A 57671-nucleotide genomic window follows, 5' to 3' on the forward strand; every position below is an offset into this window, starting at 1 on the left:
TAAACCAGTTTTCCAGGTGCAGCGCGGTGCCTTCTTCCTGTGAGGAAAAAGACTGCGTGGCGATCAGGTTTTTTAAAAGTGCTAAAGCTTCGGTTTGTAAAGTAGTTATCTCGATCATAGGCTAAGGCTTGTAAATTCGGTTTCGTTGGGATTCAACATCGCGGGTTTCCCCAGTTGTACACGGTGAACCCCTCCCTCCAGGGCATAAAAACAATTCTGAAGTTTGGGCAACATGCCTTCGGAAACGGTTCCATTTTCAACTAATTTCCTATATTCTTCTAAATTAATTTCTTTAATTACTGAATTTTCATCGGAAACGTTTTTTAAAACACCCGCTTTTTCAAAGCAGTAAAACAGCGTCACTTCATGATTTTCGGTTAGGGAACGAGCAATTTCACATGCGATAGTATCAGCATTGGTATTGAGCAACTGTCCATTTTTATCATGGGTGATCGCGCAAAAAACAGGTGTCAATCCTGCAGAAAGCAAACTTGTTATTACTTCAGTATTTACCGCAACCACATCGCCCACAAAGCCAAAATCTACATCTTTTACTGGCCGTTTTACTGATAAAATAGTATTCCCATCAGCACCTGAAAGTCCGATAGCATTGCATTTTTTAGCCTGTAATTTAGCGACAATATTTTTATTTACTTTGCCGCCATAAACCATGGTGATCACATCTAAGGTCTCGACATCTGTAATACGTCTTCCCTGGGTCATTTTTATCGGAATATCAAGTTTTTTTGCCATTTCGCTGGCCAGTTTACCACCGCCATGCACCAATATTTTGGGCTCTGGAAGTTGGGCAAAAAGTGTAAGGAATGCATCGAGTTCTTGTTCATTTTCGATAACATTTCCGCCTATTTTGACGATATTGATCCCCCCGGCCCCCGAAGGGGGAGTTTTTATTCTTATGTCTTTATTTAAATTTTCTTCTTTCAAATTATCATTTTATTTACAATATAAAATTTCTGGAAGGTCGTATGCACAACCAGAAGTTGATTCCCCCTTTGGGGGTTAGGGGGATATAATCTGTTTCAAAACCACCTGCGCAGCAAAGGTCCTGTTATTTGCCTGTGGAATAACAAGGGATTGGTTCGAATCCAACACTGCGTCTTCCACAACTACATTTCTACGCACCGGAAGGCAATGCATAAATTTGGCAACGCCCAATTTCTCCTGGGTCATCGTCCAGTTTTTGTTTGTTTCAAAAGGATTCAGGATCTCACCATAATTTGTATAACTGCTCCAGTTTTTTACGTAAACAAAATCGGCATCCTGCAATGCTTCCTTCTGATTGCGTATAATTTTGGTGCCTTTAGTAAGTTCGGGATTTAGGTCATAACCTTCCGGATTTGTGATGCAAAAGTCCACATCGCACAACTGCATCATCGCTGCAAACGAATTGGGAACCGCCTGTGGGAGCGCCTTGGTATGGGGTGCCCAACTCAGGACAACTTTAGGCCGATCTTTGGTTTTGAATTCGCTAATGGTGATCGCGTCTGCAAGTGCCTGCAAAGGATGTGCCGTGGCACTTTCCATATTTAAAACCGGTATGGTGGCATATTTCACAAAATTATTGATCACGTACTCAGACTCGTCCTTTTTCTTATCGGTCAGCGTGGGGAACGCACGCACCGCGATCACATCTGCATATTGCGAGATCACCTGTGCGGCCTCTTTAATATGTTCTGAAGTATCACCGTTCATCACCGTACCATCCTCAAATTCCAGTTTCCAGGCGTCACTGTTAAAGTTCATCACCGTAACATCCATCCCCAGGTTTTGCGCCGCTTTTTCGGTGCTTAACCGCGTGCGCAGGCTGGAGTTAAAAAACAACATGACCAGTCTTTTACGCTTACCCAGGTTTTCAAAAGAAAATGGATCTTTTTTTAATGCTTTTGCTTCTTCAATTAGAGCTTCCAGATTAGAGATATCAGTAAGGTCTGTATATTTTTTCATGTTTGTTTTATTCTATTCTATTTTTTAAAACTCCTTCCCTTTTGACTTGCATCCGACGAGTGCAGCGAGAGGAATGCACTGGGGGCTACCGCCTTTTCGGCGGGAGACGGAGGGGTTTTACACGCAAATTCCATTTTCAATTCAAAATGCGTGTGAACCACCCCTCTTTCAGCGAAGCTGAAATTTTCCCCTCCTTGGAAAGGAGGGGAGCTCTTTTCTCTTTTCTCTTTACTCTTTACTCTTTACTCGAAAAATGCTATTTCTCTTTCAAAACCTGCTTCAAAGCATCAAAAAACGTATCAAAATGCTCTTTTTTTACCGTTAACGGAGGCAAAATACGGATCAGGTTTTTGTTACTGGCGCCACCGGTAAAAATCTGGTGCTTGTAGATCAGGTCTTTGCGCATCTGCCCTACTTCCTCATCAAACTCAATACCCAGCATGAGTCCGCGGCCTTTGACTTTTTTGATCTGCGGGATTTCTTTTGCTTTCGCGAAAAAGTATTTGGAAAGTTCTGCCGCGTTTTCCATCAGTTTTTCCTTTTTCAGCACGTCAAGCACGGTCAGCGTGGCAACGCAAGCCAGGTGATTCCCGCCAAAAGTGGTTCCAAGCATACCATATTGTGCCTTGATGGAAGGATGAATAAGAATCCCACCCACAGGAAAACCATTACCCATTCCCTTGGCTATAGAAATAATTTCCGGTTCTAAGTTATATTCCTGAAAGGCAAAAAACTTTCCGGTACGCCCAAAACCAGCCTGCACCTCATCGGCAATCAGACAGGTACCGTATTTTTTGCACAACGCATCCACCCCTTCGTAAAAATGGGCATCGCTCTCATCAAGTCCACCCACGCCCTGAATAAATTCAAGGATTACCGCGCACACATCTTCTTTTTTAAGATGATTCTCAAGCGCATCCAAATCCCCCAGCGGAAGAAAAGAGACTTCTTGTTGGGCATTTATGGGCGCTACGATCTTAGGGTTATCAGTCGCGGCAACCGCTGCCGAGGTTCTACCGTGAAAGCTATTGTTAAAGGCGATCACTTTTTTTCTGTTCGTATGAAAAGAGGCCAGTTTCAACGCGTTTTCATTGGCTTCCGCACCGCTATTGCATAAAAACAATTGATAATCAGGACAGTTGGATTCCGCCGGAAGGCGTTCGCCCAATTCGGTCTGTATGGGATTTTGCACCGCATTGCTATAAAATGCGATTTTAGACAATTGATCAGAAAGGTTTTTTACATATTCCGGGTGCGCATGTCCTATGGAAATTACCGCGTGGCCACCATATAAATCAAGGTATTTAGTTCCTTTTTCGTCATAAACGAACACATTTTCGGCTTTTACCGGGGCAACGTCATACAGTGGATACACATCAAATAGACTCATTATTGCTCTTTTTTAATCATGTTTATTTTATTGAAAGAAGCCACCATACCATGTATAAGCGACGAACTCAGGCCTTTATGCTCCATCTCGTTAAGCCCTTCAATCGTGCAACCGCGTGGTGTGGTCACCCGGTCGATCTCTTCTTCTGGGTGATTACCAGATTCAATCAACAACTTTGAAGCGCCGTTGCAGGTGTGCATCGTGAGTTGTTGCGCGTCATGACTGTCAAAACCAAGCTGCACGGCAGCCTGCGTAGATGCGCGTATGAGACGCATCCAGAAGGCTACGCCACTGGCGCAAACCACTGTGGCGGCCTGCATTTGCGTCTCTGGGATGATGAGGCTGCTTCCCAGGCGGTTGAAGATCGCTTCGGCCACTTTTATACGTTTCATACCTTTGGTGTTGCTCGCCAGGCAGGTCATGGAAGCTCCCACGGCAATGGCCGTATTCGGCATGGCGCGAATGATAAATTGCTCCTCCCCCACTATGGCTTCAATCTGGGAAATAGCAAAACCCGTAATAGTGGAAATCAGTACATGCTTATCAGTCAGTTCATCTTTAATATCATTTAAAATTGAGGACAACTGACTGGGTTGCACGGCAAAAATCAAAATATCAGATTTTTGAACGGCCAACACATTATCTGTGGTGGTGAATACATTTTTATATTCTCCCCAGTCTTCTATCCCGCTAATATCCCTTTTTGTAAGGTATAGCGTCGTAATGGCATTATTTGTCACCAGCCCCTTGGCGATGGAAAGTCCGAGATTACCCGTTCCTATTATTGCTATTTTCATAATATTAATATTTTCCTCCCCCAACCCCTCCCAAGGAGGGGAGTTTGTTACGTATATATTTACAAGAACGCTAACTCTGTAGAACTCATCTTGATATTTTTTTATTCCCCCTTCGGGGGTTAGGGGGATTTAAAAGAAATTTGCTTTTAAATTCAATCCTTCCGTTTGTGGAAGGCCGAAAATCAAATTCATGTTTTCCACGGCTTGCCCTGAAGCGCCTTTGGTCAGGTTATCAATGATGCTGGTGATCAGTAGCATTCCATCCTCTTTATGCACATGCAAAAAACATTTGTTTGTATTGACCACTTGTTTTAAATGCAGCTCCTTTTCTGAAACAAAAGTAAAGGGTGCATCCTTGTAAAAATCACTGTATAATGCTTTTGCATCTTCTAAACTGCCGTCATATTTTGTGTACGCGGTCACAAATATTCCCCTTGAAAAATTACCTCTATGAGGCAAAAAATGGACTTTTTGATCAAAATTTCGCTGTAAACTGCTCAAAGTCTGGTAAATCTCCCCTAAATGCTGGTGCGTAAAAGCCTTGTAATAGGAAAAATTATTATCGCGCCAGGTATAATGAGTAGTGTCAGAAAGTGAAGTCCCCGCTCCAGTGGCACCGGTCACACCGGTTATGTGGACAGCATCTGATATTAATTTGTTTTCGGCAAGTGGCAGTAGCGCCAACTGGATCGCGGTGGCAAAACAACCTGGATTCGCGATGGAGCACGCCTGCTTGATCTTGTCACGGTTCAATTCTGTGAGACCGTATATAAATTCCCGCCCCTGAAATTCCGTATCAGCTTTGAGTCGGAAATCGTTGCTTAAATCGATAATTACCGTTTTTTCCGTAAAGTGGTTTTCTTCGAGAAAGCGTTTTGAAGTTCCGTGGCCAAGACACAGAAACAGTACGTCAACTTCGGTATTAATAGTATCAGAAAACCGAATTTCAGTAGATCCCAGTAGATCCTGATGCACATCGCTGAGCAGATTTCCCGCATTGGACGTGCTGTACACAAAATTGAGCTCCACATGAGGATGGTTCACTAAAATGCGTATAAGTTCACCCGCCGTGTATCCCGCACCACCTGCAATCCCTGCCTGTATCATTGCTCGCCGTTTACGTGGTTATAGATTTTATTCTGATTGGCCAATAGTTTGATAAAACCTTTGGCGTCATCAGCCGTCCAGCCTTTGTTCATTTCGCCATAAGCGCCAAAGGATGCGTTCATAAGGTCATGCTCTGATTTTATTCCTTCCAGCGTAAAGCGATACGGATGCAGCGTCACATACACTTCACCAGAAACATTCGCCTGACTATCTTCAAGAAAAGCTTCCATATTGCGCATCACAGGATCAAGATATTGCCCCTCGTGCAGGTGCATGCCGTAAAAACCAGATAGGTATTCCTTGTGTTGCATCTGCCATTTCGTAAGCGTATGTTTTTCCAATAAATGGTGTGCTTTGATGATAATTAGCGGTGCAGCGGCCTCAAAACCCACGCGACCTTTGATGCCAATGATCGTGTCGCCTACATGAATGTCCCTGCCAATACCATAGGCGCTGGCGATCTTCTGAAGGGCCTCAATATTTTTTACTGCGGAATCTTTTTTGCCGTTCAGCCCAACCAATTCCCCTTTTTCAAACGTAAGGATTACTTGTTCACTTTCGGTTTTCTCGACTTGTGAAGGAAAAGCACTTTCCGGAAGGCCTTTATCTGAGGTTAGCGTTTCACTACCGCCCACGCTGGTTCCCCATAGTCCTTTATTTACCGAATATTTGGCCTTTTCCCAGGACATCTCGATACCATGGCTTTTCAGGTAATCGATCTCATCCTGACGGGCTAGTTTAAGATCCCGAATGGGGGTAATAATTTCAATTTCTGGCGCGAGAATCTGGAAGATCATATCAAAACGAACCTGGTCATTTCCCGCCCCGGTACTACCGTGCGCCACATAACCTGCACCTACCGATTTAGCGTAGTTAATGATCTCTACCGCCTGAATAATACGCTCTGCACTAACCGAAAGCGGATAGGTATTGTTTTTCAGCACATTGCCGTAGATCAAATATTTGACAACCTTGTTATAAAAAGTAGCAACCGCCTGAACGTTTTTATAGGTTTTCGCACCTATTTTAAGTGCTTTTTGCTCGATTTCGTCGATTTCCTCCTGGCTAAAACCACCCGTATTTATACTTACTGCATGTACTTCAAAACCCTTTTCTTCAGAAAGGTATTTTGCACAATAGGAAGTATCGAGACCGCCACTATAGGCAAGTACTAATTTTTTATTATTATTTGTATTGCTATTGTTATTATTCATGGTTGGTTGAATTTTACTTGTCATTTCCGCGAAGGCGGAAAACTATTCTATTCTATTCTATTCTATTTTTCTTTCTCCTTTTCGATTCCCCCTTTAGGGACCAGCGGAGCATCTTTCTTCAAAAACAAGCTCTGTTTGATGCTCTTTAACCTTGAAAACGCTTTGCTGTTCAGTGTCTTTTGAGGTTCTTCATTCTTTATATTTTTCTTTTTGGCCTCTTCGGCAACGGGATCGTAAAGCATACCGGTACACAGGCACATTTTCTGTTCTGTACGCTGTAAAATATCATAATTACGACAGGTCTGGCAGCCTTTCCAGAAAGTGGGATCGTCAGTAAGTTCAGAAAAGGTAACCGGGCGATAACCGAGATCGCTGTTGATTTTCATGACCGCAAGTCCCGTCGTGATCCCAAAAACCTTGGCATCAGGATATTTTTTCCGCGAATGCGCAAAAATGGCCTCTTTTATCTTTTTGGCCAGGCCCATATTCCTAAAATCAGGGTGAACGATCAGTCCTGAGTTGGCAACAAATTTGCCGTGGCCCCAGGCCTCGATATAACAAAAACCGGCGAAGGCATCACCATCTAAAGCGATGACCGAATTACCGTTTTCCATTTTAGTGATCACATACTCTGGGGTGCGCTTGGCGATACCAGTGCCGCGTACCTGTGCAGATTCTGCAATGGTGTCGCAAATGATTTGGGCGTAGCCCGCATGTGATTTGTTTGCTATGATAATTTCCATGGAAATGGAATGTATTTGAAGTTGAAAAATGCTTTTTTTAAATAGGTAGTATACTTGTACCTATCAGGATGTTGTAATCGTGGAACCGGACGCACCTAAATTCTAAGGCTCAACATACCTCAAGGGACGTGAAAATTGCCTGAAAACCTTAAATAAATGCATGCAAAATCTATTCCTAAGGGTATGAAAGGATGTTGAGGATGAAAAGAAAAAATTTAAAAAAGGGGAATTTCCGTGAAAACGGAAAATGGATAAAATCAACATAATGACAAATAATTAAGGTTTTCTTCGCTTGTTTTTAGAAACGCGCATTAGAACTGGGGCGCCTAATGCGCCTACCGGGAGAAATCCTTAGACTATTTAGTGTTGAAATCATATGACGAAAATAAAACAATTTTATGAAGCGCATATCAATAAGCTTCCAAAAATGAACTTTTCAGCAAAAAAAGTGGCTAAAACGTTATAAAAACGCTGCTATCACCGCCAATTCATTAAATAATTACTATTTAGAAACTCTTTGAATTGTTAAGAATATATTAAATTTTAGTACTATGTAACACAAAGTACCTTCTTTTAGATATATATTTGCATTAGCAATTAATGGTTTTTCTTCAAAAGTAAAACCCGTATTGTATTCATCACTTAAAATCACTAATCATGTCCTCATCAGTCACTTCCCATCACCGCAGCGTTGCCACTTTTATACATCTGGCCACTTTCACAAAATATTTGATTCCACTTGGTAATTTTATTTTTCCACTGCTGCTCTGGGTGACGCAGAAAAAAGAATCTGCCTTTGTAGATGACCATGGCCGCCGGGCGGTCAATTTTCAGATCAGTATGTTTATTTATAATATTTGTGCCGTCTTGATCGCACTGCCCTTTGTTGCCTGGCAAGTCATAGGCATTGTACAGGCAAACAATGGTTTTGACCTGGAGGGTGATTTTGACACCTTTTGGAATTTTTTCCACATTTCTGGATTGGTCATCACCGCAATTATATTGGGCACCGTTCTTACCGGTCTTTTCATTCTAGAATTGATCGCGGTAATCACTGCGTCCATACGTGCGAATTCTGGGGAGCTTTGCAACTACCCTCTCAGTATTTCTTTTATAAAAAGTACCCCTTTTATAGCGCATGCCAATCCCGCGGCCTCATCAACCGTAAATGAGCAGTAATCAAAAGGGTTCATTCATCATCAGAATAAACAGTCAACAACCGTTTAACAACATTAAATTATGAACATTGAAAACACTAAGGCGCAAATGCGCAAGGGCGTGCTGGAGTATTGCATTCTCTCTGTGTTGAAAGAAGAAGATGCCTACGTGGCAGAAATTCTTGATACCTTAAAAGAGGCGAAGCTGCTCGTAGTGGAAGGTACGATCTACCCACTGCTCACGCGGCTCAAAAATGCCGGACTCCTAAGCTATCGCTGGGAAGAATCCACAAGTGGGCCACCACGTAAATATTACGGACTCACAGAAACTGGAAAACTATTTTTAAACGAACTCACAGATACCTGGGACGACCTGCAACAAGCGGTGCGCAAAGTAACCTCAACCAAAAAAAGCAACAATGAATAAAACTATAAATATCAACCTAGCGGGGCTCTTTTTTCACATTGACGAGGATGCCTACGCAAAACTACAGCGCTACCTGGAGGCCATTAAACGCTCTTTTACAGATGCCGAAGGCCGAGAGGAAATTATTCAGGATATTGAAGCGCGCATTGCCGAACTTTTTACCGAACGCATCAAGAACGAGCGACAGGTAATAGGTAATCTTGAGGTAGACCAAGTGATCGAGATCATGGGTCAACCGGAAGATTACCGTATAGATGAAGATATTTTTGAAGATGAGCAGCCCAAAGCTGCCCCATACACCTCAACGCATACCAAGAAATTGTACCGCGATGTCGAGAATTCCTATCTGGGCGGTGTAGGTTCTGGATTGGGCCACTATCTTGGAGTCCCACCGGTTTGGATCAGGGTACTTCTGGTACTTCTTGCCTTTTTTACCAGTGGTGGTTTTGCGCTCTTATATATAGGGGCATGGATTTTTCTGCCTGCGGCGAAAACAACTGCCCAGAAACTGGAAATGCGTGGCGAACCGGTAAATATTGACAATATACAGCGCAAAGTAAAAGAGGGATTTGATACCGTGGCTGATTCTGTAAAGAATGCCGACTTTCAAAAATATGGCAACCAGGCCAAAAAATCTGCTGGAAACGCGGCCGATGGTATAAGTAAATTTGTTGTCGTCCTACTTACGGTACTGGCAAAAGTCATTGGCATTTTGCTCATTATTATAGGTGGCTCTACGATTGTAGGCCTGTTTATAGGGCTTTTTACCGCAGGGACCCTGGGCTTTATCAATGGCGGCATGTCTGAATATGTTGGGCTCTTCAATTCCAGCAGTATACCATTCTGGGTATTGTCATTACTGGCGTTTTTTGCGATGGCCATTCCATTTTTCGCCGTTTTTTACCTGGGCCTTAAAATCCTGGTGACCAACCTAAAGCGCATGTCGTGGGGCATGAAAATCACGCTTATCATCGTTTGGCTTGTTTCCGTGGTTATTCTTAGCGCCGTGGGCATCAAGCAGGCCATTGATTTTTCACAGCGCTCTTCAACCACGCAAACCGAATTGTTAGCGATCAATCCGGCAGATACGCTACGGGTACAGATGCAGGTCGCTGGCGATGCTGGATCAAATGGAAATGGCCTTTTTGTGGTTGTTGACAATGACGGCAAACCCTTTGCCTCTTTTGGCGATATTGATTTCAGTATTAAAAAAAGCGCAGACAGCAGCTACAGTCTGGAGCTGATTAAAAAAGCGCGAGGATACAGCAGTACGGCCGCCCGGGAACATGCGAACGAAATTATTTATCCTTTTGACCTGCAAAACAATGTGCTTACCCTGCCGCAAACCTTCCGTATTGCAGAAGGTGCAACGTTTAGGGCGCAAGAACTGGAGCTGGTGCTTTTTGTACCCGAAAACGGTAACGTATTCATAGACTCAAACAGTAAGGATTTTTTAAGCCAGCATACCGGTTTGATGAATCACAAACTGACCAATCGCTATCTAACGTTAAAAAGCGGAAAATTGATTTGCGCCGGCTGCGTAGAAGAATCAGCCACAAAGAACGAAAATGAATGGCAATATCGCGATGTACCTAGCAACAAGAAAACTACGGCAGCGCCCTACGAATACGACAAGGCACGCCAAAGTGAGAACAAACGCTTACGCGATACAGCAAAAATAAGGGTAGATAGTTCAAGAACGGTTTTAGATACTATCGCCAATTAATTGTACTTTAAGCCTGAAAATCAATCAAAATCAATCAAAAAATCCATTTATGACAACATTAATCAGAATTTTGGCAACAACACTTTTAGCGCTTTTGCTCTCTGCCTGCCACTTTGAATTTCATCAAGTGGACGGGAATGGCAATGTGGTGGAAAAAGAACTGGAAATAGACCAGGATTTTACAGAAATCGCTGTAAAAAACGGTTGGGAAGTTACCCTTAAAAAAGGAACGGAACCCCGTGCAAACGCTGCTATTGATGAGAATCTATACGAATACCTGGATATACATGTAGACGGCAAAACACTAGTTGTGGAAATGATAGACAACTACAATGTGGGAACCGCCACTTCCCAAAAAATCGAGGTAATCTATACGCAAAACCTGGAAAAACTAAAAGCGAGCAGCGCTGGTGAAATTACCACGGAAGACACGCTGATGGGTGAAGACATGCTGTTTGATGTCTCCAGCGCCGGAAGGATCTCCGCGAAAATTGAGGTCCGTAATGTAAGCCTTGATGCAAGTAGCGCCGGGAATATTGATCTGAGCGGCCTGGCACAGACTTTTGACGGAGAGGCCAGTTCTGCCGCAAATGTAGATGCACAGGATCTAAAGACCGAAACGGCCACTGCAGATGTTTCAAGTGCGGGAAGTATAAAAATATTTGCCTCTAAAAAAATTGAAGCAGAAGCTTCCAGCGGGGGTAGCGTTTCCTACTGGGGCAATCCCGCTGAAATACGCGATTCAGAAAGTAGTGGAGGTTCGGTCAACAAAAAATCGTAGATTTTTTAGGATCAAATTTGCAGCTTTTAAATTCAGGAGACAGCTTTTCAAAGATCTTAAACTTTGAAAAGCTGTTTTGCATAGTAAGAGCAATAAAATAGATAGTATTATATTTGACGCCTCACTTAAAGTTTTGACGCGTTGCACTTTCTCAATCTCATTCGGTATAAAAACCTGCTGCTTCTCCTACTTACCCAGGTGCTTGTTCATTTTGGGTTTTTAAAAGCACTTGATTTTCCGGTGGCGCTTTCTACCCTTGATTTTTTTATACTTGTCATGGCAACACTTTGTATTGCCGCGGCAGGTTACGTTATCAATGATATTGAAGACGTGGAAATTGACCGCATAAACCGACCAAAAAAACGCTTAATTCCCTTAAAAATCACCGAAAAACGGGCATTTAATTACTATTTAGCCCTAAATATTGCCGGTGTGGGCCTTGGCTATTACCTTTCAGTACAAAGTGGAAATAGTGCCTATGCGGCCTTTTTTGTCTTTATTTCGGCACTTTTATATAGTTACGCCACCTTTTTAAAACGGATATTGCTTGTGGGTAATATTCTGGTAAGTATTCTAGTTGCTTCGGCCATATTAATTGTGGTCATTTTTGACCTATCGGCTCTTGTATCCACTTACGGTCCGTCCCTCTCCAATCCCGTTTCCGTGCTGCGGGATTATGCGATCTTTGCATTCCTGCTGAATGTGCTGCGTGAAATCGTCAAGGATCTTGAAGATATGGACGGTGATCATGCCCATGGATTGAGCAGTTTGCCCATAGTCCTGGGACGCGTGCGCACGGCAAAAATCACCAGCGTTGTAGCACTGGGTTATATCGCCTTACTTGTGGTTTATATTTATTTTTACCTGTATACAAATGCCATTACCACGGCTTACCTGCTTTTTGTGGTAGGAGGATCGTTGCTGTTTTTTGCCATAAAAGCCTGGGCGGCGACCTCAAAAAAAGATTTTGCACGGCTATCGCTTTATTTAAAAATTAGTATGGTACTGGGGATCTTTTCCCTGGGCGTACTTTCCTTAAGTCTTTTATATGCTGCATTCTAAATTATCAGGAAAACAACTTGTTCTCGCTTCGCAATCACCACGCAGAAAGGAACTGCTCAAAGCTATGGACCTTGACTTTGAGGTGCTCGTCAGGCCGGTAGATGAAAGCTACCCCTCAGATTTGAGCCCTTCCGCAATAGCGGAACATATTGCGCTGGCAAAAGCGGAAGTCTTCAGAAAAGATCTAAAACCTGATCAAATAGTTATAACCGGCGACACCATCGTCGTCTTTGAGGAACAGATTCTTGGTAAACCCAAAACTACGGAAGAAGCACATACCATACTCACCAATTTAAGCGGAAAAAAACACCGTGTGATCTCCTCCCTTTGCCTGATGAACACCACAAAGATTCTAGTGGACCACGATACGGCTTTTGTACATTTTAAGGAATTTAGCCCGGAAGAAATTTCTTATTATATAGATAACTATTCTCCTATGGACAAGGCTGGCGCTTATGGAATTCAAGAATGGCTGGGCCACATAGGACTAGTAAAACTTGAAGGCTCGTACAATACGGTGATGGGATTGCCCACCCAACTCCTGTATCAAATGCTACAGGCATTTTAACTCAAGAAAATCTCCTTTTTAGCCTGAAAATCAGGTCAAAAACAGACTATTCTAAGGTATTTATAGGTTTATATTTCGAATAACGCTCATTACTACTAAAGCAAAAAAGCGTTTAAAATAAGTGTTATAAGTTCGGCATAACCAGGGCGCTTAAAATTTTCGATTCTATATCTGAAAAAGTAATACGTTCAGATATTCTTAAATACGATCACATTGGAGATTTACTCTTTTCCAAAGTTTAGCGTACAATGAATAAGTACACTCCGTTCGATTTAACCAAAAAATGAATGGAATAAAACGTTGCGCATTTCCTTTTAGCTATATTTGGGTCTTTATCAAAACACCTGCTCCTCCATGATATCTAAGCTGCGCGTCATTCTAATACTGGTATTATTCTCCTGCCTTGGGATGCAGGCACAACGGCCCCAAAAACCGGATGCGGTTCAGATATTTGAAAAAATACAGAAACTCAATTTTTTGGGCTCTGCGCTTTACGTTGCCGCCCATCCTGACGATGAGAATACGGCCATGATTTCCTATCTTTCCAATGAGGTTCATGCCAGGACGGGATATCTTTCCATGACGCGCGGTGACGGCGGTCAAAACCTGGTAGGGCCAGAACTTAGCGAACTTCTGGGCGCCATTAGGACACAGGAACTTCTAGCGGCGCGCAAAATTGATGGCGGGATACAGCGTTTTACGCGTGCCAATGATTTTGGTTATTCAAAAAACCCTGAAGAAACCTTAAATATATGGGATAAAGATAAAGTGCTCAGCGATGTGGTGTGGGCGATACGTAAATTTAAGCCAGATGTGATCATCAATCGTTTTGATCATAGATCACCGGGAACTACACATGGGCACCATACCTCGTCTGCCATGTTGAGCGTGGAAGCTTTTGATCTTGCAAACAATCCAAAAAAATTCCCGGAACAACTGGAATATACTTCCGTTTGGCAGCCTAAAAGGCAGTTTTTTAATACTTCCTGGTGGTTTTATGGCAGCAGGGAAAAGTTTGAAGAAGCAGATAAGGGCAATTTGGTTTCTGTGGATGTGGGCGTCTATTATACCGATCTGGGCTTGAGCAATACCGAAATATCTGCAATGAGCCGCAGTCAGCACCGTTCGCAAGGTTTTGGGAACACCGGCTCCCGCGGAAGCCAGGTGGAATACCTGGAGCTTCTCAAAGGCGATTATCCTGAAAATGGAAATATTTTTGAGGGCATAGATACTTCCTGGAACCGTCTGGAAAATGGCGCAGCACTGGGAATAATTCTTGATTCTTTACAGAGAAACTTTCAATTTGATGATCCCGCCGCAAGCCTGCCTGCGCTGCTAGAGGCCTACGGACTTCTAACCGCATTAAAAGAATCCCACTGGAAAACCATAAAGACCGAAGAACTTAAAGAAATCATTAAAGCCTGCGCCGGTTTGTACCTGGAGGCTGCAACAAGCCAACAAACTGCCACACCTTTTGAGGATATTGAAGTAACCCTTGAAGCTATAAACAGAAGCGATTTCCCCGTGCGCATGCTTGATGTAGTGCTACAACCCGTATCTAATCAAATTGCAATAAACGACACGCTGAAGAACAATATTGATTTTCAAAAAGCGGTAGTTATGAATACGGGAGAAGCCGCCTTTACTACTGCTTACTGGCTTGAAAACAAAGGTTCCCTTGGCATGTACAAAGTGGGCGATCAGGAACTCATTGGCCTTCCGGAAACACCACATGCTTTTCAGGCCGTTTTTACCATTTCATTGAATGGTACCGAAATTCCTTTCAGTACTCCACTGGTGTATAAATATACAGATCGTGTGAATGGTGAGGTTTATGAACCTTTTGAAATATTACCTGCTTTTGGCGCCCGCATACAGGAACCCGTTATAATCTTTGCAAATACAGAACCCAAGGAAATAACAGTACAGGTAACCGCTTACCGCGACAGCACCGAAGCCAGCGTAAGCCTGAGCCACCCTGATGGATGGCAAGTAGCACCAGCTGAGGCAACACTACAGTTTGAGAGTAAAGGGCAGACTAAAAACATTGTATTTAAGGTGACACCACCATCAGACGACAGTCAGGGCAATTTAAATCCCGTGATCAGCTGGAATGGTAAGCGTTACGAGAAAAAAATAGTGCAGTTGGATTATGATCATATCCCGTTGCAGACGCTTGCCTTACCTAATGAAACCCGCGTGGTACGCCTCAATATTGAAAAAAGAGGAGACAATGTAGGCTATATCAATGGTGCGGGAGATGCAATTCCTGAAAGCCTGCGCCAAATAGGATACCGCGTTACCCCGATAGATCCTTCTAAAATCAGTGTTTCCCTGTTGAATCAATTTGATGCAATTGTTATGGGGATCAGGGCGTATAATACGATTGATGTTTTGCGTTATAAACAAGCCGATCTGTTGAGCTATGTTGAAAATGGGGGTACGCTCCTCGTTCAGTACAATACGGCCAGGGGGTTTGAGTTTCCCAATATTGGTCCGTATCCATTGCAGCTTTCCAGCGACCGTGTAACTGATGAAAATGCACAGGTAACCCTTCTAAATAAAAAGGCAGAGGTTTTAAATAATCCCAATAAGATCAATGAAGAGGATTTTAAAGGCTGGGTACAGGAACGCGGACTTTATTTCCCTAACGAATGGGATGAAAAGTATGAACCCATTTTATCCATTCATGATAAAGATGAAGATCCCCTAGAGGGCAGTTTGCTGGTCGCTCCATACGGGAAAGGTCATTATATCTATACGGGACTTAGTTTCTTTAGGGAACTTCCCGCAGGAGTGCCTGGTGCCTATCGCCTTTTTGCCAATTTACTTTCCATAGGCAAACATGGCAAAAAAACTACAAATTAATATGGAACAAAAAAAAGAAAAATGGAGTAAAATCTATACGCTGGTCTTGGTAGCCAACCTGGTCTACATCGTTTTGTTTTATATAATCATGAACATTTTTTGCGAGTAATATGCAACAGATAGACTGGATCGTACTTATAGCCACCCTCGCATTTATCGTTTTTTATGGTATCTATAAAACGCAAGGGCGTAACAACGTAGAAGATTATATACGTGGTGGAAGCGAATCCAACTGGTGGACGGTAGGACTTTCGGTAATGGCGACGCAGGCCAGTGCCATTACTTTTTTATCTACCCCTGGGCAAGCTTTTCACAGTGGGATGGGATTTGTGCAACTTTACTTTGGGATTCCCATTGCGATGGTGATCATTTGCCTGTTTTTTATTCCTATTTATCACAAGCTGAAAGTATACACGGCATATGAATTTTTAGAAAGCCGTTTTGATCTAAAAACACGCTCCCTCGCTGCCGGACTCTTTTTACTACAACGTGGACTTTCTGCCGGGATTACAATTTTTGCCCCTTCTATCATCCTTTCCGCGGTGTTGGGCTGGGATTTAAACACACTTAATATTATCATAGGTGTGCTGGTGGTAATTTATACGATTTCTGGCGGAACAAAAGCAGTCACCGTAACCCAAAAACAGCAAATGGGAGTGATTTTTCTGGGTATGTTCGTCGCTTTTTTCCTGATCATCAGCTACCTGCCCGAAGACATAAGTTTTACAAACGCGCTGGAAATTGCCGGTGCCAGCGGAAAACTCAATATTCTTGACTTCTCGTTTAGCCTGGACGATCGCTATACCGTATGGACGGGTATCCTGGGAGGGACCTTTCTTATGCTTTCTTACTTCGGGACAGACCAGAGCCAGGTACAGCGCTACCTGTCTGGCCGCTCTATGCGGGAAATGCAACTGGGACTTATATTCAACGGACTTTTAAAAGTGCCCATGCAGTTCTTTATTTTGCTCGTGGGGGTGATGGTTTTTGTTTTTTATCAGTTCAACCCTACCCCACTCAATTTCAATCCTGCGGCAACAGAATCTGTGATAAACTCGCCCCTGCAAGAAGATTATGAGAGTTTACAGGGACAGCTTAACGAACTGCGGCTGGAAAAAGCTTCCTTGAGCAAAAACCTGATAACTGCGGAAAAAAATCAGGATTCAGATTTCAAACAGGAATATACCGTCATTCAAACCAAGCTCCAGGATGCCACAGCTCAGGAAGAAATGATACGCGAGGAAGCCAGGGATGTGATCTCTAGGGCAGATAAAAATGTAGAGACGAATGACAGGGATTATGTGTTTATTCATTTTATACTCAACAACCTTCCGCGTGGTCTTATAGGTTTGTTGCTTGCCGTAATCCTTTCTGCAGCGATGTCTTCTACCGCATCAGAACTTAATGCCCTTGCCACAACCACGACGATGGATCTTTACAGGCGCAACCTAAAAGAAGAACGGGACGATGATCACTTTGTGGGCGCCACAAAATGGTTTACCCTCAGTTGGGGGATACTCGCCATCCTCATCGCCTGCACGGCAAATCTGTTTGACAACCTTATCCAGCTGGTCAATATTATAGGTTCCATATTTTATGGGACAATTTTGGGTATATTTATAGTCGCATTTGCGATAAAAAGAATTGGTGGAAATGCCGTTTTTATAGGCGCCGTCATCACGCAGATGCTGGTAATCGCACTCTTCTGCCTGGATAAATATGAATACATAAACCTTCCTTATTTATTGCTTAATTTTATAGGATGCGCGCTCGTCATTTGTATTGCTTATATCATACAGTTAATAAAAAAAGATTAAGGGAAAAGCGCAAGATGCTTTGATCCAATACTAGCTTAAAAAAAATCCAAACATTAAACAACTATTATGAAAACCATAAAATGGGGTATCCTGGGACTGGGTAAAATCGCCCATAGTTTTGCTAAAGATTTATTGACCGTACCGGGAAATGAACTCACCGCCGTCGCCTCCAGGACCATTGAAAAAGCAGAAGATTTTAAAACGGAATATAAAGCAGCAAAAGCATATGGCTCTTATGAAGAACTTGCGGCAGATCCAGAAGTAGATGTGGTCTACATTGCCACCCCTCATGTACGTCATTGTGAGGACTCCATACTGTGCATGGAGAATGGAAAAGCAGTGCTCTGCGAAAAACCATTTGCCATGAATGCCGGTGAAGTGGAAAAGATGATCGCTTCCGCCAAGGAAAATAAGGTACTTCTTATGGAAGCTTTGTGGACGCGCATTATGCCACATTTCAACTTTGCACTGGAAGAAATAGCCTCTGGAAAATATGGGAAGATTGAAAAAATAACGTCCGACTTTTGTTTTGATGCACCTTTTGATCCAGAGGGAAGGCTTTGGGATAAGAAATTGGGCGGCGGCGCCCTGCTAGATGTGGGTATCTACCCAATATTTTGCGTGTTGGCCTTTCTGGGCAAGCCTGAAAAAATTTCGGCGAAAGCAAAAATGGGAAAAACTGAAGTTGATGTGGAAAACAGTGTAACGTTTACCTATAAAGATGGCGCGAAAGGATATATTAAATCAGCAATAAACACAAAAACCCCCACGACCACCACGATTATCTGTGAAAACGGACTCCTTTATATGCACCCGCGTTTTCATAATACAGATAAGGTCACCACCATTCTCGACGGAGTCAAAACGGAACACGATTTTGACTATTCTGCAAAAGGCTACAATTTTGAGATCATGCACATGGCAGCTATGTTGCGTGAAGGAGTAAAAGAAAGCGACATGATGACCTATGATTTTAGCAGATTGATTATAAACACGCTTGATACGATACGCGCTAAAATAGGATTGGAATATTAATGTAAACTCCTAATTTATGCTTTTAAATGACTCTTTTTAAGCAAAAAACCCCCGAAAATCTACTGATTTTTGGGGGTTTTTTAACTTTTTAAGTCTAACAGGTTACATTGCGCCCCATTCCTTAAGGGAATCTTTGTTCATTTTAATATAGTCCGCATTGCCCGCTTTTTCAGCATCTGCAAGGGAAGCTTTAGCTGCTTTGATCGCTTCTTTTTTATCGCCAGATTTGGCCAATATCAATGATTGTTGACGTAATTGCCAGAAACGTGGATTTTCGGTCATGGTCATTGCCTTTTCCATCCACATTTTGGATTTTTCGATATCTTTTCCTGCATTCAGATAGTAAACCGCAGCGTTGTAATAATCACCTGCTGAAGGTCCATTAAGCGCTGCATCTATACTTGCCATCACCTCCTGATCTGTATTCACTTTGAAGGGAATACCTACATACTCATTTGCCCATAAAAGTCCCAGTGTAGCCCCGTCTGATGTAACATCATCAACTGTAATCGTAAACGTTTCCACATTCATGGGCATATCCTGAGATTCAACGGTAGTACGGAGTACGATCTTACTGTTGTCAAATTCTGTTATTAGCGGGTTACTGTCATCAGTGTAAAAAACAACATCCCAGTCTGTCTCGCCAGGAACAGTATACAAACTGTAAGTACCTGCTTTAAGCGCTTTCCCATTGATCGTGATATCTTTATCGATCTTAAATTTTGTGGTGGCATTGGCACCGGTTCTCCAGATGGTGCCATAGGGCAGCATTTTACCGAAGACTTCACGACCCTTCATACTGGGTCTTGAATAATCTACAGACACATTTGTAAGTCCCACAACCTGCGTCAAGGTCGCTGCTGGGCTAGGTGCCGGTGTGTTGATCTGAGCAGTCATTTGAAAACTTGCTAAAATAGCTATGGTCAATAAAAAGATTTTTCTCATTTAAATAGTATATGGTTAGTTATGAGCACATTCCAAAAAAGTCGATCTGAGGAAGCTCACACTAAAATTAACACTATCAAAATTTAATTTTGTTAATGAAAACCTAAAGAAATTAATGTATTTTTTTATATTAGCTCTCCTAATCCTCGTAAAATGTTATTTTCATCTGATAGTTTAATAATTGATAGAATGAATGATAAACCAGAAGATAATGTTGTTGAGACAGACGCTTATCTCTTAAGATTAAGCTTCAATTATGCGCACTTAGTTTATCTTAGTAAGAGTTACCTAGATGTAGAGACACTTCAGGAAGTAAGGCTTCATTTAAAAAAGTATTACAAGGATCGTAATTTCGTTCTTATCAATGAGCGCATAAACGATATCGTTATAAATCCAAAATATCATCGGGATTCGTTGAAGAACATGATTGCTGTCGCCGTTGTTTCCACAAATGACAAATGGCGGGAACGGCTTCATGAGGAACAGAAAAACAGCTCACGATCGTTTGCTTTCTTCAAAAATTTGAAATGCGCTCAACTCTGGGCAGATCATTTTATGGAATACCAGTCTGCTAAAAATTAAGATAACTTAGAAGTATTAAAATATCTAGGCTTTTAATATTTAGACCTGGTAATATTCTACTACTTTCAATAGGCTGAACTTTCAAATTTTTCTACCCTAACTTTAAAATTTGTTTAACTTCTAAGACCTCTGTATAGGTCATAAGGCTGTTATCTTTACGGCTATACGCCTTTCCATGAAAATATATGAATTGCATACCAAACAAAAATTGCCCATTTCCCTTCAAAAAGCCTGGGATTTTTTGTCTGATCCAAAAAACCTGAAGCAAATCACACCAGATTATATGGGTTTCAATATTGTAAGCGGTGCAGATCGTCCCATGTTTGAAGGCCAGCTTATTCAGTATCTCGTTACTCCCCTGGCCGGTATCAAAACCAAATGGGTCACTGAGATTACGCATGTTCGCGACAAGGAATATTTTGTGGATGAACAGCGTTTTGGCCCTTATGCGCTATGGCACCACAAACATTTCATCAAGGAAATTCCAGGCGGTGTGGAAATGGAAGATCTCCTGCACTACAAACTTCCTCTGGGAATTTTAGGACAGCTTGGACATCCTATTTTGGTAAAGCCAAAACTTGATGAAATATTCAAATTCAGGGAACAAAAACTGATCGAACTTTTTGGAAAATATGAAAACAAAGAGCGAAAAAGTGAAGGCATTACGCGAAAAGACATTTTAAACTAAAAAGGTGATGAAAAAAAACATACTACTTATAGGGGGTTCTCATGGTATCGGTTTTGAACTGGTAAGCCAATTGCATAAAGACCATGAGGTTTTCGTCGCTTCGCGAACCGCAGACAAACTAAGCGATCTTGACGTTACCTATATACAATATGATGCTGAAACGGATGAGCTTCCTACTGATGAGTTGCCAGAAAAATTGGATGGCTTTGTTTATTGCCCGGGCAGTATCAATCTAAAGCCTTTTAAAATGTTGAGCGCGGAAGCGTTTGAAAAAGATATTCAGCTAAATTTTCTAAGCCTCGTGAAAAGCCTAAAAGCTGTTGAAGGACTTCTTAAAAAATCAGATCAGGCGAGTTTAATATTTTTCAGTACTGTGGCCGTGAAAACGGGAATGCCTTTTCACACGAGTGTTGCCGCAGCAAAAGGGGCTATAGAAGGATTTGCAAAAGCGCTTGCGGCAGAATATGCTCCATCTTTTCGCGTGAATGTAATCGCACCTTCCCTGACAGATACTCCCTTAGCCGAGAAATTGTTGGGCAACGACAAGAAAAAGGAAAAAATGAACGAACGTCACCCATTAAAACGGGTGGGCACGGCGACTGATATTGCCAATTGTGCGCGTTTTCTTTTAAGTGACGACAGTAGTTGGGTTACCGGACAGGTTTTTGGTATTGATGGCGGAATGTCAACACTGAATGTAGGCTAAAACAATACATCCCGCATACATTTTCGGGGGATAGAAATAAAGAAATAGAAAGTTGGAAAAATATATTCCGGCGAAAAACAGATTAAAATAAGCAGAATTGGATACGGTTAATATATTTTGGTTCAGAAGGGACTTACGACTTGATGATAACGTTGGATTTTTAGAAGCTTTAAAGAGTGATCATCCTGTAATGCCCATTTTTATTTTTGATTCCGAAATTCTTGATGAGCTACCAGAGGACGATGCGCGGGTATCTCACATTTTTGAAACCCTTCAGAAAATGCGCGATGAATTGCAAGATAAGCATGACAGTTCCATTGCTTTTTTCTACGGAAAACCTGAAGAAATCTGGCAAAACCTGGTCAAGGATTACGATATAAACACGGTTTTCACAAATCACGACTACGAACCTTACGCGAAGAAAAGGGATAAAGCTATAGGCGATTTACTCGAAAAAAAGGATATAGCTTTTAAAACCTACAAGGACCAGGTTGTTTTTGAACGGGACGAAGTTGTCAAGGGAGATGGCGATCCTTATGTCGTTTTCACGCCCTATATGAATACCTGGAAGGACAATTTTGATGAGGAAAGGGACTTGAAAATCCACTATACAAGTCAATATCTTGATAATCTATATAGGAATAGCCGCTTGCCCAACCTTTCCCTCGACGATATGGGCTTTACAAAATCTGACCTTAAATTTCCAGAATATGATGTAACTCCCACTACAATTGATAATTACGAGGACACGCGTAATTATCCTGCGTTAGATCATGGTACCTCAAGAGTAGGTGCGCATCTGCGCTTTGGCACGGTAAGCGTGCGTAAACTCATGAAAAAAGCAATTGCAGAAAAGAATAAAGTTTTCTGGAGCGAACTGATCTGGCGTGAGTTTTTTATGCAAATCCTTGATCACTTTCCGGAGACGGTTGATAATGCGTTCCGCAAGAAATATGACCGCGTGGAATATAGAAATAACGAGGAAGAATTTGAAAAGTGGAAAGCTGGGAAAACCGGTTTTGCGCTCGTGGATGCTGGTATGCGCCAACTCAACACTACGGGATATATGCACAACCGTGTGCGCATGCTTACTGCCGGATTCTTATGCAAACATTTGCTTATCGATTGGCGCTGGGGAGAAGCGTATTTTGCCGAAAAACTTCTTGATTATGAGCAATCCAGCAATGTAGGGAACTGGCAGTGGGCAGCAGGAAGTGGCGTAGATGCCGCGCCTTATTTTAGGATTTTCAACCCTATGACCCAGGTTGATAAGTTTGATAAAGACCATAAATATATCAAAGAATTTGTACCTGAATTTGGTACTGAGGAGTATCCCGAAAAAATGGTAGATCACAAAGAAGCGCGTGAACGCTGCTTAAAAGTGTATAAGGAAGCGATCAAATAGAAAGGACTTAAAATAACAAATCCTCTATCTTACTTTTTTAGCGTAGTGGTATTAGTTTTTATGCCCCACGCGCAAGAACAATGGAAATTCAAAAAGCCGTTTTTCCTGTTTGCCCCAGTGTGTTTTTACGTCGTTTTTGATCAAATCTAGCGGATTTTCACCTTTTTCTTTTTCATAATGTTTTACTGCTGACCAGGTATTCAAATAATTCAATAACTGCTCTTGAGTCCACCGTACGTCCATGGTGAACTGTGGAACTACTTCTTCCCTAAATGGAAACGGTATGGTGCGGTAATGATTATCAAGATATTCCCGTTCTGCATCCCAGTATTTCCCTATAATCTCTTCGTAAAAATGTTTAAGAAATTCGTTTAATTTGCCAGCGGTGGTAATAAGGGAATACCCAATTACGGCTAAAATACCATTGTCCTTTAAAGCAACGTTCACATTTGTATAAAACCGGTCAAAATCAAACCAATGTATCGCCTGCGCCACGGTAATAAGATCAAAGTGCTTTTTATAGGGAACGGTATCTTCTGCCGTATGGACCTCGTAAGTGATATGTTCCCGTTTTTCGGCTTCTTTTAATTGATTTTCGCTCAAATCCGTCGCCCAAACCTCATCAAAAACCTTTACAAGCTCCACTGCTACTTGTCCATTACCGGTGGCGCAGTCCCAGGCGTTTTTCTTTTCGTCAAGCAAAGAATAAAGATAGGCATACAGCTGCTCAGGATATGTGGGACGGTATTTGGCATAAGCGACCGCATGGCCAGAAAAATTATCTTTCATAAATTAGAGTTAAAACTATTTAGTAGAATTGCTACCTCTAAATTAGGTCATTCTATTGATCTTATATATCCCATTTCCCTTAAGTTTTCCTTAGTCTGAATATTGTTGAGCACACCTTCTTTTAGCAGTTTTTTACGATCACTAATTTCCCAGACGTTATGGTAATAATGATCTGTAAGAAGAATGCCCTTCGTTTCTTTTATCTGAAGCAAAAAGCGGTTGATATGTTCAATATACAAGGGTTCAACCATAGAAAAAGGCTCATCCAGCATTAAAAAAGGATGCGCAAGATTACCTACCAGTTGCAGCTCCAGATAACGGCGTTCCCCCTGTGAGAGTTGGCCAATTTTAGTCCCGCTGATACGTTCTACACCGGGATCGCGCATTACACGGTCCTGCAATTTGCCATCTTCAAAAAATTTAGGTACGACATCCCAAACCCGGTTTGCCGCCGGCAGAAAAGAAAATTGTGGTAGGTAACCAATTTTTTGATGCTTGATAATATCGCTTCCGCGGAATGTTTTACCGTCAATTTTTAGATCAAGGATGTCACTTTTTAGGGTTCCGAAAAGTATTTTGAGCAAAGTGCTCTTTCCACTGCCATTACTTCCGAAAAGGCCAAGAATCTCGCCCGTTTTTAGCTGAAAAGAAACTTTTTTCAGAATATGCTTTTTGCCGAAGGATTTACTGGCATTGCCCAGTTGTAAGTGTGCCATTAAAAAAGAATTCCCAGCAAACCGTCCATTCCCATTAGGGGAACGCTTAGTAACAAATTAAACAGCCAGGCGGTGGTTATCAATTTTCTCTTTGTGTAGCCCAGATTGTAATAGGTATAATATTCATTTTTATGAAACTGATTGTAACCTATCAAACCGATAAATGTCCCCAAAATACCGAAGAGCAAAGCGGCCATAAATGGAGAAACAATAATAAGGCTAACCACGTAAAAGGCAAGTGCAAATTTGGTCACGTCCAGATAAAATTGCCACATACGTTCTATTTCTAAGGTCAATTTACTAAAACTTTTCAAAATGCTCATCCCACCACTCCTTCTAAAAGAGATGAACACGTACTTAACTTTATTGAATGATCAATTTCCTGTTCATTTTTTTAGTGCCCATTTTCATAGTTAAATAATAAATTCCTGCTTTATGATCAAGATCTAACCGCTGACCGGACAAAACGGTTTTTTTCAATACCAGTTTGCCGGTTGTATCATATAATTTTATCCTCTTTTTGCCCGAAAAACCACTTAAAATCACCCATTTTTGAGCTGGATTGGGGTATATTTTGATCAAATCACCAGCAGTAGTTTGTATTGAAAGATCAGCATTCCATACTTCGCCCTGTTTATTTCCCCAGAGGTATTCCACAAGTTCTGGATAGTCGATAAAGGGATTGCGGTTGTACTGCCAGGTGTAAACGACATTGTTGCGGTGCATCTCAAAATCATCTGGAGGGTCGGCGCGGTGCCATTGCAACAACGTTTGCAGATCGCCCAGTTTCCCAAAACCGGCTTCCGGGAAACCGTTGACAATTTCCAGTCCCGTATAACGCAGGGCTATAAAAAACGCACTTCGCGCCACATCTCCATAAAAACTGCCCGCTGTACCTGAGGGACCTGTATATTCGCCATAATTCTGATTGTTTCGGCGGCTGTTTTCTCGGGAATCTACCGCGCGCAGCGCGTGGGCATCGGTATTGCCATGCCGAATGCTGTCTACATTTGTAGTCACGTAAATCTCCTTTCCATCAGCAACCTCATCTGCTTCTATATTATAAAAACCGCCACGGCTCCGCGGAAAAACATGCTCCCGGTTCCATTTTTCAAAACTGTCGCTGGTAAGCTGAAAATCCAATTTGGGTCGGCTTTTTTCGGTATAAAGTAGCCAGACTTCATTGTTGTTCAGTGGATTTTGATCTGCTTCTTTTACAATATCGATCACATCTGCATAAGTCTGGGCACGCACGATTTCGGGAGCTGCAATTAAAGCGGTAATCGCCTGTCTTAAATTATTTCCCGCTTTTCCATTCAGCGAAGCATAAAAGTTAACGGGCTGTGTAGATTCTACAACTTCATATGTGGGATTAAGCGGAGTTCCCCAGGGTGAAATCCCAAAGTCATCATCTACGACACGAATCAAAAGCCGGTCGCGCAGTGGGATAAACCCTTCCGGAAGGTTCTCAAAACGGATCACCATCTCTTCATCGCCCTCGTCCAGATCGTCATCTGTAAGCATTATTTGTGTCGCTACCGTACTTGATCCTGCCGGAATGGTGAGTTCCAGCTTTCCGGAAAAATCAGCCGAATCAAAGCCAAAATTGGTCAAATTGACACTAAAATCCAGCGTATTTTCAAGAATTTGATCTGCCGTGAACACAATCTCAAAGGTATCTCCTTCCGTAAATTCTTCCATTTTGAGTGAAAAATCAATACCTATTTGCCCTACTCCACTGCCATCATTAGAACGGCGTGGCGTAGGCGCCTTAACGGAATGCGTTCCATCCACATTCCGCTGAATCGATTCATTATCCTTATTGCCGTTTTCATTTTCATTGATCTGCTGCGCAATCCCAAGTAATTGAAGCAGGTCGTCATCATCTGCATCATTTGTGTCATAGGCAAGCGCATCAATTAGACCAACGGTATTCGCAGGTGTTTCCTCAGGGAAATTTTCCGGTTTTGCTTTATAAATAGCCACCGCATCAACACCGTTCTGGATAACATTGGCATCTATAAAATATTGTGGCGCGGGCGACACGGTGTTGCTACCTATGAGAAAAATACCGTTGATATCTGTCACAAAACCGGTCAAATCAATGGTAAAATAGCTTGAATCCATACCATTTTCAGAGCCATTAAAAAGTACAACGAGATAACCGTCTAGCGGAAAATAAGCATCTTCTGATCGCAATTCTATAAACTCGCGGTCATCATAACCGGGAGAATCGCAATCAAGCTCGTTGATTACGAGTTGGCCATAACTCAGCCCAATGGTAAAAAGAAAAATTAATAGGAAATAATGTTTCATACAGGCCTGATTTTAAGAACGAAAGCAAGAGTTCAACAATTTACTAAAAGATATTCTTTTCGGTTTGCAAAACCCCGAAATAGGGATAAAACCTATGCTTTTGCCGCCTAGAAGGCTTATATTTGGGTTCAAAACAAGAAACTATGCGAATATTTGTAGATATGGATGAAGTGCTGGCAGATACCTATGGCGCCCACATTGATCTGTATAACGAAAAATATAGAACCCAACTTACCAAAGAAGCTTGCAAGGGTGGTGACGTCTGGGAGTTTGTACCAAAAGAGCATCAGGATTACATTCATGAACAGAACCGCCAGCGTGGCTTTTTTTCCAATCTAAAAGTAATGGAAGACAGTCAGGATGTCCTGGAACAATTAAGTAAGGATCACGAAGTTTATATAGCATCCGCGGCCATGCAGTTCCCGCAATCCCTTGAAGAAAAATCAATCTGGTTAGATAACCACTTTCCTTTTATTACCTGGGAATATCGTATTCTCTGCGGTCATAAATTTGTACTGAAAGGCGATGTACTTATAGATGACCGGTCTTTCAATCTGGACACTTTTGAGGGCAGGGCCATACAATTTACCTCCCCGCACAACATCAATTCCCACGGTTATGAGCGTGTGGAAACCTGGAAAGAAATTGGGGAAAAATTGCTTTAGGAATCCGTTGAAAAACGGACTATTGATCTCTTTCCTGTAATTTTTGTACCTCTCTTTGAAGTGGTAAAAGATAATGCGACACTATTGCCCAGACGATAGAATCGTCAATACTGTCATACGAATGTATCAATCTGTTCCTTAAACTTATTATTTGAGCGGCATGTTCTAAGGTGTGGTCTTCTGAAATTTTCCGAAATTTATTAACGGCTTCCCCGATTATGGCGAGATGCCTTTCTACCGCACTTTTAGTCTTAAGGTCATTCTGATATGCAGTAAAAGATGGCGTGTCGCTAATGAACTCCTGTATCAGGTATATTGAGTTGGAAATATCATATAAAAATTTGCTCTCTTTTTCGGTCATAGATGAGCTTTTTGGTTCTATCGATATTTTCTTTTAAATAGGGATTTTTCAGGGAATCATCTGTTAGTAAATCTACTTTTCTATCAAAGAAAATCTCTAGCTTATCCCATAAGGTAATGAGCGCGATCCCTCTATCTTCTGGTTTCTCAATCGCTAATTGCACAAGCAGGTCTACATCACTAATTTCTTTATTGAAGCTGGAAGTTATGGATGAGCCAAAAATGTAAAGCTTGTCAACCTCATATCTTCTGCAAAGGGCATAAAAAATATCGTGCCTATCCTTTATATACGTCATAACATCCATATTCAAATATAACGAATTTTATATGGAAAATAATTCTATGGAATCAGAACGGAACTTAGATTATCGCAGTTCGATCAAAACCTATGCTATAAAAAATAAAATATAACCGTTATGAAGTTCGTACAATCTTTGCCCCAATAGCCCGCAGACGACCGTCTATATTCTCATAACCGCGATCTATTTGCTCAATATTATTAATGGTAGAAGTTCCTTTTGCGCTCAGTGCGGCAATCAATAAGGAAATACCGGCACGTATGTCTGGTGAGGTCATATTGGTCGCTTTTAGGCTCGATTTAAAGTCGTGCCCTATGACCGTAGCGCGGTGTGGATCGCAAAGAATGATCTTTGCCCCCATATCAATCAATTTATCAACAAAGAAAAGCCGGCTTTCAAACATCTTTTGATGAATAAGCACCTCCCCTTTGGCCTGGGTTGCGATGACCAGCACGATACTCAGTAAATCTGGAGTAAAACCGGGCCAGGGTGCATCACTAATGGTCATAAAAGAACCATCAATAAAGGTCTCGATCTGATAACCGTCTTTGTGTGCGGGAATATAAATATCATCCCCTTTCCGCTCTAAGGTAATCCCCAGTTTCCTGAAGGTCGTGGGAATGACACCCAGATCTTCCCAGCTCACATTCTTTATGGTAATTTCACTTTTGGTCATAGCGGCAAGTCCTATCCATGAACCTATTTCTATCATATCAGGAAGTACGGTATGCTCACAACCTGCCAGTTTTTCCACACCTTCAATATGAAGCATATTAGAACCTATCCCTGTGATATTGGCTCCCATGCGGTTGAGCATTTTGCACAATTGCTGAAGATAAGGTTCGCAGGCGGCGTTGTAGATCGTGGTCTTTCCTTCGGCAAGTACGGCGGCCATAACGATATTTGCGGTACCGGTCACCGAAGCTTCATCCAGCAACATAAAAGCCCCTTTGAGGCCTTCTGGTGCTTCCACCCCATAAAAACGCTCTTCTTTGTTGTAACGGAATTTTGCGCCCAGTTTGATCATACCCTCAAAATGGGTATCAAGACGTCTACGACCAATTTTATCACCCCCAGGACGTGGAATATAGCCTTTGCCAAAACGCGCCAAAAGTGGCCCCACGATCATAATAGATCCCCGTAGGCCGCTACCTTCCTGTTTAAATTGTTCGCTCTCCAGATAATCCAGATTGAGCGCATCGCTTTTAAAGGAATATTTCCCTTTGCCCAATTTCTGAATTTTAACGCCAAGATTGCCCAGTATCATGATGAGTTTATTGACATCAACAATATCTGGAATGTTGCTTATTTTTACCTCTTCTGGAGTAAGGAGGACGGCACAAAGAATTTGAAGTGCCTCGTTTTTTGCGCCCTGAGGCTGGATTTCACCTTTAAGTTGATGACCTCCTTCTATTTGAAATGATCCCATAAATAAATCCTACTTGGGGTTTAGTAGCGTTTTTTACCTCGGTTGCTTGATTTTTTTCTGTTGGAATTTGATTTTCCACTTTTTCTTGAACGTACCAGACGATTGGCATCTTTGAGATCTTCCTCTTTTTTTGCCATATTAATCTCACCGCCACTCAGTTCAAAAAGGTGCTTAAAGATCACGTCATCATCAACGGTATCTTTGTTCCAGTTGAGGAAACATTTTTTCATATGGTTGGCAATGGCAAATTCAAGCGCCTCGCGCTTGTCTCCCTTTTCCCATTGAACGGCCTGGTCAATCATCCTCTTGATATTGTTGCCGTAAAAGCGGTATTTAGGGTAATTTTGAGGATATTCTAAAGGCTCTGGGCGTTCTTCCAGCTTTTCTTTTGATGGGGTCTCGTAGGGTGAATCCACATCAAGGTCAAATTCTGCCGCGATAAACAGCTGATCCCATAATTTATGTTGAAAATCAGGAACGTCGCGCAAATGCGGCTGCAGGTTTCCCATGACCGCAATGATGGATTTTGCAACTTTGTTCTGCTCTTCGCGATCTTTGATCTCACGCAACTGGTTGACCATCTTTTGCAGGTGACGGCCATATTCGGGAACAATAAGTTTTTCCCGTTCTGTATTATATTCTAACTGATCTATCAATTGTAAAATTTTAATGTGAAGTACGTTCTACCCTGGCGAACGCTCGCAAAATAGTAAAAATCTGCCAAAAATCGGTAAATTTAAGTATATAATTGGCCTATTTTGACAGGTATTTGCAATGTTTTACAGGGAAACCACCCCTTCTACCACCGCTGCCTGTTTGTACTTCGCGATGACCGCGTCAGGATCTTTCATGAGCACGTTTATGGAAACGCTGGTGTAGGTTCCTTTTCTGGACTCCTTGGTTTTGATTACCGCCCCTGTATTGTCAAAAATATCTTCTATCGCCTTGATTTTTTCTTTGGCCGAAGGCACTATAAACTTAAAAAGGTATTCAGAAGGCCAGGAAGCCGTCTCTTCTAGGCGCCCCTTTAGCTTACCGTAAAATTCCTCTGGATTGTTCTCTGTATTCATATCAACTATATTTATATGCAAAGATAGGGTCTTCAAGCCATTTTATTATCCTTGCACAAATGAGTATTTTTGCATTCTAAAACCTAAGCCATAGAACGTATTGTACTTATAGGCGGCCCCAGCACCGGGAAAACCACGTTGATAAATGCCCTTGCCCAGAGCGGTTATAAAACCTTTGATGAAATTTCGCGTCAGGTGATCAAAGAGGCGCAGCAGGATGGGATTGAGCAGCTTTTTCTAACTGAGCCGCTGCTTTTCAGCCAGAAACTGTTGGAAGGACGTATCGCCCAATACAACGCTGCCGCGGAAATAAACGATGCTTTTGTAATCTATGACCGCGGTATTCCAGACATTCCCGCATATATGGACTATGCCGGCCAAAAATATACTTCGGTATTTACAGAAGCCTGCGAAAAATACGTTTATGACCGTGTATTTGCACTTTCTCCCTGGGAGGCCATTCATGAAGTAGATAATGAGCGTTACGAAGATTTTGAGACCGCTACCAGATTGCACGATTTTTTGATAAAAACCTACCATCAGTATGGTTATATGCCCATAGAAGTACCACAGTGCAGTATAGAAAAACGGGTTGATTTTATAGAAAAGTATCTAAAAAGATGAATTTAGATCCCCAGCAGGCACTGGTGAAATTTTGGGGCTATGAGTATTTTAGACCGCAGCAACAGGAAATTATCAGTGCGGTGCTGGCGGGCAAGGATGCGGTCGCGCTCCTTCCCACGGGCGGTGGCAAATCACTTTGTTATCAGATCCCGGCAGTCGTACGCGAAGGTATCGTATTAGTGGTTTCCCCGCTCCTTTCGCTCATGCGCGATCAGGTGATGCAACTGAGCAATAAAGGCATCAAGGCGATGTATATTCCCGGGGGAACACCCTACCAGGAACTTGACACCCTGTTGGATAATTGTATCTACGGAAACTACAAACTACTTTACCTCTCGCCAGAACGTTTGCAGCAGGAACTGGTGATAGAACGTATCAAACAGATGAACATATCCCTGCTCGCTATTGACGAGGCGCACTGCATCAGCCAGTGGGGACATGATTTTAGGCCGGCCTACCGCAATATCGCCACATTTAGACAGCTTATTCCAGAGGTGAACTGCCTCGCGGTCACCGCTACGGCTACCCCGCAGGTAACCGCAGACATGCTGGCGCAGCTGGAACTAAAAGAACCACAGGTATTTCAGACTTCTTTTCAGCGGAAAAACCTTGCTTATCTCGTATTGCGGGAAGAAGATAAATTGTATCGCTTAAAACGGATTTTCAGCAGTAAAAAAGGGTCGGGCATTGTTTATGTCCGCAGTCGGAAAACAGCACATAAATATGCCGCTTACCTCAACGCAAATGGTATCAAAGCCCATTTTTACCATGGCGGATTGGCGAACAAAGAGCGTGATACCCGCTTTACGGACTGGATGGAAAATACAGTGCAGGTCATGGTTGCCACCAGCGCCTTTGGGATGGGCATTGACAAGGCTGATGTACAAACGGTGGTTCATGTAGAATTGCCAGAAAGCCTTGAAAGTTATTTTCAGGAAGCTGGCAGGGCGGGCAGGAATGGAGATCGTGCCGGTAGTATTATTTTATATGGCCCGGGAGATACCCAGCGATTAAAAAACCAGTTTGTAAAAATATTACCAACTGTAGCTATGGTGCGCCTGGTGTATAAAAGGCTCAACAGTTATTTTCAGATATCCTACGGCGAAGGTACGCAAGAGAACTTTCGGTTTAATTTTATGAATTTCTGTATGACCTACGATCTCAACACCCTCACCACGTATAATGCGCTTCAGGTACTCGACCGTAATAGCGTACTACTGCTGGGTCAGGAATTTTTCAGGAAAGCGAGCTTACAAATCAAGGTCTCACCGGTAACATTGACCTATAATTTGATCAAAAATCCCGGTATTGACCTTATTATTAAAACAATTTTAAGAACCTACGGCGGCATCTTTGACCAGCCGTTGAATATAGATCATTCCGCAATCGCCAAAAAAACAAATGTAAGCGTGGCCGCGGTTCATGACGCGCTACTTCAGCTTGAAAAAGATGATCTGGTGATCTATGCGCATGAAAGTTTTGATACGGCAATTACCTTTTTAGTCCCCAGGGAAGACGATCATGTGATCAACACCATCGCCCGTAACGTAAAAGCACAAAACAAGCGGAAAATCGAACAGGTGGAAGCAATACTATATTATGTGGAAAATGACTCCATATGCCGTAGTGTACAATTGCTTTCCTATTTTGGCGAAAAAGGTTCAAAACCCTGCGGAAAATGTGATATTTGTGCCAAAAAATCACCCAAAACGACTAAAAATCCTTCCGCAATAGCGGAAAAAATAACCAGTATTTTAAGGGAACAAGCAATGAATTCACGTTCCCTTTGCATCAAATTACCCGATTTTACCGAAGCTGAAATCCTGCTTCAGCTAAAAAATTTACTTGAAGAAGGTCAGATTGAACTGACTCAACATAATACCTATATCCTAAAAAAATGACAGATTTACGAATCGTTTTTATGGGCACGCCAGACTTTGCCGTTGCCAGCCTCCGGGCCATTATTACCAGTGGCGCAAATGTAGTGGGCGTTATCACTGCGCCTGATCGCCCTGCGGGACGCGGACAGAAATTGAGCCAAAGCGCGGTAAAAGTGTACGCACAAAAGCAAAATCTGCCCATCTTGCAGCCTGTAAACCTAAAATCGCCCGATTTTCTAGATGCATTGAAGGACTTAAACGCAAATCTACAGGTGGTCGTGGCCTTTAGAATGTTACCAAAAGAAGTATGGCAAATGCCAGCGCTGGGAACCTTCAACCTACACGCATCGCTATTGCCCAATTATCGTGGGGCCGCCCCTATCAACTGGGCAATTATCAATGGGGAAAAGACCACGGGCGTCACTACTTTTTTTATTGACGAAAAAATAGATACCGGCGCGATTATCAAACAACAGGAAGTTAGCATAGGTAAAGGTGACAATGCCGGCGTTTTGCACGATCAATTGATGGAAGCAGGAAGTACCCTTATTCTTGAAACCCTGGAAGATATAAAGAACGGTACAGTAAAAACACAACCCCAGCCCCAAACGGAAAAACTGAATACCGCTTACAAGTTGGACCGGGAGAATACGCGCATTGACTGGAACAAACCCACCAGTGAAATTTACGACCACATTAGGGGACTCAGCCCCTATCCTGTGGCGTGGACGTCATTCACTAGTGATGGCAAAGAGCAACAGATGAAAATCTATGCAGCGCAAAGGAGCGAACCTGAGGAATCCATTGATCTTGATCGAAAACAACTCAAAGTCATTGATGGTTGTCTCTTTGTAGGCTGCTCAGACGGGATCTTGGAAATTACCCGATTACAACTTGCCGGGAAGCGAAAAATGAGCGCAAAGGATCTATTGAATGGATATTCTTTTGATAAAGATGCAAAAGTGCTGTGAAGGCCTATGGACGTTAGCACTGCTAAATATTTCCTTCAACTACCCGGTTTTATTAACAAAAAGTTAAAGTTGCCAGTCTATAAACGTATTTCCTGCGCTATTCCTTGTGCGGCCGGAATATCCGTCTAAATTTGTTAAACAGAAGTAAAAGTTTAAACGACAATTAATTTTTAAATTTACATTATGAACAAATCAGATTTAATTGATGCAATGGCAGAAGATGCTGGAATCACAAAAGCAGCGGCTAAAAAAGGACTTGAATCTTTTTTAGGCAATGTTGAAAAATCCCTTAAAAAAGGAGACCGTGTTTCTTTAGTAGGATTTGGCTCTTGGTCTGTATCTAAACGGGCAGCTCGTGAAGGAAGAAATCCTCAAACTGGCAAAACCATCCAAATCAAAGCGAAAAACGTAGTAAAGTTCAAAGCAGGATCTGAACTTGCGGATGCTGTAAATTAAGCAGTATACCTTTAACGTATTTAAAGTCCTCCTATGAGGACTTTTTTATTTATAACTAAAACCAATATGAGAATTTTGCTAGTCTGAAAAAATTGGCTTAGCTTAGAGGTATTCTTAGATATTTATGATAACAAAAAAGGCAACAAAAGGTAAATTGCTTGTGGCAGAACCTTCCATTTTAGGTGATGTCTCTTTCAATAGATCTGTTATTTTACTGGCAAACCATGATGAACAGGGGTCTGTGGGTTTTATATTGAACAAACCCTCATCCCACACCTTAGAAGATCTCGTACCGGAAGCGGCTTCTGCTATGACTGTTTATAATGGTGGCCCCGTAGAACAGGAATGCCTGTATTTTATTCATAAGGTACCAGACCTTATACCTAATAGTGTTGAAATAGCTTCTGGCATATACTGGGGCGGTGATTTTAATACAGTAGTGGAGCTTTTACGTTTTCACCTGATTACTGAAAATGATATTCGGTTTTTTCTGGGATATTCTGGATGGGACGGTATGCAGCTTGACGAAGAACTTGATTCCCGTTCCTGGATCGTTGTAGACAACATTCACAAAAAGGACATTATTACCAGAGCCCTACCTGATTTCTGGAGGGAAAATATGATAGAACTGGGCGGCGATTACTTATTATGGTCCAATGCTCCCGAAAATCCCGTTTACAATTAATTAGCCCAACCGCGCTTTAGCATTTAATTTTCCCAATAAATTTTTTGAAATTTTATTCCCGTACGTTTTCTTGCGGTATTTTGTTATGGGCCGTATTCCCATTAATGTATTGGTAATAAAAAGTTCATCTGCCTTTTGCAGTTCAAATGGGGAAATTGCTTCCTCTTTGATTTCTATACCCTCTACTTTCTCAATAATATCGATGACCTGCTTTCTTATGATTCCGCGAAGGCAGCCTTCTTCAAGTGGTGGGGTTTTAATATGATTGTCTTTTACAAGAAAAAGGTTTCCCTGCAATGCTTCTGCCACACTCTTTTTAGTATTGAGCAACAAACAATTGTCATAACCATTTTCTGAGGCAAAAATACTACCTGTCACGTGGATTAGCTTATTAGCGGTTTTAAGTGTGGAAAGCATATCCGCGTTGAGGTAATGATCTTTGTAGAGTTCCACTTCGTAAGGCTCCTCGTTTAAAAGGTAAAAAGGATCCTGGAGCTGCTGACCGAATATGTAAAAAGATACGGTATTTTTTTGCGGAAGGTACCTGCCTCCCTCATCCCTGAAAACGGTAAGCCGCACGCTCGCCGCTTCATTGCTCAAACCTTCAGCATCAAGGGTGTTTTTGATTTCGGTTTCAAGATTCTCCATGGTAAACTCCATGGGGATTTCCATCCTGAGGATACGCATGGAAGCCATGAGCCTAAAATAATGATCTTCCCAGAAAATAATTTTTCCGTTGAGGCAGCGTATGGTTTCAAAAACTGCGTCGCCATAGAGCAAAGCGCGGTTATATGGTGAAAAAACGGGGTTTTCGGTTAATTTTCCGTTCAAATTGATCATAAAAAAAGTCCCTTTTGTTGAAAGGGACAAATATACAATCGTGCATTTGATTCTAGGTAGAACCTATGACATGTTTCAATTCTGCTATCTGATTTTCCCAAAACATCTTCCCTTCATCAACTTCATCTTCTTCGGCAAAGTCTGTTACTATCAATGAAACGTCTTTAGTAATCTCATCAACCACAATACGCAATTCAAAATAGAAGAGATCATCGTTATCCACATCTTCCATCCAGCGGAATTTTATGCGCTCTCCACTTTTTTTACCTAACAGCTTGGCTTTTTCTTCACTTCCATTCCATATAAATGTATAATATTCCCCGCGTGAATTCACATTATCTGCAAACCACTCAGACATCCCAGAAGGACTTGACATATACTGATATAGCAGCGAAGGTGAAGCTTGAATAGGAAACTCAATTTCAAATTTTACTTTATCTTCCATAAACATTTTCTTTGTTGGCCGTCAATATAGGTTTTCTCGAGATACTAAAAAAGGAAGGAACGCCATTTTATTTTATATTTAAGGTTTGCCATCGTGATAAATGTTATTATATTTGCACACCCTAAGAAAAAATTCTTGGGCCTGAAATTATGGCGAGGTAGCTCAGCTGGTTAGAGCGTCGGATTCATAACCCGGAGGTCGGGGGATCGTGCCCCCCTCTCGCTACAAGTAACTAAAAGCCCCCACAGCAATGTGGGGGCTTTTTACATTTACAGTCAATCAAAGTTGTACATGAGCTTCAAATGAGCCCTTATTCATTATCATAATCTCTAATAAAAATGCTCACCTGCTGGCCATACCTTCAACCTTTTAGAGGCAGAGGCAAATCTGACCCGGGTCTAAGTGCTCTCAGCGTACAAACAGAACTATAATTTTAATCAAATAAAAGAATGGTCAAATTAACGTATTAGATCATTGAATTACTTTTAATGAAAACCGCCAGAACGCAATAAAATGGAATATAGAAAAGCGCAATTAAAGGACTTAGAACCAATTGCAAAATTATTCAATGATTATAGAGTCTTCTATGAACAACCTTCCGATTTAGAAGGTTCAATAAATTTTTTGAGAGAACGGTTGACAAATTCTGAGTCAGAAATCTTCGTTTGTCAAGATACTGATAAACAACTAGTGGGTTTTGTTCAATTATACCCAATATTTTCATCCACTAGAATGAAGAAACTTTGGCTACTGAATGATCTTTTCGTTGACCCAAGTCATCGGGGAAAGGGTATTTCTGTTGAACTTATAGAATGCGCCAAAGCACTTTCTAAAAAAACAAACGCCGCGGGTTTGATCCTAGAAACTTCAAAATCAAATAACATAGGAAATAAACTGTATCCACGAACTGGTTTTGTACTTGATAAAGAACATAATTATTACAGTTGGGAAGAATAATACGAAAGCACAACTATGACTGAAATCTAATGTTTCCTGATTATTTGATAAAGGCAGTTGCTTACCACAACCCGAAAATGAGAACTCAAATCAAGATCTAAACAAACGAATAAAATTAGGTGAATGGACAAAAATCTGCAGCAAATTAAAACGGAAATTTATGACAAATGCGCATTTGAGATTTCTGAGTTTAGAGTTGAGGTTGAAAGTAGAGCATATGGCGCTTGTAGATTTCAACTTAACGGACTGCATATTTTGAGTAGAAATGCAAAAACAACCCCGAAAAAAGTGGGGCAATTTGTTACGTTTTGGAAACGAAAGGAGAATGGCCCCATTGAACCTTTTTATGAAAAAGACCAGATTGATTTTTATGTGGTCAACGTACGAAAGGATAACCATTTTGGACAGTTCGTTTTCCCAAAATCTTTGCTAATGCGGAAAGGGATTATAACTACTCAACAAAAAGAAGGGAAACGTGCATTCAGGGTTTATCCCGATTGGGATACTGTAATAAGTAAACAAGCAGAGCGGACTCAAAAATGGGAACTGCCTTATTTTTATCAAATCAACCTTTTAACTGATTTACAAAAAGTGAATGAATTGTATAATGAAAAAATAAATCCCACATCAAATAAAATATAATCGCGATTAGGCAGTATTTGATCACAGGCGCAAATACTGGGACTTGCCAAAGTAAATGCTAAACCGAAATCTTAAGCGTAACAGTCCATAACTTTGATTATAAAAACCTTTGCAAAACACTTATGAACACTATGATAAAATCAATGCTTATACTCCTAAAGTGGATTGGTAAAACTTTAGCTGGACTTATAATTATAGTATTGATTTCAGGATTGTGTTTCCGGTTATTTGGTTCAAAACCGGCCACCCCTGGAAAGCTGGTTGATGTAAATGGAACTGAACTTCATATAACGGCAGAAGGCAAAAAAAATAATTTACCCACGCTTATTCTGGAAGCAGGTGCTGGCAGTAATACAGATATGTTACATTGGATCGCTCTAGGATTAAAGAAAAAAATGAGAGTTATTCGTTATGATAGAGAAAAATGACTTATTCACTAAAAGTCAAATAACCTTAGTAAAAGCGGTTGCCATAGTTGCAGATATGGGAATACTAGGAGCTTTTAATACGCTATTTAAATCAGAGCCTAAAAATGATGGTTTACCAAAAAATTGCCACACTCGTAAACATGATCTCACAGCCTATTCAGGGAAAGTATTTCGTAGATATATGAAAGAAAATGATATCAATGATATCATTCTTGAGAGGGCTGGTCAGGTTCAAAGTTTAGATTCTATTCCCATATTAGTATTTACTGCAACAGAACAGTATGAGGAAGTTCAAAAAGAAAAATATAGAAATGAAGGCATTGATCCTAACGAGCAAGTTAAAATATGGTTTAAAATGCAAAAAGAGTTGAAAGAGCTATCTACTAATGGAAAGCAATTTGTTATTGAAGCAAATCATGGTTCTATTATCACAAGAGAAGAAAACGCAGAAATAATTAATAAGGAAATATTAGCAATGGCCAAACTAATTCAGTGATAACGGTTCATAAAACATAAGAATTATATCTATATAGTTAATTAGTAGGACAAAATCACAATACAAATAAGCTATATTAATGCGATCCTGTATCGCGGCATTGCAAGCACACATTATTATCATGAATAGCATAGTAAAGAACATTTTAAGCCATTTAAACAACAATACTTTACATTTTTGATTTTTCTTTATTTTTAGGCTAAAATCGCTAATTTTCGACTGTTTTTTGGCGGTTTTGCTGCATTTTTGATTGGTTTTAAAGATAAAATAGCGGTTTAGGCAAGAGAAAATCTATTGCAACACACTTTAAATAAAAAGCCTTCATAGGGAAACATAAAAATATCATTGTTTTTTCTAAAGCCATTTTATTCTTGTGGCATTTTGGCCTAAATTCAGCGCTATTTGACGAGTTAATTTACTTGTGGGATTGAAAAGTGCCCGTTCGTTGTAGAAATAAAAAAATACCCAACTTTGTGGTATAAATCCTTTATACTGAAAAGTGAAAAATCCTGAATCCCTTATGTTTGATATTCTATTTAAACATCTTCAAAAGAAGGTCGAGTTGACAGCACGCGACCGGGAACATATTCCTGCATTTTTTGAGCCTAAAAAAATACGCAGAAGACAATTTTTACTCAATGAAGGTGACTATTGTAGAAAGTTGAATTTTGTTTCTAAAGGTATTATCAAATCTTATGCACTTGATGAGAAAGGACAGGAGCATATTAGTCTACTCGCGTGGGAAGGCTGGTGGGCATCAGACTTTAGCAGTTTTATTTGCGAAGAAAAAGCTAAACTTTCCATTGAGGCTATTGAGGATAGTGAACTACTATTGATTTCAAAAATCAACTATGAGAAGTTATTAATCGAAGTGCCCATCATGGAACGCTATTTTAGAATTTTATATCAGAATAGTTTGGTAACAAAAGATAGGAGGCTTCTAAGTTCAAACGCGTACAATGCAGAAGAAAAATATATAGAGTTTATTGAAATGTACCCCTCCATCGCGCAACGAGTGCCACAAACATTGATCGCATCCTATCTTGGCCTCACTCCGGAAACCATCAGCCGAATAAAGAAAAATATCAATAGAGAAGATTGATATAGATCAATTGTATTTCTTAATGTATATCAATGCATAGCTTGTAAACCTACGGTAGTTTTGTACTACTGATAAACATAAATACTATACAGGATGAATAAAATAGCATTGGTCGTAGGCGCAAGTGGAATATCTGGAAATAATCTAGCAAAGGAACTTCTTTCTGATGGCTGGACTACATACGGGCTGACTCGGAATTCTGATGTGCAACTAGAGGGCTTAAAGAATATCAAAGCTGATTTACTTGATAAAAAATCCCTGGAAGAAGCACTTAAAGAGGTTGATCCCACACATGTTTTCTTTACCGCCTGGATTCGGAAAGATACAGAAGCCGAAAATATTAAGGTAAACAGTGAAATTGTTAGAAATTTGTTACAAACCTTAGCGCCTAAAAAATCGATCCAACACGTGGGACTGGTAACGGGACTAAAACACTATTTAGGTCCCTTTGAGGCATATGCTCAGGATGGTTTCTCCCCAGAGACACCCGTTAGGACAGAGCATCCCAGACTAGCTATAGATAATTTTTACTATGCCCAGGAAGATGAAGTATTTGAAGCGGCGGCTCGAGACGGATTTACCTGGAGTATTCACCGTGCGCATACCATGATAGGCAAAGCTGTGGGAAATTTGATGAATATGGGAACCACACTTGCGGTTTATGCGACGATCTGTAAAGAAAAGGGAACCCCATTTGTCTGGCCAGGATCCAAAGCGCAATGGAATGGGATTTCCGATGTTACCGATGCCAGAATACTGGCAAAACAATTTGTATGGGCAGCAACCACCCCAGAAGCTCAAAATGAAGCCTTCAACATAGCCAATGGAGATATCTTTCGCTGGAGTTGGTTATGGAAACAGCTAGCCGAATATTTTGATATAGAATATAAAGGATTTGTGGAAAATAACAACAGTCTGGAAGAAATCATGAAAGGCGACGAAACTGTATGGCAAAAGATTGTCAGTAAGCACAATTTAACAGAATCTAATCTTGATAGACTGGCTTCTCCCTGGCACACAGACCTTGATTTAAGGCGACCTATCGAAGTAATGACCGATATGTCAAAAAGCCGCAAGTTAGGTTTTACAGCTTATCAGGATACAAGAGACTCTTTCTTCGATTTATTTGAAGATCTGAAAAAGGAAAATATTATTCCTTCTTAAAAGCAATTGTTTGATAACTTAAAAGTCCAGTAAGATAATCGTCTTGCTGGACCTTTTTTTTGATCAAAAATCATTTAAATACTGAAAATCACCCAACTTATGAAAAATTAGCCTCCGGATTTCTGAGGGATATGTTTAAATATATTTCTTCTCAAGAAGGAAAAAGAAAACCCTTATTTGGCAGAACAGAATAAGAGTCTGATTATAATTTTTATTCATCTAGCGTTTCTTTTATCCTGAAATAATCAAAATCAGCATAGCCTCCGGGATTTTTAGTGGCGTAATTAAAAAGTGCGTAACGGTAGCCCATAAACTGACCCAATGTATATTCCATCTTCAAAGGTTCTCCAATTTCCTGCCAGGTTTCGCCATTTTCAGAATAATAAAAACGCGCAATATCAGTCCTCTCTTTATAATCACAGGTTATTTTAAAGAAAATTTCCTTTCCATTAAAAGGTATTTCTTCCGTCACTTTTCCATCCCGATCTTTTACCATTTTGATCGTTTTTTTACCATTTTCCAGTTTTACAGCCACATAACCATAGGTATCCTGTAAAACTCCAAAACCAGCAATATCCCCGTCTTTCATTCCTTCCAGTTTCAGCAAGATTTCCCCGGTACTTTCAGGACCTATCGTACGCTGGGTTAAGGTATTTTGTGTGGTAACAAAAGAAGTGTCTACCCTACCAGTAGTAAGCCTTAAATACCCATTGTTGGCTTCTAGGCTCCAGAGGTCGTTCTGTGGATTATGATTCCATTGCCAGACCAGCGGTAATTTTTTATCCGTTACAGTGCGGGTAAACTCATCGGAATTTACAATATTAGGGATCAGGCTTTTGTTTGCAGGTAAATCAAGTTCCATGGGCACTTTTCCATCGTCACCTAAAACTGGCCAGTCATCTTCCCATTTTACAGGAACGATATAAGGAATTCGGCCTACCGCTCCATTATCCCGAAAGAGGTACGCATACCAGTCACCTTCTGGGGTATCTATTAAACCGCCCTGGGCTACTCCTTTATCCTGCAAGGCCAATTTACCCTCATAAGGCCCCATAATTTTGCTGGCGCGATGTATAACCACACTGCGCATCCCACCCCTGGGCCAGGTGATGTTGAACAAATAATAGCTCCCATTTATTTTAAACACTTGTGAACCTTCGGCGCCCAGCATAATGTTCTCCCCTGCCGGTTTACTGGCATTTTGAATCAAAACTTGATCCGTTCCCTCAACGACACCGGTAAGGTCATTTTTCAATTGAACAATATTTAATTTTCCTGCGGCGTAGATCATATACACTTTTCCATCGTCATCAAAAAAGAGCGTATTGTCATGCAAACTCGGTTCAAAAGAATGTTTTTTCCACTTCCCATTTTCAATATCATCAGTAGTATAGATATAAGTTTTGCCGGTGGTGCTTGAAAACGTAGAAACATAGTAGGTGTCCTCGTGATATCTTATACTACTTGCCCAGGAACCTCTTCCGTAGGCATTTTTCCCATTTTCCAGGTTGAGCGCATCCCTATCTTCCAGCGTGTCGTAAACATAATTTACTATTTCCCAGTTTATGAGATCTTTCGATTTCATAATGGGAACACCCGGACTCATGTGCATGGTGGTACTGCTCATATAATAAGTATCCCCTACCCTGATCATTGATAGATCAGGTACATCTGCGTAAAGTATGGGATTATGCGCTTTGGATTTTTGAACAGTTTCACCGAAAAGGGAAAGATCAATGGCCTTACCCATTAATTCATAGCCATATTCATTGGGATGCAGATGATCACCATCATGCGCATTTTCACGTATGACAGCAGTATTTTCAGGATTTCGTATCACTTTATCAAAATCCACCACCCCATCAAATTTTCCGCTAGTGCGTATCCAGTCGTTTATTTTTTGCCTGGCCTGTTCACGATATTCTTTGTAATAAAAAGATTCTTTTATAGGGGTAATGGTACCACCTAATACTTTAATGTTCTTTTTGTGAGCTTTTTCGATCATTTCCTCATAGGCAGCAATAAGTCCATCTGCCACTTTAAAGGCCGCAGCACTATCTGGAGTTGCGCCAAGATCATTTACGCCTTCCATGATAATAAGCCATTTTATTCCGTTTTGCTGAAGGATATCGCGATCAAATCTATCTAAAGCGGTAGGTCCGAGTCCGCCTTGAAGTACCGCGTTCCCTCCTATTCCCATATTCAAAACCCCAATATTTTCAGTATCTTGATTTTTAAGTAATTGTTGAGAAAGAATATCAGGCCAGCGATTTTGCTTGTTCGTTCCTGAACCGCGCCCATCTGTAATGGAATTTCCTATGATCGCAACAGCTGCCGTGGTTTCATTGGACTTCACTTCAATGCTATTTATTGTATACCAGTGATCTGTTTTTATCGCCTTGCTAAAATTAGCTTCTGGGGAAATTTGGTGTCCACTCAACAAATATGAAGTTGTGCGCGAGCCGGGGTGGCCGGTTACATCTGCAGGCGTTTGCCCATACGCGATCGTAACAGCCAGCTGCATTCTTGGATTTAGATCAAATTTAATAGGATCTGAAAAAATCGCTTTTCCCGCTGGGATAGTAACCGCTTCCTGACCCTCAAACATCAGCATTCTACTGGTATTTACGGCAATGGCACTACTGTCTTCTGAAACAGCGATTTGCACCGAATGTATTTCTAAAGGATTTGCACTAAATTCATTTGAAAATTTCATCCTCAGTTGCTTTCCTCCTATGGAAACTTCCAATACTTGCCGCAATGTATTCCCGGTCAAACCCGGTTCTGGCGGCATATTATGGGGTTCTACCAATTGTGGCGCAGTACTCCAGGTGCCCACCCAATTTTTTAATTCTGTAGTTTCTACCGAATCCTGAGTGGAGGAACATGAAGCGGTGATTGATAAAAGGATGATACTGACTGATACAATCCACCTGTTTTTAAAAGTCCTATGTTTTAACCTCGTATTTATTTTCTGCATAATATATTGCTTTAATTCGCGATCTATTTTAGTGGGCTACTTGCTCGAAACTAAAATTACCTTTAACTTTAAAAAATTGACATAGTCAACGCTTTTAAAGTGATTTGTTATAATTTACTTCAAGTTGATTATCACTTTATGGCTCTTACTTCCCAGCGTTCTAATAATCTACCATGCGCTGATCATTCACCATCTTTCTATTTCGACAATCTAAAATACAATCATTATAGTCTTAGTAAAATTCAGATATTGAAGTAAATTAGTACATCATGAACCGAATATCATTAATTTGAATATTTTAGATGTTTCGAAATTAATATTTTGAAGATATCTACTTTGAAAACAGCCAATTATCAAAATTCATAAGATATACAGGCACTTTCTTTTATAAGAAAATACAGATCAGCGGTAATTGGTTCTACTTTAGATGTAATAAACTTGCAACGATCGTTCCCGCCCATCTACGGTACGTCCGCCATTGCCAGTAATCTACTTTCTTTTGCAGCAGCTCTTTAAGACCCATTTAACCAGCGATATCAACTTTTATTTTACTCCAGGTCGCATAACTTGTGAATTTGTAATTATAAATCCACCATTAGGCTGAATAATCACTGATATTTTACCTTTTTGTGAAATTTTACCTTTCTCCATTCTGGTTTCCATTTTCTTATTATCCGAATAAATGGAAATCTTCTTACCAGCAAGCATCGGCAGATCCAGTTCTAGTTTCTTAGCTGATTTTTCAGCATTTACACCGGCAACATACCACTGCTCGCCATGTCTACGTGCCAGCACAGCATATTTACCGGGATATCCATCTATGAAAACAGTTTCATCCCAGGTGGTGGGCAGCTCTCGTAAAAAGTCAAGTTCAAATGCCGGAACATCCTCCAGATTATTTGGAGTAAGGGCAAACATTTGCACGGAATTTTGAAAAAGAACCCCTGTTGCTAGTTGGAAAGCATCTGTAGTCAAGCGTTCCTGACCTTCTTTATTCCCTTTATTGAGATATTTATTCAGCATCACCCCGCCAAATTCCATACTCGCTACCGAATTCCGGATAAATGGGTGTAATGATGCATAAAATGCTTCTTTTTCGCGAACATCCTGAACAAAAACAAGCATTTCTGAAGCAAGGACCGCTTCACTTCCTACAAAATTTGGGTACATTCTTTCCCAACCGCGAGGAAGCGTTGCTCCATGAAAAATGATCATCAACCCATAATCATTCGCATCAGAAAGGATATTTTCGTAAAGCTTCATGGTTTCCTGTTTATCCCCTCCAAAAAAGTCTACTTTCAGACCTTTTACGCCCATTTTCTTAAGCCACTTCATTTCCTTTTTCCGGGCAATGGAAGTGTTCATTTTATTTAGCGGTGTCATAAACGCATCATTCACAATTCCATTGGAATTATACCATAGAAATACACCTACTTCTTTAGAAGCAGCGTATTTTATGAGATCTTCCATTTTATCATAACCTATTTTTTCATCCCACCAGGAATCTATCAAAATATATTTAAACCCCATCGCTGCAGCAAGATCTATGTATTTAACCTGATCTTCGTAATTCATACTATTGTCCTGCCAAATGATCCAGCTCCACGTGCCTTTACCATATTTATAATCCTGTGAAGCTTCATATAGAGGCTCCACCACATCAAAAGGTATAGTAGTTTCTACGATAGGCTTGAGTGACTCTCCCAAACTTATGGTACGCCAGGGCGTAATACCGGGAAGTCCCAGTTGGGCGCCGGTACTGCCAAAACCATTATTTTGCTCCGCATTTGGAAATGCAATATGAAACATACCACTTTCAAAATTACTCAGGTGTGATGCCGGGTAAAGGCTTCTGACACCAGTTTCAGAAAGCAAGACCCAGCCGCGTTCGCCAACCCGAAATAGTCCCGGGAAAACATAGCCATTGGCAGAATTATTACTTTCAAGGGCAGCATCTGCCTCATATCCACTTTCATAACTGGGAGTGGTTCGTGCAAAACCCTCCATTGCGTTCATCATAGGAGAAAGGAACGTGGTGGTCATATTCGGAAAATTAAAACCGGTCGCCTCTTCTTCAACCACACATGCAAGGGTTTCGCCCCATATAGGAAGTTCATAACGAAAGGCAATGTCATTGTTACTAACCTGAAAAAGAATGGCGATTTCTTTCTCGTCAGCATTAGATAACGTAACCTTTAACGTGTTGGCTTTATAAGAAACCTGGGATTGCTTTATTTTTTCCTGCACATAGTCTTTGCTTGTGGAATCCTGTACAGCAGCTATAAAATTCATCTTTGAAGAAAAATCACCCTCATTGGTATGAAGTCCCAGAGGGGACTTGTCCAACATCAATTCATTGTTATAAGTAACCGTATATAACGGTTTGCCATCTTCGATGAGTATTTTTAATAGAAGCTTACCGTCTGGACCGCTGATTGACTGTTCATTTTGAGCAATCATCGTTGCTGAGAGCAGCAACAAACATAATAGCCCTATATTTTTCATAAAATTCATTTGGAGTCTTGAGAATATCATTTTATTCCGGTTTTGCATTATTGGCAGCAGTTGCATATAAACCTATCATAGCACCGGTAAATCCGCCAGCGACGTTAGTGGAAAGAATATCTCCGGAAACTGTTCCTCCAAGATTTTTATATTCTTCACCGTCTAATGAATAACTAAATTCATAATTATCACCCATGGCCTGAACTTTGAGTTCAATAGGATTATCAAGATCTATCTTAGTACTCGCAATAATTGTGGACTCCCCGTTTTCGGTTCTCTCGAGTAGCACATAATAATCCTTTTCCTTTTTGGTAATTCCAAAAGTGTAATTGAAACGTTCATTCTGGTAACAGGTGATCCCGGCTAAATCGTTATTAGACTTAGGCCTGTATTCCATAGTTGTAGTAAAGGTGAACGCTTTATGCATCTGGCGGTAAAATAAGGTAGAAGTTGGTGCCAGTTCATTGATGTGAGTTTCAAAAGCATTCAGCTGAAGACCGTTTTTAGCCTTTTTCATAAAAGCTTCCCTGGGACCTCTAAGCCCCTCCCACCTGTAATCCAGTGTGTCGGCCTTAAAATCTTCGGAAAAAGTAAAGTTTCCATTGGGAAAGTATCCCTTTTGACCAGTTTTATTTTCAACCCCTTCAGGCATATATAATTTGGGCTTCATAGGAACCAACCCATTTTCAAAAACCGGAAATTTACCAGACCAGTCCACCGGTAAAACAAAAGTTTCCCTTCCTGTATTTACACGCCCGGCTTCGTTGGGACGAACCCCTAAAAACACGCCGTAATATTGATCGTTTGGACCTTTAACCAAATCAGCGTGACCAGCCCAATCAACCATATTTTCCCGATCTTTCGGGAAATAACGTTGTGTAAGGATGGGATTGCTAGGAGCTGGTTCAAAAGGGCCTGTTGGGTTTTCGCTCACAAAGACCACTTCACTATGCCAGCCACCGGTACCACCTTCAGCGCACATTAGATAATATAAACCGTCTTTTTTGTATAAATGCGGAGCCTCAATCCAGATTGGTTTTTCTGAAATATCCACACCACCGTTCACTATCATCTTATCAGTACCTTCAATTACCTGATCGTTTTCCACATCATATTCCCATATTTTGATAACTCTGTGTCCCTGGTACAATTCTTTACCTTCATCTGGAGCATCGTTATGAACCACATATGCCTTACCGTCATCGTCAAAGAAAATAGATGGATCGATTCCATCAAAATTCAATTTATAAGGTTCGCTCCAACCCTGTTTGGGATCTTTGGTTTTAACGATGATATTACCAGATCCACCTGCAAAAGCAGTAGTAATCATATAAAACGTATCGTTATTCTCGTTATAGGTAATACCCGGCGCATAAACTCCCTGGCTTATTCCGGTATCGTGTACATCTATCTGCGATGGCCTATCCAGTACATGACCTAACTGTGTCCAGTTTACCAGATCGTTAGAATGAAAAATGGGCACCCCGGGAAACATGGCAAAAGAGGAGCAAACTAAATAATAATCATCGCCCTTGCGTGTAATTGCCGGGTCAGGATACCATCCCTGAAGAATAGGATTGTAAAATTCATTTTCTTCCAGAGGATTGTTATTATAAACCTCATCCTCACCGGTATAGGTTACACTTATAAAAATAGGATCATTGGTAGGTTTTGCTGGTTTTTCATCGTTAGTACTATTTGCGACAGAAAATGATATAAGCACGAGACTTAGCAATACCAAGGCTGGACTATATTTTTTAAAGGAAAATTTTAATTTGTTCTTCATAGAATTCTTATTACTTGGTTCTGAAATAGGTGATTGTAGTTTTATATGTTATTTAAATAGGAGTTGTGTATATTGTTTTAAACATCTTCTCCAGGTTAACCATTCATGCTGGGTTTTGGGTGATTCGTAAAAGATATAATCGATGTTTTGCTTCTTAAGCATAGCTATGAATTTACCAACCGATAGTTATAGTATTAGTTGGTAAATAATAAAGGGGCAAACTTATAAAGATCGTGTCTCCATACTGGCCAGGCGTGACCTCCCGGATATTCACTATACGTGTACCTGATCCCCATATCATCAAATCTTGAGATCATCCTTTTTCCATTTTCATAGGCTATATCCCTTTCCCCACCCATTGAAATCCAGAAATTATCAAGATTTTTATTGATTTTAGCGGAATTTTTTGTCATAAATTCATACTGACCATCGGCAATCTCATTGTCTTTTCCTATCCATCCCGAACTGAACACGCCCAGGGATGAAAAGAGATCGGTGTTCTGAACTCCTGCGTAAAGTGTTTGAATCCCACCCATTGATAATCCTGCAAGTGCACGGCTTTTCGGATTTTTAATTACCCTGTATTCCTTCTCTACCTGAGGAATAATCCCTTTTATGAGTTCGTTTTCGAACATTTTCAGTCCATTTTCATCAAAAGCCGAAACAGGCATATTCCCATCTGGCATGATTACCAACATGGGTTTGGCTTTACCTTCAGCAATTAGGTTATCCAGGATTAAATTGGTTTTTCCCTGTTGAGCCCATCCACGTTCATCTTCACCACCACCATGATAGATATACAAAGCAGGGTATTTTTCATCTGTGTTCTTTTCATATCCAGGCGGGGTGTACACAAAGAATTTCCTCCAACTGTTCAACACCGGGGAAAAATATTGCTCCATAATGATATCGCCATGCGGCACATCTTTAAGGGCATAATAATCGTCGCCTTTAAAAGGCACTTCAATGCCACTGGCCATTCTCCCCATTCCATAAAAGGTTTCGCTGTTGGGATCAGCGATAGCAACGCCATCTACAATTATAGAATAATAGTGAAAACCCTCGCTGATCGAATCTGTAGTAACACGCCACATCCCATCTCCGTCATGCTCCATTTCATATTTCCTTCCCAGATCAAGTTTTACATCGCTGGCATCAGGGGCCTTTAATTGAAACATGGCTTTTCCGTTGGGTAAAATCTGTGGGAATTTTGATTTTCCAACATTCGTAGCGACTGTACTTCCCAAAATGCTATAGTCGTTGAATACCGTTTTATCTACCGGTTTAAACAACATTTTAGAGAACATATAAAGCCCATTTTTCCAGACTTTAAAATCATGCACCCCAGGTTCCACATAATAAATATGGGGCACCTTGTTTTTAGCCAGGTATTCATGAGTTCGCTGACTATAGGGCAACAAACCATCTTCATCCCCGCAGGAAATCCATAATAGGTTAAGGCTGTTTTTCGCTTTCTCAGGACTGGGAACCAATTCCTGAGGCGTTTTGGTATTTGGCGCTGCCGAGAATGCACCCACCCATGAAAAAGTATCCAGATTACCAAGTCCGAAATTAAGGGTTTGTCCTCCGCCCATGGAAAGTCCGGCGATTGCTCTATTTTCCCTATTTTTCATTACCGGATAATTCTTTTCTACAAAGGGAACAAGGTCATTAAGCAAATCACCTTCAAAATTAGCAAAAGCTTCGACTTTAGTGCTGTCAAAGATATTACCGACAGCGCGATCATCTTTCATTGCCCTACCATTAGGCATGACAACGATCATAGGTTCAATTTTTCCTTCAGCATGTAAATTATCCAAAATAACCTGTGGTTTACCACCCCGAAGCCATTCTTTTTCATCACCACCAATACCGTGTAATAGATATAAAACAGGATATTTCTTAGTTTTAGAATATTTAGGTGGGGTATAAACCAATGCTTTTCTGGTAGTCCCAACGGTTTTGGATTTATAACTTATGCTGTCTATTTTACCATGCGGAATATCTTCTTGTTCAGTATCAAAGCCTTCCGGTGCCTGTCTTTCTAAGATCTCAACTCCCTGTAACTGCAACATTTGTTGTGCATAGCGTCTACCAAGCTTTCGGTAACCTTCCGAAGTAAAATGCAAATGATCACTCACGGCAGTGCAACCTTTAGAGGAGATCACATGCGCATTGGGAATTACTCCTGGCAACCTTGCAATAATTTCATTCATGCTGGCGCAGGCACCACCTTGTTCTTCACTCACCATTTCACCAGCAAGAAGCGGAACCTTTTTAGGATCAAGATTTAAGTCTTTGATCAGGTCATCATAAACGCCTTTTACTTTATTCGGCCATTCTTCATCTCCGGTGTTGGATTCTCCCTGATGCATTAAAATCCCCTTAATTACCCCATCTTTCTGGGCAATTTTAGCCATTTCCACGAGTCGTGCATAAGGATTCCCGTCATACTCTTTCACCATATTCTGAAGCCACTCTGGGGCAGTCTCAACATAAGACTGAAAATTGTCCTGATCAAAGAGTTCAATTTTACAGCCTCCAACAGCTACATTGATTACTCCAACCTTTACATTTTCGGGAAGGTTCTTAATCATTTCCCTTCCGAAGTAATCTGTGGGTGTAAGTCCGGTTTTACATCGACATAATGGAGCTTTTGCCGTATACCACTTACCTTTTTCGCGGCCCAACTCAGGACAGTCAACTGCTTCCAGAACTTTAAATCGCTCATTAAGATTCATAGTATCCTGAGGTTCTATTTTGGCAGCACCTTCCATATTAGATTGACCGAACGCCAGGTAGATATGAAAATCAGGATCCTGGGCAAACCCCATACCAGACCAAATTAAGAATAAGATAACGATGTATTTTTTAATCATATTTAAAAGTTTAAAATCAGAATTGGATTAGCTGCTTAAGTATCCTGAATGTAGAATAGTTGCAAATCAATTTTCAGGTGTGATTATTTGATAGTTACCGCTCAGATGCATCAAGCTGAATAAATATAAAAACCCATCAAAATAAGGGTCAAAATAACCATCATCATATGGTTCCAATTTTGCATTCCAGACCTCATCCACAAATTTCCACCCCTTAGGATGTGTTGCCATCAATGACGCTGAACCAAGGGTAGAAACCAGACCAAGGGAATGTCGTAGTTTTTCATACCCTCCTGCAGAAAGTATCCAACTTGGTGTACTACCATCAATGTTATATTGATCTACATATGTTTTAAGTCCCTCACAAAAGAAAAAATCCTGAATACGGTTTGCATACTTCTGTTGCCACTGCCTATCTTTTGCGTACCAGCTATAATCCATAGCAATATTCATAGGAACGCGCCAGGAATCGTATCTAAATGCATCTCCCATTTTTCCACGGCTATGAGGTTCACCGCTAAATTCAGCATAATCTGGGGTAAGTGCTGTTTTAGGATGCGTTGTGCGATGCAGGAACGCACGTGCAGTATCTGCAGCGGCCTGGTAAAATTTCTCATGGCCATCCTTTGCATAAGCAGACCAGATCTCAAAAAAAGCAGGTACGTGGTATGAAGGATCTGTCCAATCATAACCACCCTCATGGGGTACGAAGGTAATTTGCACATGTTCTGTATTTAAAACATTTTTGACCCCTTCCGTTCCATTTTTACGCCACATCGCGTCCAAAATCCTCCGCGCTTCTGCGTAATAATTGATGTTTGTTTTATTGCCCCAGCGGTTTGAAGCAAAAAGTAAGGAGGTTATAAAATACAATTCCCCATCAGAGGCAGATCCATCAGAATTTTTGATTCCGGTTTTAGGGTCTACGCTCCAGGCAAAATAACCCGAACTGGGCCCTTCCTGATGTTGCATATATTTTACCGTCCACCTCCATAACCTATCAAAGACTTCTTTTTTATCAAGCTGCACCGCTACCATCAATCCATAGGACAAACCTTCTGTGCGTGCGTCCTTGTTTTTTAAATCTGATACATACGCTAAAGAATCCTCGACCTCAAAGTAAACACGGTCTGGACCTTCAAAAAGATCGTACCAGGCCTTTTCTAATTTTTCATCTATCGCTTCCTGGGAATAACCAGCCTCCAGAAAAAGATTTCTATAAGCTTTTGAATTGGCAGCACCTTCCGTCCACGGTTTCATTTTTCCGCGGTCATCCTTTACTGAAACGTCACAATCCTGAGCATACACATTGATAGTGAGACAGATCAATACTTGAAATAGTGTAAATAGTAAAATTTTATGCATATGAGTTCCTTTATTTATACAGGTATTAAATAGTTTTTTTGCTTGTAATTGGATTATGAATTTTTGAGTATTGTAAGATTATACTTGCCCCCGGGTGAGGTTTGTAAATCATATTCATATACTTCTTGTACCGCATCAATTTTTAAATGGGCACCTTCAGATATAAGCGGCAGTTTAATTTCGGGAACACTATAAAATTCATTTTTATTTACACCTTCCGCTTTCATCAACCCCTCCCCCTGCATTGGCCAATAGGAACGTATTCTGCAATTTCCGCCCAAATTTGAATTGATATTAATTTGAGCTTGATTTTCCTGCCATTCTAAGCTCACCTCAAAACCTCCACGTGCCCTAAGTCCCGATATACTCCCTTTTTCCCAATCAGTAGGAAGTGCCGGAAGCAAATGAATAGCACCATCGTGACTTTGCATAAGCATTTCTGCGATCCCCGCGGTACATCCAAAATTGCCGTCAATTTGAAATGGCGGGTGTGCATCAAACAGGTTGGGATATGTACCTCCCTGCTCACTAAAGCCCTGTCCGTTAGAAGGGCTCAGTTGATCTTTAATCAATTTGAGTGCGTGGTTTCCATCGAGTAGCCTGGCCCATAAATTTACTTTCCAGCCCATAGACCAACCGGTAGATTCGTCCCCTCTTGCTATTAAAGATGTTCTTGCCGCCTGAAACAATCCTGGATTGCGGTAGGGAGATATCTGATTAGAAGGATAAAGGCCATAAAGATGAGAAACGTGCCGGTGTTTTGAATTCTGATCGTCCCAATCTTTAATCCATTCCTGTAATTGGCCCCAACTGCCAATTTGCATAGGAGGTAGTTGATTTAGTTTCTGTTTCAATTGAGTTATAAAAACATCATCATCATTCAATAATTGGGCAGCATAAGCAGTTTTTGAAAACAAATCGAAGATTAGCTGGTTGTCCATCGTGGTACCGTAGGTAAGAGAGGATTCAGGATGAATCGTAGGTGCATGTTCAGGGGAAATCGAAGGAGATACTACCAACCAGTTCTGGTCAGGCTCATGTATCATAAAATCCAAATAGAATTTTGAAGCTTCTTTAGCTATGGGGTAAACGGATTTTAAAAATTCCTTATCTCCAGAAAAATCGTATTTATCGAATAAATGCTGGGTCAACCACGCTCCACCCATAGGCCACATACCCCAGTAAGACCCATCTATAGCTCCTGTTATTCTCCATATATCTGTATTGTGGTGCATCATCCATCCATCAGCACCGTACATATCTTTTGCAGTTTTTTTACCTGCTTGGGACAGGTCTTTCAACATACTGATCAGCGGCTCATTAAACTCACTTAAATTTGTAATTTCCGAAGGCCAGTAATTCATTTCCGTATTAATGTTTACGGTATATTTACTATCCCAGGGTGGCGTTAACTGATCATTCCAGATACCTTGCAAGTTGGCAGGTTGTGATCCTGGCCGCGAAGATGATATTAAAAGATAGCGGCCAAACTGGAAGTAAAGAGCGACCAATGCTGGGTCATTACCCGTCTTGAAATTTTTTATTCTTTCATCCGTTGGTAAATTTGATGCCTCACTCGTACCTAAATTGAACGCCACTCTATTGAAATAGGTCTTATGATCTTCACAATGCTTGCGATATAGGTCCTCAATTTTATCACCATTTAAAGCATCAAGATAACCTGCTGCTTTTTCACTTTCATCTAGGCTCAAATCCTTATAATTATTAAAGTTGGAAGCTATAGAAATATATAATGTTGCGCGAGTTGCATTATGTATTTGTAACGTATTTTTCTCCTTTTGGATTTTTCCCCCGTCAACCTTCACCTTGGCAATTGTTTGAAATTCCACTTCACCAGGAATGCCCTCAAAGTCGCTTGTTTTGCCATGGGATTTTATTTCATCATTTTCAGAAACAGATACAACAGCACCGTTTTGAGAATCCATAGAAGCAGTAAAGTTTAAGGCACCTGGCTTGTCAACCGTCATTTGTACTACAATAACCTGATCAGGATATGAAACAAAAACCTGCGTTTGATAGCCTACATTTCCTACACTAAACCGTGACCTGGTAACGGCGTTTTCAAGATCTAATTCCCTGTAATAATTACTATACTTTTCATTATCCGGAAATGATAATTTAATATTGCCCAAAGACTGATAAGGAGACCCTTGAGAAGTTTTGCTTATGAAATTTTCATTAATCAATTCCTGAGCCTCTGTACTTTTGCTCTCGAATAAAAGCTGCTGCACTTCCCTAAGATGCGCCCTAGCCAAAGGATTATCATTTCTGTTAGGAGATCCTGCCCAGACGGTATTCTCGTTGAGTTGAATTATTTCTTCCCTGGGATCACCATAAACCATTGCACCCAAGCGTCCATTTCCTAAAGGAAGGGCTTCTACCCAAGTAGTCGCAGGCTCATCGTACCAGAGTTTTAATTGGGTATTTTGCTGACTGTAACTACTGCAATACGGCAAGAATAATAGCAGTACCGGCAACCCGAAAAACCCGGGATTAAAAAAATTCCAACTTTGAAGATTGATCTTACTTACTTTCATGAATTCATTTTATAAAAACTGATACAATCGCTTAGCATTTAAACATTATAATATCTAAAAACACTCGTCTTCTAAGGAATATCTTCTTAACAATTTTAAAATTCACTTTTCTAGCCCGTTGCTAAAACGATTGAGAAGAACAACAAAAACCTTTATTGATTATAGAGATTATAGTAACATTATCGCTTGTATTCGTAGGCCAAAAAATATTTTTACTACTATACCTAATGAAAATATTCGTTTGGGGAACTTCAAAAAAAATAAAATGCCAAATCTTCAAATTACTCATATTGAGTGTTTTATTTAAGTAATTTTTAAAATTCCCTGCAATTAATCATGTAGAACTTATGAAATGTAATATAAACACTTAAATAAAATTAAATATACTAAATTTATTCAACTTTTATCTTATTTTTATACAAAAGTGAAAAAAGCTACAGCGCACAATAGGATAAAGGAGTAACACTATCTATGTTAAAATTCATTATCTTTAAGTTGACTCACTATCAGTAAAATTCTGTAGCTAAATATAAAAGGACACTATTGGCTCAGTTTTATTGAGCCCTGTAATTTTTTATCCCCCCTATACATATTTATAATTCCAATAACCCATTCTTTTGAAGAGACTTATAATTGTATTGCTCCTATGTTTATGCCCAAAAATCTATTCTCAGAATGGAAGGATTTTCTCGGCTGATTCTGAGCTGTCTAGCAGTCTTATAAACGATATTCATCCAGATCATAAGGGCTTTATCTGGATTGCAACGGAAGATGGTCTTAATAGATATGACGGTGCAAAATTTATCAACTATAAACATGATAAAAAAGATAGCACCTCTATTTTAAACAACTACGTAAAAACCATTTTTGAGGATAGCGATAAGAACCTTTACTTCGGTTTTTTTAACGGTTTGCAAATTTACAACCGTGGTACAGATAGCTTTAAACAGATTTCACTTTCACTTGGTGAAAATGATGCCTATGATGCACACGTCAGAAGTATCATTCAAAGGCAAAATGGGGATATTTTAATAGGCACTTCGGGACAAGGTATTTTTATTTTAAGGGAAAATGATGAAGGAATATTTAGTGAAAGTTTACTTAACTTGATACCAACTGCCTTTATAGATCAGATTTTTGAGGATAGTTCAAATAATTTATGGTTTTTATCACCGCAAAATGGCTTGTTTTGTTTAAACGAAAAAAGCGGTAAGGTTTCTACTTATTTTAACGATTCTAATATCAGGGCTTCTGTTTCGGTTATGGGGGAAGATGCTGTGGGCAACCTATATGTAGGTAGCTACAATCAGGGCCTTTTTAAATTTAATGCTAAAGAAAGCTCTTTTACACGTATACCAAATACAAAAGGTATTGCCATTCATTCGCTGTTTTTAGACTCCAACAAAGATTTACTCGTTGGGACAGATGGTGATGGGCTATTTAAATTTGATCCTCGAATATCCGAACTCGAGCCAAATCAAATTACCGCATCCACCTTCGATTTCTCAAAATCAAAAGTTCATGCTATTGAAGAAGATAAGAACAAAAATATATGGTTAGGTCTTTACCAGAAGGGGGTGACCTTTGTCCCAAACAAAATCAATGATTTCAATTACATCGGTTATCGCTCCAATTCCCTTGATATGATTGGATCGAATTGTGTGATGGCAGTACTTAAAGATTCTGAAGGTATTCTGTGGGTAGGTACAGATGGTGATGGGCTTTATAGCATTTCCCCATCTAATGAAGTTCTAAATCATTATAAGGATCAAAATTATTTGAGCAAAAAATTCAATACCGTTGTTACTATTTTTGAAGATAGTAACAAGGATTTATGGATAGGGACTTATTTAAATGGTCTCATGAAAATAGATCGTAAGACATTAAAGCCAGAATTTATAGATAGTCTAACTGATGAGGATTCAAATCCTGTTAGAAATATATACAGTATTGTTGAAGATGATAACAAAATGCTGTGGTTGGGATCATTGGGGTCTGGTTTGTTCCGATTAAATCTAGCTGATAATTCTATTGAAGCTTTTAATGTTTCAATCGCAGACCAACCGAAAGGCCCTGCGTTTTTTAATAATAAATGGATCAATGACCTTCTGATCGATGAATCTATAAATAGCTTATATATTGCCAGTTATGATGGCATAAGTCGTTTTAATCTTAAGGATAAAAGGTTTGATACTTTTCCAGATGGTATCAATAAATTTCATGGTCAGATTATATATACATTACACAAGGATGATGACGGTGTTTTATGGGCTGGAAGTGC

General features: G+C 40.6%; 52 protein-coding genes and 1 tRNA gene (2 of these 53 running past the window's edge). 27 read left to right on the forward strand and 26 right to left on the reverse strand.

The features are described 5' to 3' along the window. From P162_RS03785 to P162_RS03820, 8 genes are all read right to left on the reverse strand, one after another. Positions 1–118: the beginning of a M20 family metallo-hydrolase gene (locus P162_RS03785; RefSeq protein WP_031425901.1), read on the reverse strand. The gene continues 953 nt to the left of window position 1, outside the view; 118 of the gene's 1071 nt are visible here — the first part of the coding sequence; it begins with the start codon at positions 116–118; its stop codon lies off the left edge, out of view. Further along, a complete protein-coding gene (gene argB / locus P162_RS03790; RefSeq protein WP_031425902.1) occupies positions 115–912 on the reverse strand; it encodes an acetylglutamate kinase in 798 nt (265 codons plus the stop codon). The genes P162_RS03785 and argB overlap by 4 nt, the downstream gene beginning before the upstream one ends. 108 nt (positions 913–1020) lie before the next feature. Next, the gene (locus tag P162_RS03795; protein ID WP_031425903.1) at positions 1021–1965 is read right to left on the reverse strand and encodes an N-acetylornithine carbamoyltransferase; all 945 of its coding nucleotides are present in this window, start codon (positions 1963–1965) and stop codon (positions 1021–1023) included. A gap of 256 nt (positions 1966–2221) precedes the next feature. Then, the gene (locus P162_RS03800; RefSeq protein WP_031425904.1) at positions 2222–3355 is read right to left on the reverse strand and encodes an aspartate aminotransferase family protein; all 1134 of its coding nucleotides are present in this window, start codon (positions 3353–3355) and stop codon (positions 2222–2224) included. Next, positions 3355–4152, reverse strand: coding sequence for a pyrroline-5-carboxylate reductase (gene proC / locus P162_RS03805; protein ID WP_031425905.1), 798 nt, complete (start codon positions 4150–4152; stop codon positions 3355–3357). Before proC ends, P162_RS03800 begins: the two co-directional genes overlap by 1 nt. Positions 4153–4281: 129 nt before the next feature. Beyond that, on the reverse strand, positions 4282–5259 hold the full coding sequence (argC, locus tag P162_RS03810) for an N-acetyl-gamma-glutamyl-phosphate reductase (protein WP_031425906.1): 978 nt from the start codon (positions 5257–5259) through the stop codon (positions 4282–4284). After that, on the reverse strand, positions 5256–6473 hold the full coding sequence (argG, locus tag P162_RS03815; protein WP_031425907.1) for an argininosuccinate synthase: 1218 nt from the start codon (positions 6471–6473) through the stop codon (positions 5256–5258). Before argG ends, argC begins: the two co-directional genes overlap by 4 nt. Positions 6474–6535: 62 nt before the next feature. Next, on the reverse strand, positions 6536–7216 hold the full coding sequence (locus tag P162_RS03820; protein WP_051907764.1) for a GNAT family N-acetyltransferase: 681 nt from the start codon (positions 7214–7216) through the stop codon (positions 6536–6538). Between the two features lie 657 nt (positions 7217–7873). Here P162_RS03820 and P162_RS03825 point away from each other — a divergent pair. From P162_RS03825 to P162_RS03865, 9 genes are all read left to right on the forward strand, one after another. Then, entirely contained in the window at positions 7874–8395 is a 522-nt protein-coding gene (locus P162_RS03825; RefSeq protein ID WP_051907765.1) for a DUF4870 domain-containing protein, read from the forward strand. Between the two features lie 60 nt (positions 8396–8455). Beyond that, positions 8456–8800 carry a PadR family transcriptional regulator gene (locus P162_RS03830; protein WP_031425910.1) on the forward strand — a complete coding sequence of 115 codons (345 nt, stop codon included), beginning with the start codon at positions 8456–8458 and terminating at the stop codon, positions 8798–8800. Further along, a complete protein-coding gene (locus P162_RS03835; protein WP_051907766.1) occupies positions 8793–10526 on the forward strand; it encodes a PspC domain-containing protein in 1734 nt (577 codons plus the stop codon). The genes P162_RS03830 and P162_RS03835 overlap by 8 nt, the downstream gene beginning before the upstream one ends. Before the next feature lie 49 nt (positions 10527–10575). Continuing rightward, the gene (locus P162_RS03840; RefSeq protein ID WP_031425912.1) at positions 10576–11307 is read left to right on the forward strand and encodes a head GIN domain-containing protein; all 732 of its coding nucleotides are present in this window, start codon (positions 10576–10578) and stop codon (positions 11305–11307) included. 141 nt (positions 11308–11448) lie between these two features. Then, positions 11449–12369 (forward strand): geranylgeranylglycerol-phosphate geranylgeranyltransferase, encoded by a 921-nt coding sequence (locus P162_RS03845; protein WP_031425913.1) that lies wholly within the window; start codon positions 11449–11451, stop codon positions 12367–12369. Continuing rightward, positions 12356–12937 carry a Maf family nucleotide pyrophosphatase gene (locus P162_RS03850; RefSeq protein WP_031425914.1) on the forward strand — a complete coding sequence of 194 codons (582 nt, stop codon included), beginning with the start codon at positions 12356–12358 and terminating at the stop codon, positions 12935–12937. The genes P162_RS03845 and P162_RS03850 overlap by 14 nt, the downstream gene beginning before the upstream one ends. Before the next feature lie 354 nt (positions 12938–13291). After that, a complete protein-coding gene (locus tag P162_RS03855; RefSeq protein WP_031425915.1) occupies positions 13292–15805 on the forward strand; it encodes a PIG-L family deacetylase in 2514 nt (837 codons plus the stop codon). 110 nt (positions 15806–15915) lie between these two features. Continuing rightward, positions 15916–17622 carry a sodium:solute symporter family transporter gene (locus P162_RS03860; protein WP_031425916.1) on the forward strand — a complete coding sequence of 569 codons (1707 nt, stop codon included), beginning with the start codon at positions 15916–15918 and terminating at the stop codon, positions 17620–17622. A 66-nt stretch (positions 17623–17688) separates the two neighbouring features. After that, positions 17689–18657: a Gfo/Idh/MocA family protein gene (locus P162_RS03865; RefSeq protein WP_031425917.1), complete on the forward strand. Its 969-nt coding sequence runs from the start codon at positions 17689–17691 to the stop codon at positions 18655–18657. Between the two features lie 102 nt (positions 18658–18759). Here P162_RS03865 and P162_RS03870 read toward each other — a convergent pair whose 3' ends face one another. Next, on the reverse strand, positions 18760–19602 hold the full coding sequence (locus P162_RS03870) for a DUF2911 domain-containing protein (RefSeq protein ID WP_031425918.1): 843 nt from the start codon (positions 19600–19602) through the stop codon (positions 18760–18762). Between the two features lie 189 nt (positions 19603–19791). Here P162_RS03870 and P162_RS03875 point away from each other — a divergent pair, with 189 nt between their 5' ends. The 4 genes from P162_RS03875 (at position 19792) to P162_RS03890 (ending at position 22983) form a co-directional block, all read left to right on the forward strand. Further along, entirely contained in the window at positions 19792–20184 is a 393-nt protein-coding gene (locus P162_RS03875; protein WP_031425919.1) for a hypothetical protein, read from the forward strand. 175 nt (positions 20185–20359) lie between these two features. Then, positions 20360–20872: an SRPBCC family protein gene (locus P162_RS03880; RefSeq protein WP_031425920.1), complete on the forward strand. Its 513-nt coding sequence runs from the start codon at positions 20360–20362 to the stop codon at positions 20870–20872. Between the two features lie 7 nt (positions 20873–20879). Next, positions 20880–21578 carry an SDR family NAD(P)-dependent oxidoreductase gene (locus P162_RS03885; protein ID WP_031425921.1) on the forward strand — a complete coding sequence of 233 codons (699 nt, stop codon included), beginning with the start codon at positions 20880–20882 and terminating at the stop codon, positions 21576–21578. A 97-nt stretch (positions 21579–21675) separates the two neighbouring features. Continuing rightward, positions 21676–22983, forward strand: coding sequence for a cryptochrome/photolyase family protein (locus P162_RS03890; RefSeq protein ID WP_031425922.1), 1308 nt, complete (start codon positions 21676–21678; stop codon positions 22981–22983). A 51-nt stretch (positions 22984–23034) separates the two neighbouring features. Here P162_RS03890 and P162_RS03895 read toward each other — a convergent pair whose 3' ends face one another. Genes P162_RS03895 through P162_RS03910 form a run of 4 tightly spaced genes read right to left on the reverse strand, consistent with a single transcriptional unit; the run spans position 23035 to position 26804 of the window. Next, positions 23035–23772 carry a class I SAM-dependent methyltransferase gene (locus P162_RS03895; protein WP_031425923.1) on the reverse strand — a complete coding sequence of 246 codons (738 nt, stop codon included), beginning with the start codon at positions 23770–23772 and terminating at the stop codon, positions 23035–23037. Between the two features lie 47 nt (positions 23773–23819). After that, positions 23820–24488 (reverse strand): ATP-binding cassette domain-containing protein, encoded by a 669-nt coding sequence (locus P162_RS03900; protein WP_031425924.1) that lies wholly within the window; start codon positions 24486–24488, stop codon positions 23820–23822. Beyond that, positions 24488–24811, reverse strand: a complete 324-nt coding sequence (locus tag P162_RS03905; RefSeq protein WP_164076202.1) for a hypothetical protein — start codon at positions 24809–24811, stop codon at positions 24488–24490. The genes P162_RS03900 and P162_RS03905 overlap by 1 nt, the downstream gene beginning before the upstream one ends. Before the next feature lie 40 nt (positions 24812–24851). Further along, positions 24852–26804: an endonuclease gene (locus P162_RS03910; RefSeq protein ID WP_031425926.1), complete on the reverse strand. Its 1953-nt coding sequence runs from the start codon at positions 26802–26804 to the stop codon at positions 24852–24854. Positions 26805–26947: 143 nt separating this feature from the next. Between P162_RS03910 and P162_RS03915 the strand changes: the two genes are divergently transcribed. Continuing rightward, a complete protein-coding gene (locus tag P162_RS03915; RefSeq protein ID WP_031425927.1) occupies positions 26948–27469 on the forward strand; it encodes a 5' nucleotidase, NT5C type in 522 nt (173 codons plus the stop codon). Positions 27470–27488: 19 nt separating this feature from the next. Here P162_RS03915 and P162_RS03920 read toward each other — a convergent pair whose 3' ends face one another. The 5 genes from P162_RS03920 to P162_RS03940 form a co-directional block, all read right to left on the reverse strand. Continuing rightward, positions 27489–27830: a DUF86 domain-containing protein gene (locus tag P162_RS03920; protein ID WP_031425928.1), complete on the reverse strand. Its 342-nt coding sequence runs from the start codon at positions 27828–27830 to the stop codon at positions 27489–27491. Continuing rightward, positions 27799–28125, reverse strand: coding sequence for a nucleotidyltransferase family protein (locus P162_RS03925; protein WP_035917223.1), 327 nt, complete (start codon positions 28123–28125; stop codon positions 27799–27801). The genes P162_RS03920 and P162_RS03925 overlap by 32 nt, the downstream gene beginning before the upstream one ends. 118 nt (positions 28126–28243) lie before the next feature. Beyond that, positions 28244–29557 carry a UDP-N-acetylglucosamine 1-carboxyvinyltransferase gene (gene murA, locus P162_RS03930; RefSeq protein ID WP_031425930.1) on the reverse strand — a complete coding sequence of 438 codons (1314 nt, stop codon included), beginning with the start codon at positions 29555–29557 and terminating at the stop codon, positions 28244–28246. Between the two features lie 20 nt (positions 29558–29577). Continuing rightward, a complete protein-coding gene (locus tag P162_RS03935) occupies positions 29578–30213 on the reverse strand; it encodes a DUF4290 domain-containing protein (protein WP_031425931.1) in 636 nt (211 codons plus the stop codon). 123 nt (positions 30214–30336) lie between these two features. Then, positions 30337–30627: a DUF493 family protein gene (locus P162_RS03940; protein ID WP_031425932.1), complete on the reverse strand. Its 291-nt coding sequence runs from the start codon at positions 30625–30627 to the stop codon at positions 30337–30339. Between the two features lie 138 nt (positions 30628–30765). Between P162_RS03940 and P162_RS03945 the strand changes: the two genes are divergently transcribed. From P162_RS03945 to P162_RS03965, 5 genes are all read left to right on the forward strand, one after another. Continuing rightward, positions 30766–31251, forward strand: a complete 486-nt coding sequence (locus P162_RS03945; protein ID WP_241077724.1) for an ATP-binding protein — start codon at positions 30766–30768, stop codon at positions 31249–31251. Further along, the gene (locus P162_RS03950; RefSeq protein WP_031425934.1) at positions 31248–33152 is read left to right on the forward strand and encodes an ATP-dependent DNA helicase RecQ; all 1905 of its coding nucleotides are present in this window, start codon (positions 31248–31250) and stop codon (positions 33150–33152) included. Before P162_RS03945 ends, P162_RS03950 begins: the two co-directional genes overlap by 4 nt. Continuing rightward, positions 33149–34102, forward strand: coding sequence for a methionyl-tRNA formyltransferase (gene fmt, locus P162_RS03955; RefSeq protein ID WP_031425935.1), 954 nt, complete (start codon positions 33149–33151; stop codon positions 34100–34102). Before P162_RS03950 ends, fmt begins: the two co-directional genes overlap by 4 nt. Positions 34103–34285: 183 nt before the next feature. After that, complete coding sequence (locus P162_RS03960) at positions 34286–34558, forward strand: HU family DNA-binding protein (RefSeq protein ID WP_031425936.1); 273 nt, start codon at positions 34286–34288, stop codon at positions 34556–34558. A 124-nt stretch (positions 34559–34682) separates the two neighbouring features. After that, positions 34683–35243: a YqgE/AlgH family protein gene (locus P162_RS03965; protein ID WP_031425937.1), complete on the forward strand. Its 561-nt coding sequence runs from the start codon at positions 34683–34685 to the stop codon at positions 35241–35243. Here the strand turns inward: P162_RS03965 and P162_RS03970 are convergent, their stop codons facing one another. Beyond that, positions 35244–36083, reverse strand: coding sequence for an aminotransferase class IV (locus P162_RS03970; RefSeq protein ID WP_031425938.1), 840 nt, complete (start codon positions 36081–36083; stop codon positions 35244–35246). Positions 36084–36135: 52 nt separating this feature from the next. After that, positions 36136–36528 (reverse strand): START-like domain-containing protein, encoded by a 393-nt coding sequence (locus P162_RS03975; protein WP_031425939.1) that lies wholly within the window; start codon positions 36526–36528, stop codon positions 36136–36138. A 151-nt stretch (positions 36529–36679) separates the two neighbouring features. Between P162_RS03975 and P162_RS03980 the strand changes: the two genes are divergently transcribed. The 7 genes from P162_RS03980 (at position 36680) to P162_RS04010 (ending at position 41317) form a co-directional block, all read left to right on the forward strand. After that, positions 36680–36753: transfer RNA gene (locus P162_RS03980), tRNA-Met, on the forward strand. A gap of 288 nt (positions 36754–37041) precedes the next feature. Beyond that, positions 37042–37485 (forward strand): GNAT family N-acetyltransferase, encoded by a 444-nt coding sequence (locus tag P162_RS03985; protein WP_031425940.1) that lies wholly within the window; start codon positions 37042–37044, stop codon positions 37483–37485. Between the two features lie 123 nt (positions 37486–37608). Continuing rightward, the gene (locus tag P162_RS03990) at positions 37609–38127 is read left to right on the forward strand and encodes a MepB family protein (protein ID WP_031425941.1); all 519 of its coding nucleotides are present in this window, start codon (positions 37609–37611) and stop codon (positions 38125–38127) included. A 122-nt stretch (positions 38128–38249) separates the two neighbouring features. Beyond that, complete coding sequence (locus P162_RS03995; RefSeq protein WP_164076204.1) at positions 38250–38555, forward strand: alpha/beta fold hydrolase; 306 nt, start codon at positions 38250–38252, stop codon at positions 38553–38555. Beyond that, positions 38539–39051, forward strand: coding sequence for a hypothetical protein (locus P162_RS04000; RefSeq protein ID WP_031425943.1), 513 nt, complete (start codon positions 38539–38541; stop codon positions 39049–39051). The genes P162_RS03995 and P162_RS04000 overlap by 17 nt, the downstream gene beginning before the upstream one ends. 520 nt (positions 39052–39571) lie before the next feature. Next, the gene (locus P162_RS04005; protein WP_031425944.1) at positions 39572–40153 is read left to right on the forward strand and encodes a Crp/Fnr family transcriptional regulator; all 582 of its coding nucleotides are present in this window, start codon (positions 39572–39574) and stop codon (positions 40151–40153) included. Between the two features lie 93 nt (positions 40154–40246). After that, positions 40247–41317, forward strand: coding sequence for an SDR family oxidoreductase (locus tag P162_RS04010; RefSeq protein ID WP_031425945.1), 1071 nt, complete (start codon positions 40247–40249; stop codon positions 41315–41317). Positions 41318–41528: 211 nt separating this feature from the next. Here the strand turns inward: P162_RS04010 and P162_RS17810 are convergent, their stop codons facing one another. The 6 genes from P162_RS17810 to P162_RS04040 all read right to left on the reverse strand — a co-directional run bounded on the left by P162_RS17810 (position 41529) and on the right by P162_RS04040 (position 55390). Then, the gene (locus P162_RS17810) at positions 41529–44297 is read right to left on the reverse strand and encodes a family 43 glycosylhydrolase (RefSeq protein WP_081868372.1); all 2769 of its coding nucleotides are present in this window, start codon (positions 44295–44297) and stop codon (positions 41529–41531) included. Positions 44298–44840: 543 nt separating this feature from the next. Then, positions 44841–46802 (reverse strand): glycoside hydrolase family 97 protein, encoded by a 1962-nt coding sequence (locus P162_RS04020; protein WP_031425947.1) that lies wholly within the window; start codon positions 46800–46802, stop codon positions 44841–44843. A gap of 31 nt (positions 46803–46833) precedes the next feature. Then, entirely contained in the window at positions 46834–48588 is a 1755-nt protein-coding gene (locus P162_RS04025) for a glycoside hydrolase family 43 protein (RefSeq protein ID WP_051907767.1), read from the reverse strand. 194 nt (positions 48589–48782) lie between these two features. Then, entirely contained in the window at positions 48783–51467 is a 2685-nt protein-coding gene (locus tag P162_RS04030) for an alpha/beta hydrolase-fold protein (protein WP_081868373.1), read from the reverse strand. A 66-nt stretch (positions 51468–51533) separates the two neighbouring features. After that, on the reverse strand, positions 51534–52832 hold the full coding sequence (locus P162_RS04035) for a glycosyl hydrolase family 8 (RefSeq protein WP_035916826.1): 1299 nt from the start codon (positions 52830–52832) through the stop codon (positions 51534–51536). A 53-nt stretch (positions 52833–52885) separates the two neighbouring features. Then, a complete protein-coding gene (locus P162_RS04040) occupies positions 52886–55390 on the reverse strand; it encodes a glycosyl hydrolase family 95 catalytic domain-containing protein (RefSeq protein ID WP_051907768.1) in 2505 nt (834 codons plus the stop codon). Between the two features lie 617 nt (positions 55391–56007). Here P162_RS04040 and P162_RS04045 point away from each other — a divergent pair. Then, on the forward strand, positions 56008–57671 hold the beginning of the coding sequence (locus P162_RS04045; protein ID WP_164076206.1) for a two-component regulator propeller domain-containing protein. The gene runs 2416 nt beyond the window's last position; 1664 of the gene's 4080 nt are visible here — the first part of the coding sequence; the start codon lies at positions 56008–56010; its stop codon lies off the right edge, out of view.

The organism is Flavimarina sp. Hel_I_48 (assembly GCF_000733945.1).
Lineage (GTDB): Bacteria > Bacteroidota > Bacteroidia > Flavobacteriales > Flavobacteriaceae > Leeuwenhoekiella.

Excerpts from the sequence above, each read along its gene's own strand:
- P162_RS03900 (WP_031425924.1), bottom strand. The coding sequence starts at position 24,488 with ATGGCACACTTACAACTGGGCAATGCCAGTAAATCCTTCGGCAAAAAG.
- P162_RS03970 (WP_031425938.1), bottom strand. The coding sequence starts at position 36,083 with ATGATCAATTTGAACGGAAAATTAACCGAAAACCCCGTTTTTTCACCA.
- P162_RS03950 (WP_031425934.1), top strand. The coding sequence starts at position 31,248 with ATGAATTTAGATCCCCAGCAGGCACTGGTGAAATTTTGGGGCTATGAG.
- P162_RS04020 (WP_031425947.1), bottom strand. The coding sequence starts at position 46,802 with ATGAAAAATATAGGGCTATTATGTTTGTTGCTGCTCTCAGCAACGATG.
- P162_RS03915 (WP_031425927.1), top strand. The coding sequence starts at position 26,948 with ATGCGAATATTTGTAGATATGGATGAAGTGCTGGCAGATACCTATGGC.
- P162_RS04005 (WP_031425944.1), top strand. The coding sequence starts at position 39,572 with ATGTTTGATATTCTATTTAAACATCTTCAAAAGAAGGTCGAGTTGACA.
- P162_RS03965 (WP_031425937.1), top strand. The coding sequence starts at position 34,683 with ATGATAACAAAAAAGGCAACAAAAGGTAAATTGCTTGTGGCAGAACCT.
- P162_RS03855 (WP_031425915.1), top strand. The coding sequence starts at position 13,292 with ATGATATCTAAGCTGCGCGTCATTCTAATACTGGTATTATTCTCCTGC.
- P162_RS04040 (WP_051907768.1), bottom strand. The coding sequence starts at position 55,390 with ATGAAAGTAAGTAAGATCAATCTTCAAAGTTGGAATTTTTTTAATCCC.
- P162_RS17810 (WP_081868372.1), bottom strand. The coding sequence starts at position 44,297 with ATGCAGAAAATAAATACGAGGTTAAAACATAGGACTTTTAAAAACAGG.
- P162_RS03895 (WP_031425923.1), bottom strand. The coding sequence starts at position 23,772 with ATGAAAGATAATTTTTCTGGCCATGCGGTCGCTTATGCCAAATACCGT.
- murA (WP_031425930.1), bottom strand. The coding sequence starts at position 29,557 with ATGGGATCATTTCAAATAGAAGGAGGTCATCAACTTAAAGGTGAAATC.
- P162_RS03995 (WP_164076204.1), top strand. The coding sequence starts at position 38,250 with ATGAACACTATGATAAAATCAATGCTTATACTCCTAAAGTGGATTGGT.
- argG (WP_031425907.1), bottom strand. The coding sequence starts at position 6,473 with ATGAATAATAACAATAGCAATACAAATAATAATAAAAAATTAGTACTT.
- P162_RS03925 (WP_035917223.1), bottom strand. The coding sequence starts at position 28,125 with ATGACGTATATAAAGGATAGGCACGATATTTTTTATGCCCTTTGCAGA.
- P162_RS03865 (WP_031425917.1), top strand. The coding sequence starts at position 17,689 with ATGAAAACCATAAAATGGGGTATCCTGGGACTGGGTAAAATCGCCCAT.
- argC (WP_031425906.1), bottom strand. The coding sequence starts at position 5,259 with ATGATACAGGCAGGGATTGCAGGTGGTGCGGGATACACGGCGGGTGAA.
- P162_RS04030 (WP_081868373.1), bottom strand. The coding sequence starts at position 51,467 with ATGATTAAAAAATACATCGTTATCTTATTCTTAATTTGGTCTGGTATG.
- P162_RS03940 (WP_031425932.1), bottom strand. The coding sequence starts at position 30,627 with ATGAATACAGAGAACAATCCAGAGGAATTTTACGGTAAGCTAAAGGGG.
- P162_RS03795 (WP_031425903.1), bottom strand. The coding sequence starts at position 1,965 with ATGAAAAAATATACAGACCTTACTGATATCTCTAATCTGGAAGCTCTA.
- P162_RS03840 (WP_031425912.1), top strand. The coding sequence starts at position 10,576 with ATGACAACATTAATCAGAATTTTGGCAACAACACTTTTAGCGCTTTTG.
- P162_RS03850 (WP_031425914.1), top strand. The coding sequence starts at position 12,356 with ATGCTGCATTCTAAATTATCAGGAAAACAACTTGTTCTCGCTTCGCAA.
- P162_RS03985 (WP_031425940.1), top strand. The coding sequence starts at position 37,042 with ATGGAATATAGAAAAGCGCAATTAAAGGACTTAGAACCAATTGCAAAA.
- P162_RS03860 (WP_031425916.1), top strand. The coding sequence starts at position 15,916 with ATGCAACAGATAGACTGGATCGTACTTATAGCCACCCTCGCATTTATC.
- proC (WP_031425905.1), bottom strand. The coding sequence starts at position 4,152 with ATGAAAATAGCAATAATAGGAACGGGTAATCTCGGACTTTCCATCGCC.
- fmt (WP_031425935.1), top strand. The coding sequence starts at position 33,149 with ATGACAGATTTACGAATCGTTTTTATGGGCACGCCAGACTTTGCCGTT.
- P162_RS03960 (WP_031425936.1), top strand. The coding sequence starts at position 34,286 with ATGAACAAATCAGATTTAATTGATGCAATGGCAGAAGATGCTGGAATC.
- P162_RS03875 (WP_031425919.1), top strand. The coding sequence starts at position 19,792 with ATGAATGATAAACCAGAAGATAATGTTGTTGAGACAGACGCTTATCTC.
- P162_RS03825 (WP_051907765.1), top strand. The coding sequence starts at position 7,874 with ATGTCCTCATCAGTCACTTCCCATCACCGCAGCGTTGCCACTTTTATA.
- P162_RS04025 (WP_051907767.1), bottom strand. The coding sequence starts at position 48,588 with ATGAAGAACAAATTAAAATTTTCCTTTAAAAAATATAGTCCAGCCTTG.
- P162_RS03910 (WP_031425926.1), bottom strand. The coding sequence starts at position 26,804 with ATGAAACATTATTTCCTATTAATTTTTCTTTTTACCATTGGGCTGAGT.
- P162_RS04000 (WP_031425943.1), top strand. The coding sequence starts at position 38,539 with ATGATAGAGAAAAATGACTTATTCACTAAAAGTCAAATAACCTTAGTA.
- P162_RS03800 (WP_031425904.1), bottom strand. The coding sequence starts at position 3,355 with ATGAGTCTATTTGATGTGTATCCACTGTATGACGTTGCCCCGGTAAAA.
- P162_RS03820 (WP_051907764.1), bottom strand. The coding sequence starts at position 7,216 with ATGGAAATTATCATAGCAAACAAATCACATGCGGGCTACGCCCAAATC.
- P162_RS03975 (WP_031425939.1), bottom strand. The coding sequence starts at position 36,528 with ATGGAAGATAAAGTAAAATTTGAAATTGAGTTTCCTATTCAAGCTTCA.
- P162_RS03835 (WP_051907766.1), top strand. The coding sequence starts at position 8,793 with ATGAATAAAACTATAAATATCAACCTAGCGGGGCTCTTTTTTCACATT.
- P162_RS03920 (WP_031425928.1), bottom strand. The coding sequence starts at position 27,830 with ATGACCGAAAAAGAGAGCAAATTTTTATATGATATTTCCAACTCAATA.
- P162_RS04035 (WP_035916826.1), bottom strand. The coding sequence starts at position 52,832 with ATGCATAAAATTTTACTATTTACACTATTTCAAGTATTGATCTGTCTC.
- P162_RS03905 (WP_164076202.1), bottom strand. The coding sequence starts at position 24,811 with ATGAGCATTTTGAAAAGTTTTAGTAAATTGACCTTAGAAATAGAACGT.
- P162_RS03885 (WP_031425921.1), top strand. The coding sequence starts at position 20,880 with ATGAAAAAAAACATACTACTTATAGGGGGTTCTCATGGTATCGGTTTT.
- P162_RS03830 (WP_031425910.1), top strand. The coding sequence starts at position 8,456 with ATGAACATTGAAAACACTAAGGCGCAAATGCGCAAGGGCGTGCTGGAG.
- P162_RS04010 (WP_031425945.1), top strand. The coding sequence starts at position 40,247 with ATGAATAAAATAGCATTGGTCGTAGGCGCAAGTGGAATATCTGGAAAT.
- P162_RS03880 (WP_031425920.1), top strand. The coding sequence starts at position 20,360 with ATGAAAATATATGAATTGCATACCAAACAAAAATTGCCCATTTCCCTT.
- P162_RS03990 (WP_031425941.1), top strand. The coding sequence starts at position 37,609 with ATGGACAAAAATCTGCAGCAAATTAAAACGGAAATTTATGACAAATGC.
- P162_RS03870 (WP_031425918.1), bottom strand. The coding sequence starts at position 19,602 with ATGAGAAAAATCTTTTTATTGACCATAGCTATTTTAGCAAGTTTTCAA.